At 66.5% G+C, this 57,671-nt stretch carries 50 protein-coding genes (2 of these 50 cut by a window edge); 20 read left to right on the top strand and 30 right to left on the bottom strand.

Annotation, left to right across the window (positions count from 1 at the left end; all coding sequences use genetic code 11):
- The 3 genes in view from B9C43_RS01620 to B9C43_RS01610 are tightly spaced (at most 3 nt apart) and all read right to left on the bottom strand, a layout consistent with a single transcriptional unit that may run on beyond the window.
- Positions 1–427: the 5' portion of a fumarylacetoacetate hydrolase family protein gene (locus tag B9C43_RS01620; protein WP_084424272.1), read on the bottom strand. 389 nt of this gene lie to the left of the window's left edge; only the first 427 of its 816 coding nucleotides appear in the window; its start codon is at positions 425–427; its stop codon lies beyond the left edge, outside the window.
- Between the two features lie 3 nt (positions 428–430).
- Positions 431–1,345 (bottom strand): VOC family protein, encoded by a 915-nt coding sequence (locus B9C43_RS01615; protein WP_084424271.1) that lies wholly within the window; start codon positions 1,343–1,345, stop codon positions 431–433.
- Complete coding sequence (locus B9C43_RS01610; RefSeq protein ID WP_235038392.1) at positions 1,342–2,898, bottom strand: FAD-dependent monooxygenase; 1,557 nt, start codon at positions 2,896–2,898, stop codon at positions 1,342–1,344. Before B9C43_RS01610 ends, B9C43_RS01615 begins: the two co-directional genes overlap by 4 nt.
- 125 nt (positions 2,899–3,023) lie before the next feature.
- On the opposite strand from B9C43_RS01610, the gene B9C43_RS01605 reads away from it, so the two are divergent.
- From B9C43_RS01605 to B9C43_RS01575, 6 genes are all read left to right on the top strand, one after another.
- The gene (locus tag B9C43_RS01605; RefSeq protein ID WP_084424270.1) at positions 3,024–4,220 is read left to right on the top strand and encodes an MFS transporter; all 1,197 of its coding nucleotides are present in this window, start codon (positions 3,024–3,026) and stop codon (positions 4,218–4,220) included.
- Positions 4,217–4,903 (top strand): class II aldolase/adducin family protein, encoded by a 687-nt coding sequence (locus B9C43_RS01600; protein WP_084424269.1) that lies wholly within the window; start codon positions 4,217–4,219, stop codon positions 4,901–4,903. Before B9C43_RS01605 ends, B9C43_RS01600 begins: the two co-directional genes overlap by 4 nt.
- 12 nt (positions 4,904–4,915) lie before the next feature.
- On the top strand, positions 4,916–6,376 hold the full coding sequence (locus tag B9C43_RS01595; RefSeq protein ID WP_084424268.1) for an aldehyde dehydrogenase family protein: 1,461 nt from the start codon (positions 4,916–4,918) through the stop codon (positions 6,374–6,376).
- 8 nt (positions 6,377–6,384) lie between these two features.
- Positions 6,385–7,173, top strand: a complete 789-nt coding sequence (locus B9C43_RS01590; RefSeq protein WP_084425522.1) for an IclR family transcriptional regulator — start codon at positions 6,385–6,387, stop codon at positions 7,171–7,173.
- A gap of 426 nt (positions 7,174–7,599) precedes the next feature.
- Complete coding sequence (locus B9C43_RS01580; RefSeq protein ID WP_084424267.1) at positions 7,600–9,861, top strand: LLM class flavin-dependent oxidoreductase; 2,262 nt, start codon at positions 7,600–7,602, stop codon at positions 9,859–9,861.
- A 2-nt stretch (positions 9,862–9,863) separates the two neighbouring features.
- Positions 9,864–10,349 (top strand): MarR family winged helix-turn-helix transcriptional regulator, encoded by a 486-nt coding sequence (locus tag B9C43_RS01575; protein ID WP_084424266.1) that lies wholly within the window; start codon positions 9,864–9,866, stop codon positions 10,347–10,349.
- On the opposite strand, the gene B9C43_RS01570 is transcribed toward B9C43_RS01575, so the two are convergent.
- The 3 genes from B9C43_RS01570 to B9C43_RS01560 are packed head-to-tail and all read right to left on the bottom strand — an operon-like array spanning position 10,346 to position 13,406.
- A complete protein-coding gene (locus tag B9C43_RS01570) occupies positions 10,346–11,329 on the bottom strand; it encodes an asparaginase (RefSeq protein ID WP_084424265.1) in 984 nt (327 codons plus the stop codon). The genes B9C43_RS01575 and B9C43_RS01570 overlap by 4 nt on opposite strands.
- Positions 11,326–12,093 (bottom strand): inositol monophosphatase family protein, encoded by a 768-nt coding sequence (locus tag B9C43_RS01565; RefSeq protein WP_084424264.1) that lies wholly within the window; start codon positions 12,091–12,093, stop codon positions 11,326–11,328. The genes B9C43_RS01570 and B9C43_RS01565 overlap by 4 nt, the downstream gene beginning before the upstream one ends.
- Before the next feature lie 20 nt (positions 12,094–12,113).
- A complete protein-coding gene (locus B9C43_RS01560; RefSeq protein WP_084424263.1) occupies positions 12,114–13,406 on the bottom strand; it encodes a CheR family methyltransferase in 1,293 nt (430 codons plus the stop codon).
- 69 nt (positions 13,407–13,475) lie between these two features.
- Here B9C43_RS01560 and B9C43_RS01555 point away from each other — a divergent pair, with 69 nt between their 5' ends.
- Positions 13,476–13,880: a DUF6210 family protein gene (locus B9C43_RS01555; RefSeq protein ID WP_143446017.1), complete on the top strand. Its 405-nt coding sequence runs from the start codon at positions 13,476–13,478 to the stop codon at positions 13,878–13,880.
- Here the strand turns inward: B9C43_RS01555 and B9C43_RS01550 are convergent.
- Both B9C43_RS01550 and B9C43_RS01545 read right to left on the bottom strand, forming a co-directional pair.
- Positions 13,877–14,371, bottom strand: a complete 495-nt coding sequence (locus B9C43_RS01550) for an NUDIX domain-containing protein (RefSeq protein ID WP_235038390.1) — start codon at positions 14,369–14,371, stop codon at positions 13,877–13,879. The two genes, B9C43_RS01555 and B9C43_RS01550, sit on opposite strands and share 4 nt — an antisense overlap.
- Before the next feature lie 22 nt (positions 14,372–14,393).
- Positions 14,394–15,122, bottom strand: coding sequence for a DedA family protein (locus B9C43_RS01545; protein ID WP_084424262.1), 729 nt, complete (start codon positions 15,120–15,122; stop codon positions 14,394–14,396).
- Positions 15,123–15,803: 681 nt separating this feature from the next.
- Between B9C43_RS01545 and B9C43_RS01535 the strand changes: the two genes are divergently transcribed.
- Together B9C43_RS01535 and B9C43_RS01530 are read left to right on the top strand one after the other, a co-directional pair.
- Entirely contained in the window at positions 15,804–16,652 is an 849-nt protein-coding gene (locus B9C43_RS01535; protein ID WP_327221345.1) for an aminoglycoside phosphotransferase family protein, read from the top strand.
- Between the two features lie 72 nt (positions 16,653–16,724).
- A complete protein-coding gene (locus tag B9C43_RS01530; protein ID WP_084425520.1) occupies positions 16,725–17,567 on the top strand; it encodes an NAD-dependent epimerase/dehydratase family protein in 843 nt (280 codons plus the stop codon).
- A 24-nt stretch (positions 17,568–17,591) separates the two neighbouring features.
- Here the strand turns inward: B9C43_RS01530 and cysC are convergent, their stop codons facing one another.
- The 3 genes from cysC to B9C43_RS01515 all read right to left on the bottom strand — a co-directional run bounded on the left by cysC (position 17,592) and on the right by B9C43_RS01515 (position 22,877).
- The gene (gene cysC, locus B9C43_RS60055; protein WP_084424259.1) at positions 17,592–20,678 is read right to left on the bottom strand and encodes an adenylyl-sulfate kinase; all 3,087 of its coding nucleotides are present in this window, start codon (positions 20,676–20,678) and stop codon (positions 17,592–17,594) included.
- 93 nt (positions 20,679–20,771) lie between these two features.
- Complete coding sequence (locus B9C43_RS01520) at positions 20,772–21,581, bottom strand: MBL fold metallo-hydrolase (protein WP_084424258.1); 810 nt, start codon at positions 21,579–21,581, stop codon at positions 20,772–20,774.
- 39 nt (positions 21,582–21,620) lie between these two features.
- Positions 21,621–22,877 (bottom strand): alpha/beta hydrolase family protein, encoded by a 1,257-nt coding sequence (locus B9C43_RS01515; RefSeq protein ID WP_200825396.1) that lies wholly within the window; start codon positions 22,875–22,877, stop codon positions 21,621–21,623.
- 141 nt (positions 22,878–23,018) lie between these two features.
- Here B9C43_RS01515 and B9C43_RS01510 point away from each other — a divergent pair, with 141 nt between their 5' ends.
- A complete protein-coding gene (locus B9C43_RS01510; RefSeq protein ID WP_407657061.1) occupies positions 23,019–23,861 on the top strand; it encodes an extracellular catalytic domain type 1 short-chain-length polyhydroxyalkanoate depolymerase in 843 nt (280 codons plus the stop codon).
- A gap of 12 nt (positions 23,862–23,873) precedes the next feature.
- Here the strand turns inward: B9C43_RS01510 and B9C43_RS01505 are convergent, their stop codons facing one another.
- Positions 23,874–24,173 (bottom strand): DUF1905 domain-containing protein, encoded by a 300-nt coding sequence (locus tag B9C43_RS01505; RefSeq protein ID WP_033390430.1) that lies wholly within the window; start codon positions 24,171–24,173, stop codon positions 23,874–23,876.
- Between the two features lie 46 nt (positions 24,174–24,219).
- Positions 24,220–25,134 (bottom strand): GlxA family transcriptional regulator, encoded by a 915-nt coding sequence (locus B9C43_RS01500; RefSeq protein WP_200825395.1) that lies wholly within the window; start codon positions 25,132–25,134, stop codon positions 24,220–24,222.
- A gap of 110 nt (positions 25,135–25,244) precedes the next feature.
- Here B9C43_RS01500 and B9C43_RS01495 point away from each other — a divergent pair, with 110 nt between their 5' ends.
- From B9C43_RS01495 to B9C43_RS01475, 5 genes are all read left to right on the top strand, one after another.
- Positions 25,245–25,667, top strand: coding sequence for a Rid family hydrolase (locus B9C43_RS01495; protein ID WP_033390428.1), 423 nt, complete (start codon positions 25,245–25,247; stop codon positions 25,665–25,667).
- A 261-nt stretch (positions 25,668–25,928) separates the two neighbouring features.
- A complete protein-coding gene (locus B9C43_RS01490; RefSeq protein ID WP_200825394.1) occupies positions 25,929–27,104 on the top strand; it encodes a peptidoglycan-binding domain-containing protein in 1,176 nt (391 codons plus the stop codon).
- Positions 27,101–27,769 (top strand): ABC transporter ATP-binding protein, encoded by a 669-nt coding sequence (locus B9C43_RS01485; protein ID WP_084424256.1) that lies wholly within the window; start codon positions 27,101–27,103, stop codon positions 27,767–27,769. The genes B9C43_RS01490 and B9C43_RS01485 overlap by 4 nt, the downstream gene beginning before the upstream one ends.
- Entirely contained in the window at positions 27,766–28,971 is a 1,206-nt protein-coding gene (locus B9C43_RS01480; protein ID WP_084424255.1) for an ABC transporter permease, read from the top strand. The genes B9C43_RS01485 and B9C43_RS01480 overlap by 4 nt, the downstream gene beginning before the upstream one ends.
- Before the next feature lie 34 nt (positions 28,972–29,005).
- Entirely contained in the window at positions 29,006–29,827 is an 822-nt protein-coding gene (locus B9C43_RS01475) for an EamA family transporter (protein ID WP_235038389.1), read from the top strand.
- Here the strand turns inward: B9C43_RS01475 and B9C43_RS01470 are convergent.
- Together B9C43_RS01470 and B9C43_RS01465 are read right to left on the bottom strand one after the other, a co-directional pair.
- Positions 29,824–32,001 (bottom strand): esterase-like activity of phytase family protein, encoded by a 2,178-nt coding sequence (locus tag B9C43_RS01470; RefSeq protein ID WP_200825393.1) that lies wholly within the window; start codon positions 31,999–32,001, stop codon positions 29,824–29,826. The two genes, B9C43_RS01475 and B9C43_RS01470, sit on opposite strands and share 4 nt — an antisense overlap.
- Before the next feature lie 89 nt (positions 32,002–32,090).
- Positions 32,091–32,708 (bottom strand): ester cyclase, encoded by a 618-nt coding sequence (locus B9C43_RS01465; protein ID WP_084424253.1) that lies wholly within the window; start codon positions 32,706–32,708, stop codon positions 32,091–32,093.
- Between the two features lie 93 nt (positions 32,709–32,801).
- Here B9C43_RS01465 and B9C43_RS01460 point away from each other — a divergent pair, with 93 nt between their 5' ends.
- Entirely contained in the window at positions 32,802–33,176 is a 375-nt protein-coding gene (locus tag B9C43_RS01460) for a winged helix-turn-helix transcriptional regulator (RefSeq protein ID WP_033393066.1), read from the top strand.
- On the opposite strand, the gene B9C43_RS01455 is transcribed toward B9C43_RS01460, so the two are convergent.
- From B9C43_RS01455 to B9C43_RS01420, 8 genes are read right to left on the bottom strand one after another with little or no spacing between them, the layout of a single operon-like run.
- Positions 33,149–34,063, bottom strand: coding sequence for a DUF6879 family protein (locus B9C43_RS01455; protein WP_084424252.1), 915 nt, complete (start codon positions 34,061–34,063; stop codon positions 33,149–33,151). The two genes, B9C43_RS01460 and B9C43_RS01455, sit on opposite strands and share 28 nt — an antisense overlap.
- Positions 34,064–34,072: 9 nt before the next feature.
- Entirely contained in the window at positions 34,073–34,552 is a 480-nt protein-coding gene (locus B9C43_RS01450) for a GNAT family N-acetyltransferase (protein WP_051897784.1), read from the bottom strand.
- On the bottom strand, positions 34,552–35,541 hold the full coding sequence (locus B9C43_RS01445) for a DUF6879 family protein (RefSeq protein WP_084424250.1): 990 nt from the start codon (positions 35,539–35,541) through the stop codon (positions 34,552–34,554). The genes B9C43_RS01450 and B9C43_RS01445 overlap by 1 nt, the downstream gene beginning before the upstream one ends.
- The gene (locus tag B9C43_RS01440) at positions 35,528–36,505 is read right to left on the bottom strand and encodes an SCO2521 family protein (RefSeq protein ID WP_235038388.1); all 978 of its coding nucleotides are present in this window, start codon (positions 36,503–36,505) and stop codon (positions 35,528–35,530) included. Before B9C43_RS01440 ends, B9C43_RS01445 begins: the two co-directional genes overlap by 14 nt.
- A gap of 30 nt (positions 36,506–36,535) precedes the next feature.
- Positions 36,536–37,477, bottom strand: coding sequence for an SCO2522 family protein (locus B9C43_RS01435; RefSeq protein ID WP_200825392.1), 942 nt, complete (start codon positions 37,475–37,477; stop codon positions 36,536–36,538).
- Positions 37,474–38,385 carry an SCO2523 family variant P-loop protein gene (locus tag B9C43_RS01430; RefSeq protein WP_084424248.1) on the bottom strand — a complete coding sequence of 304 codons (912 nt, stop codon included), beginning with the start codon at positions 38,383–38,385 and terminating at the stop codon, positions 37,474–37,476. The genes B9C43_RS01435 and B9C43_RS01430 overlap by 4 nt, the downstream gene beginning before the upstream one ends.
- Positions 38,386–38,387: 2 nt before the next feature.
- A complete protein-coding gene (locus tag B9C43_RS01425; protein WP_033393064.1) occupies positions 38,388–40,223 on the bottom strand; it encodes an SCO2524 family protein in 1,836 nt (611 codons plus the stop codon).
- Positions 40,220–41,020: an SCO2525 family SAM-dependent methyltransferase gene (locus tag B9C43_RS01420; protein ID WP_143446009.1), complete on the bottom strand. Its 801-nt coding sequence runs from the start codon at positions 41,018–41,020 to the stop codon at positions 40,220–40,222. Before B9C43_RS01420 ends, B9C43_RS01425 begins: the two co-directional genes overlap by 4 nt.
- A gap of 360 nt (positions 41,021–41,380) precedes the next feature.
- On the opposite strand from B9C43_RS01420, the gene B9C43_RS01415 reads away from it, so the two are divergent.
- A complete protein-coding gene (locus tag B9C43_RS01415) occupies positions 41,381–42,841 on the top strand; it encodes an NAD(P)/FAD-dependent oxidoreductase (RefSeq protein WP_084424246.1) in 1,461 nt (486 codons plus the stop codon).
- Here the strand turns inward: B9C43_RS01415 and B9C43_RS01410 are convergent.
- On the bottom strand, positions 42,802–43,827 hold the full coding sequence (locus B9C43_RS01410) for a hypothetical protein (RefSeq protein ID WP_143446007.1): 1,026 nt from the start codon (positions 43,825–43,827) through the stop codon (positions 42,802–42,804). The genes B9C43_RS01415 and B9C43_RS01410 overlap by 40 nt on opposite strands.
- A gap of 120 nt (positions 43,828–43,947) precedes the next feature.
- On the opposite strand from B9C43_RS01410, the gene B9C43_RS01405 reads away from it, so the two are divergent.
- Entirely contained in the window at positions 43,948–45,231 is a 1,284-nt protein-coding gene (locus B9C43_RS01405; RefSeq protein ID WP_084424245.1) for an aspartate aminotransferase type Ic, read from the top strand.
- On the opposite strand, the gene dnaE is transcribed toward B9C43_RS01405, so the two are convergent.
- Positions 45,202–48,666 carry a DNA polymerase III subunit alpha gene (dnaE, locus tag B9C43_RS01400; protein WP_235038516.1) on the bottom strand — a complete coding sequence of 1,155 codons (3,465 nt, stop codon included), beginning with the start codon at positions 48,664–48,666 and terminating at the stop codon, positions 45,202–45,204. The genes B9C43_RS01405 and dnaE overlap by 30 nt on opposite strands.
- A gap of 133 nt (positions 48,667–48,799) precedes the next feature.
- On the opposite strand from dnaE, the gene B9C43_RS01395 reads away from it, so the two are divergent.
- Entirely contained in the window at positions 48,800–49,756 is a 957-nt protein-coding gene (locus B9C43_RS01395; RefSeq protein WP_084424243.1) for a LysR family transcriptional regulator, read from the top strand.
- Here B9C43_RS01395 and B9C43_RS01390 read toward each other — a convergent pair.
- From B9C43_RS01390 to B9C43_RS01370, 5 genes are all read right to left on the bottom strand, one after another.
- Positions 49,728–50,993, bottom strand: coding sequence for a CAP domain-containing protein (locus B9C43_RS01390; RefSeq protein ID WP_084424242.1), 1,266 nt, complete (start codon positions 50,991–50,993; stop codon positions 49,728–49,730). The two genes, B9C43_RS01395 and B9C43_RS01390, sit on opposite strands and share 29 nt — an antisense overlap.
- Before the next feature lie 15 nt (positions 50,994–51,008).
- A complete protein-coding gene (locus B9C43_RS01385; protein ID WP_084424241.1) occupies positions 51,009–52,565 on the bottom strand; it encodes a PEP-utilizing enzyme in 1,557 nt (518 codons plus the stop codon).
- A 66-nt stretch (positions 52,566–52,631) separates the two neighbouring features.
- Complete coding sequence (locus B9C43_RS01380; RefSeq protein ID WP_084424240.1) at positions 52,632–55,367, bottom strand: ATP-binding protein; 2,736 nt, start codon at positions 55,365–55,367, stop codon at positions 52,632–52,634.
- Positions 55,368–55,383: 16 nt separating this feature from the next.
- Positions 55,384–56,640 (bottom strand): FAD-binding oxidoreductase, encoded by a 1,257-nt coding sequence (locus tag B9C43_RS01375; protein WP_160096240.1) that lies wholly within the window; start codon positions 56,638–56,640, stop codon positions 55,384–55,386.
- Between the two features lie 59 nt (positions 56,641–56,699).
- Positions 56,700–57,287, bottom strand: a complete 588-nt coding sequence (locus B9C43_RS01370; RefSeq protein ID WP_235038387.1) for a CBS domain-containing protein — start codon at positions 57,285–57,287, stop codon at positions 56,700–56,702.
- A 143-nt stretch (positions 57,288–57,430) separates the two neighbouring features.
- On the opposite strand from B9C43_RS01370, the gene B9C43_RS01365 reads away from it, so the two are divergent.
- Positions 57,431–57,671: the 5' end (the start) of a GAF domain-containing sensor histidine kinase gene (locus B9C43_RS01365; RefSeq protein WP_084424238.1), read on the top strand. The gene runs 1,253 nt beyond the window's last position; the window shows 241 of its 1,494 coding nt (coding positions 1–241); the start codon lies at positions 57,431–57,433; the stop codon falls past the right edge of the window.

Raw genomic sequence — 57,671 nt, 5'->3', positions numbered from 1 at the left:
CCGTGTAGCCCAGGACGTGGTCGTATGCCTTCTCCACCGGGATCCGGCGGCCCGCTCGGCCGATCACGACGGTCAGTTCCGCCTCATAGTCCACTTGCGCGGACTCCGGCGGCAGGACGATGTCGTCGTGCGGGCCGATCAGGCTGCCGGCGAACTTCGTGAACATCACCGGGTAGGTCGGCAGTTCACGCCCTGTCTCGCCGACATGCGCGTGGTAGTTCAGCCCGACGCAGATGATCTTGTCCGGGCGAGGGATCACTGGGCGCAGATGGACATCGGACACCGCGACCGCCTGTGCGGAAAGCTCGGTCGCCGCCTGCAAGGCATCCGCGGAACCCAGGGATGCCAAGTCCAACGGGATCAGGGTGTCGCCGTCGACCCGGCCGACTCGGTCGGCGCCTTGGTAGGTGTAGCTGGCGTACGGCACGACTCACTTCCCTTCCGAGGTGTGGCGCCACTTCGCCAGCTGCCCGCCCCATAGGTTCACGCTGTTGGGCACCGGTTCCCACCTGCGCGGCACGTATTCCACCCGGTCGTCGTGAAACTTCTCCATCTCGGCCGAGAGCTCGATGTGGTTGCCCGCCGGGTCGTCGAAGAACACGAACAGGTTGTTGCCGGGCCCATGCCGTCCCGGGCCCCAGACGACGTCCACGCCGATGTCGGTCAGGCGGTCGCACCACGCCTTGAAGTCCTCCCACTCCGCCAGGTCGTAGGAGTAGTGGTCGAGGCCGCGCTGTCCACTTCCGACAACCGCCAAGGTGTGGTGGTCACGGTTGCTGCGCAGCCACGCGAATCCGCCGTCGGCCAGCTGGTCGGAGATGCGGAAACCCACTGTGCCGACGTAGAACTCGGCCATCCGGGCGACGTCCGAGGTGGCCAGTGTCACGTGCTGGTATTTGATCGGCCTGCGTCCGGTGTCCGCGGCGTTCTCACCCTGACGGTAGACCGCACTGTGGAAGTGCACTGTGTTGCCGTCCGGGTCGGTCGTGCTGATTCCGCGGACCTTGCCCAGCGGGTGGTCCACATAAGACTCGTCCAGTTCGGTGCAGGACGACAGCCGGGCCGCGATGGCGTCGAGTCCACCAGCGTCACGCACCTCGAAGGCGATGTGGTCGAGCGCCTTCTCACCGGGGATCAGGTCCACGACGTGATGCCCGGTGCCCCAGCCAAGTCGCGCTCCACCGTCCGGGAGTTCGTCCTGCACAACGAGTCCGAGGACCGTCGCGTAGAACTGAACTGCGGCCGGCACGTCCGGCACGCGGAAACCGATGTGCGACACGGCCGTGTCCCGCAACGCACCGGCTGCTCCCGTCTCGGGGAGGGTCACGCGGACAGGTTTGGTCATGACACTGCCTTTCGGTCCAGGGACCAGGAGAGATCCGAAGCGAGAGCGGGCGGGTCGCCAGGCTCCCAAGCGGCGGCCACGAACCTGTCGGGCCGCAGCAACACGAACTTGCCGCGGTACGGCGCGAACTCGAGGTCCAGACCGCCGTCCACGTCGACGAGCACACGCACATCCCCGACGGGCAACCGATCGTCCACGGGGACGTGGAAAACGCTGGGCGCAACGGGCGAGGTCGCACCGACCGCGCCGAGATAGCAGTCCAAGTCGACCCCGACTCCGATCAGCGCCCACCCGGCGCCAAGGATGTCGTCGAGCATCACGATCCGGCTGGTCGCCGTGTCGAAAACCCTTGGTTGGCCGACTACTTCACCGCCACCACGAGACACCAGACCGGACCGGTAGACCTGGCGCGGCCGGTAGCGCATCTCCTCAAGGAAACTACGTCCATCCTGTGTGGACAGCACACGGTCGATCAACGCGTCCCGCCGCTCGGCGAACCGGGGATTCGTGGTCATCACGACCTCCCCCCACCTGACCGAGAGCCGGACCGTCGCCTCGGCGTGCGGCCTGCGCTCGGCCTCGTAGCTGTCCAAAGCCGACTCGTCGAGCCTGCCCGCGAGCACATCGGCGATCTTCCATGCCAGATTGGCCGCGTCCCGGATACCCGAGTTGAGGCCCTGCCCCGCGAACGGCGGCATCATGTGCGCGGCATCGCCGAGCAGGAACGTCCTGCCGTGCCGCCATTCGTCGGCCACCACGGCGTTGAAGCGATAAGTGACCACGCGCTCGACTTCCGCGGGCTCCAGCGTCCTGAACGGCGCGAGCAAGCTCTTGACCAGTGAGAACGGCGGCCGTACGCCGGCTTCGCCCTCGCCCGGGTGCAGCAGGAACTCGTATCGGCAGCGACCGTCGCGTCCCGGGATGATCACGTGCGGACGGTCCGGGTCGCCGTGGTGCATGCCGTAGCGCTCGTCATGCGGATCGCCGAGCACGTCCGCGACCAGCCACACGTCGGAGTAACTTTCGCCGGTCATGCCGATGCCTTGGTACTCACGGACAGTGGACCGTCCGCCGTCGCATCCGAGCAGGTAGCGCGCACGCACCAGCCCGTCGCGGCACTTCAGCTCGACACCGTCGGCGTCCTGTGTGAACGCGAGCAGCTCGGTGCCCATCATGACCGTCGCGTTGCTGTGCGAACGCAGGTGCGCCATGAGCTCGCGCTCAAGATCGGGCTGCGCGAACGGGTTCTTGAACGGGTGCCCGAGGCGGTACGGCCTAGCCGCGCGGGCCTGGAAAACCGGGCGTCCCGAAGCGTTGTAGTACCGCGTACCGGTGCCCGGAACGATGATGTCCAGCAGCCGTTCCTGCAGACCCGCCGCCTGGTAGATGCGCAGGGCCTCGTCGTCGATGCTGATCGCCTTCGGCTCGTCGCTGGTGGTGGCGTTGCGTTCGAGCACGACCACGTCCAAACCCATCCGAACCAGTAACGCGGCCGCGGTCATCCCCACCGGCCCCGCACCGGCTACCGCGATGTCGAACTGTCGTGTCAGCACGGCCTCCTCCTTCCGGTGTCTCGACGGTAACCCCGGCTAGTCCTGAATACAAGGACTTGTTTTTCGAATTTCAGGACTCTACCGTCAACGGAGGTCAGGGGGACGTCAAGGTCGAGGGAGTCCTGATGTCTAAAACCAGCTCGTGGACCGTGGTCGCCTTGTGCGCGACGGTCGTCGTCGCCGAGGGATACGACTTGATCGTCTACGGCGCGTTGTTGCCCAAATTGCTCGCCGAACCCGGCTGGGGACTGACCACCTCGAGCGCCGGTGAGATCGGCAGCCTCGTCTACCTGGGCATGCTCGTCGGCAGTCTGATCGGCGGCAGGCTCACCGACACCCGCGGCCGCCGCACCGTCGTGCTGGCGTCGACGGTGGTGTTCACGGTGTGGACGTTCGCCTGCGCGCTGGCCCAAGCGCCTTGGCAGCTCGGGCTTTTCCGGCTGCTGGCCGGGCTCGGGATGGGCGCGGTCATCCCGTCGGCGCTGGCACTGGCCAAGGAGTACTCACCCGAAGGCCGCACCCCGCTGACCGTGACGATCCTGATGGCCGGCGTGCCCCTTGGCGGCACCTCGGCGTCCCTGCTGGGGCTGGCCATCCTGCCGACCCACGGCTGGCGTCCGATGTTCCTGATCGGCGGCGCGATCTCGGTCGCGATCCTGATCCTCGGCTGGGCCAAACTGCCTGAGTCGCAGCAGTTCCTCGGCACCGCGGAACGCCCGCGGATCACCGCGCTGTTCTCCCGCGCGTTCCTGGTGACCTCGATCCTGTTCGCCGCCGCGTCCGTGCTGAACCTGTTGACGTGGTACGGAATGAACACCTGGCTGACGACGCTGATGCGGGAGCTTCGTTACCCGTTGAGCTCGGCGCTGCAGTTCTCGATGACACTCAACATCGCGGCCGTCGTCGCGTCGTTCCTGTTCGCCGCCGCCGCTCGCCGATACGGCGCCCGGCCGATGGCTGTGGTGTGCGCCTTGCTCACCTCCGCGGGCATCTTCGGTACGGCCATCGGCACCAGCAGCATGGTGTTGTTGCTGGCGCTGATCGCCTTGATCGGCGCGGGCGCGCACTCCGCGTTGAACCTGGTGATCGCCTCGGTCGCGGATTCCTACCCGGTTCGCTTGCGTGGCACGGCGATCGGCTGGGCCAACGGCATGGGACGATCCGGCGCGGTACTGGCACCGGCACTCGGCGGCTGGGTGCTCTCGGCGGGTCTGGGCCCGCGCGCGGTGTTCTACACGTTCGCCACGACCGCCCTCTGCGCCGCCGTGATCGTGTCCGTGCTGGTGGTCGTCGGAAGAAGGCGTCAGGAGGTCAATGTATGAATGAGCAGGTCGCCGACGTGGTCCGGGCGCATCACGCCCTTGCCGTCGCCGGGCAGGACGACATGGTGTGGGGCCATGTGTCCATTCGCGACCGCGCGGGCCGCGGGATCTGGATGAAGGCCGCGGGCTGGGGCTTCGAGGAGGTCGAGCCGGATCGCGTGCTGCTGGTCTCGTGGGACGGTGAAGTACTTGAGGGGGAAGGAAAGCGGCATATCGAGTACCCGATCCACACGGGTGTCATGGCAGTACGCTCCGATGTGGACTGTGTGATCCACACGCACGCCACGGCCGCGAGCGCGTTCGCATCTCTTGAAGTGCCGATCAGGGCGATCAACCATGACGGCGTTCTGTTCACCGAACCGGACATCCCGCGGTTCACCCGAACCGGAAGTCTCATCCGGACACAAGAACTGGGCGAGTCCCTCGCCGAAACACTCGGCGACGCGCGGGCCTGTCTGATTCCGCAACACGGTCTGGTCGCGGTGGGCACGGATGTCGCACATGCCGTGATGCACGCGGTGTTGCTGGACCGGGCGTGCGGCATCCAGCTGACCGCGATGGCCGCGGGTGGACCGAAGCGGTGGTCGGACCCGGCCGAGGTGGCGTTGAAGACGGCCGAATGCTGGCCACCGAGCCAGATCGAAGCGGGCTGGAACTACTTGGCCCGCAAGACAAGGAGATGAAGGAGATGAACGATGCCTGACGCACTCGCACTCACCGCCGACACGCTCGCGCACGACTGGCGTCTGCTCATCGGTGGCAAGCTCGTCCCGGCGAAGACGACCTACGAGAACCCGTCACCGGTCACCGGCAAGGTGATCGCCCACGTCCCGGACGCGGGCAGCCAAGAGGTCGACGCGGCGGTCACCGCCGCCTCCCAAGGCTTCCCTGCGTGGGCGGCCACGCCCATCGCGGAACGGGCCGCGATCGTGCGCCAGATCGCCGCGCGGGTCAGGGAAAACGCCGCCGAGCTCGCCGCACTGGACACTTTGGACGGTGGTAACATCATCCGGCTGGCGCAGGACGACGTGCACCGCGGCGCGGAAATGCTGGAGTACTTCGCCGACATCGCCCGCGCGCTGACCGGTGACACGGTCCCGGTGACCGCGGATGCGCTGCACTTCACCACCCACCAGCCGATCGGCGTGGTCGCCAGGATCATCCCGTACAACCACCCGATCATGTTCGCGGCGGGCAAGATCGCCGCACCGCTGGTCGCGGGCAACAGCGTGATTCTCAAGGCGCCGCACCAGACCCCGCTGTCGGCCTTGCGACTGGGCGAACTGGTCGCGGACCTGCTGCCGGAGGGCGTGCTGTCGATCCTGACCGGCAGCGGGCCCGCGACCGGCGACGCGATCGTCCGGCACCCTGACGTGCGCCGGATCGCGTTCATCGGCAGCGCACGAACCGGCCTCATCATCCAGCGAGCCGCGGCCGAGACCTCGGTGAAGCACGTGACGCTGGAACTGGGCGGCAAGAACGCGATGGTCGCCTTCCCGGACGCCGACCCAGCGGAGGTCGCACAGTCGGTGGTGCACGGGATGAACTTCTCGTGGTCCGGTCAATCGTGCGGGTCGACCACGCGACTGGTCGTGCACGAGGACATCCGCCCGCAGGTCGTGGCCGAGGTGGCCCGGCTGGCTGGTGGGTTGCGAGTCGGCGACCCGTTCGACCCGGCCACCGACGTCGGCACCCTGGTGTCCCAGGACCAGTTCGACAAGGTCACCGGCTACCTGGAGATCGCCCGCGGCGAGGGCGCTTCCGTCGCGGCGGGTGGCAGCCCGGTTCCAGGCACGGCTCTGGCCGTCGAGCCGACCGTGTTCACGGATGTCACGCCGGACATGCGGATCGCACAGGAGGAGGTCTTCGGGCCCGTGCTGAGCGTGCTGTCGTTCCGCGACGAGGCCGAGGCCGTACGGCTCGCCAACTCCGTGGAATACGGCCTCACTGGGTCGGTCTGGACCAACGACCTGCGCCGCGCGCACCGCGTCGCCAACGCACTGGAAGCGGGCTACGTGTGGATCAACGGTTCGTCGACGCACTACGTCGGCACGCCGTTCGGCGGGGTCAAATCGTCCGGGATCGGCCGGGAGGAATGTCTCGAGGAGCTGCTGAGCTTCACCGAGACGAAGGCCGTGCACATCAGCTACGCATAATGTTGTGCATGGCTGGACGTGATTCATCGGGCTATCGCGAGCGCAACTCGACCGCCGACAAGGCATTGGACATCCTTGCCATGTTCGGCGACGACCTCCCGGTGATCTCGGGCATGGAAGTCGCGAGCAGGCTGGGCGTGGCCAAGTCGACCGCGTACCGCTACCTGCAGAGCCTGGTCGCCAACCACTTCCTTGAGGAAGCGCCGGGCGGTGGGTTCCGGCTCGGCTTGCGGATCCTCGAGCTGGCCAGGCTGGCTCGTCGGTCCTACGGCCTGTCCGAGGTGTCCGCGCCGGTCATGGCCGAGCTCGCGGCGACCGCGCACGAGACGGTGCTGCTGACCCGCCGGGTCGGTGACCTGGTGGTCTGCCTGGATCGCGCCGAGTCCGAGACGCACCGGGTCCGGATCTCGTACGAGCGCGGCAGTACTTTGCCGATCAACGCGGGCGCGTCGGCGTTGGCGCTGCTCGCGTGGACGCCGCCGGAGGAAGCTCGCAAGGTCCTGGAGGCCTCTCCGCTGCAGCGGTTCACCCCGAACACGCTCACCGACGTGGATGAGCTGCTCGCGCGGCTGGCTGAGATCCGTGAGGCTGGGTATTCGGTGACGCGCGCCGAGGTCGATGCGGAGGTTCTCGGTGTGGCAGCACCCATCCGGGACGAAGCCGGGACCGTTGTGGCCGCGGTGAGCGTGGCTGCTGTCGCTTCACGGATTTCCACTGAGGATCAGCCCCGGTTGATCGAGCACGTGTGCAAGGCTGGCGCGGAGATCACCAAGCGGCTGGCACTCACGAGCGGCTGACCTGCTTGGGTTATGCGCTGCTCTTGAAATGCCGCGCACTCGGCACAAGAGCCGCCACGAAGCACACCGCAGCGCAAGCGGCAAGAACCGCAGTGGTACCGAAAGCATCGATCGCTGACGCGATCAACGCGAGGCCGACGGGCGCGAGGCCGTAGGACACAAGAAAGTCCAATGAGGACACGCGGGCCAGCAGACGCGGCTCGACTTCCCGTTGGGTAGCGGTGGACCAGGGGACGTTGAACAAACTCGATGCCCACGCCCTCAACAAACTCCGTGCTGCGCAAGCGTGGCGAAGTGTGATCACGGGATGACCTGGATCTTCCGGTCCGCTGCCCGGTTGGTCCGGGAATGTTCTGCCGGACAACTATGTTGTCGGAGATATCATCTTCTATACAGATGATCTCGCGTCGGACTAGTGGGGTTGGAATGACGGACTACGGTCATGACCTGGTGTTGGGTACGTTCATCACGCCTTCGGTGAGCGATCCGGACGGCGTGGTGGGTCTGGCCGAGTTGACCGAAGCGGCCGGGCTGGACGCGGCGACCTTCCAGGACCACCCGTACAACGTGGGCCTGCTGGACACCTGGACCTTGCTGAGCTGGGTCGCGGCCAGGACCAAGCGGATCCTGGTCTCGGGCAACGTGCTCAACCTGCCGTTGCGGCCACCCGCGGTGCTCGCCCGGGCCGCGGCGAGCCTCGACCTGCTCTCCCACGGGCGCTTTGAGCTGGGCATTGGCGCGGGCGGGTTCGTTGACCCGGTCCACGGTATGGGCGGCGGACGCAAGAGCGCGGGTGAACGCATCGAGGCGTTGTCCGAGGCGATCGACATCTTCCGTGGTGTTTGGGACGCGGAAACGCGGGGTGCGTTCCGCTTCAACGGCGAGCACTACCAGCTCCCCGGGATGAAGCACGGCCCGAAGCCCGCGCACGACATCTCGATCTGGCTGGGCGCGTACAAGCCGAAGATGCTCAAACTGACCGGCAGCAAGGCCGACGGGTGGCTGCCGACCTTGGAGTACCTGCGGGAAGGCGACATCGCCAGTGCCAACGCGATGATCGACGAAGCCGCGGCCGCCGCGGGCCGTGACCCGCGTCAGATCCGTCGGCTGCTCAACATCATGCAGGCGAGTTTCGACGACCACTCGGACACGTTCCTGCGCGGCAGGCCCGAGGACTGGGTCGACGAGCTGCTCCCCTTGGTCATGGAGCACGGGTTCAGCGCGTTCTTCATCGGCGGCGACAACCCCAGGACCATCCAGACCTTCGGCGAGGAGGTCGCGCCCGCGCTGCGTGCGGCCGTTGCCAAGGAACGCGGCACCGAACCCAACGAAACCGGGCCGAACAAGATGGACGCGATCCCGCGGGAGTTACAGGCGAAGTCGGTGCGCCCGGGTGACCCGGCTTACGAACAGGTCCGGCACTCGTACTCGCACAAAGGCTCGCCGGGACTGGTGATCCAGCCAGAGAACGTCGACGACGTCCGCGAGGCCTTGGCATACGCACGCAGGCAGCAAGTCCCCCTTGCTGTTCGCAGCGGCGGCCACGGCCTCAGTGGACGGTCCACGAACGACGGCGGGATCGTGATCGACCTCCGCCGGATGAACAAGGTCGAGGTTCTGGACCGGGCCGCGCGGCGGGTTCGCGTCGAACCCGGCGCCCGGTGGGGAAACGTCGCCCAAGCCCTGGCACCGCACGGGCTGGCCATCAGTTCGGGCGACTACGGCGATGTCGGCGTCGGTGGCCTGGCGACCACGGCTGGACTCGGATATCTCGCGCGCATCTACGGCCTGACGATCGACCACGTCCTCGCGGCCGAGATCGTCCTCGCCGACGGCACGTTCCAGCGCGTCGACCAGCACAACGACCCCGACTTGTTCTGGGCCGTGCGCGGCGCGGGCGGGAACTTCGGCATTGTCACGGCGTTCGAGATCGAGGCCACCGAACTGGCGAATGTGGTGCACGCCGTGCTGGTCGTGGACGCCACCGACACCGCTGATGTGGTGCAGCGGTGGGGAAAGCTCGTGGAGGACGCGCCGCGGGAGGTCACCAGCTTCCTGTCGTTGCTCCCCGCTCGCCGTGGCCAGCCGCCGGTGGCACAGGCCACGCTCATCTACGCGGGCGACGAGGTCGAGGCCGCTCAGCAGGCCTTGAGCCCGTTCCTGACAATGGGTCCGATCCTCGCCGAGGAGGCGCAGGTCGTGCCGTATGCCGCGGTTGTCTACCCGGCGGGTAACGCGCATCGCGGGCAAGGGCTGTCGGACTCGCACAGCGGACTGGTGGACCACATCACGCCGGAGGTCGCGGCCGCCGTCGAGAAGATGATCAAGTCGTCGGACGTGCTGGTCGTCCAGTTCAGGTCGGCTGGTGGCGCGGTCAACGACATGCCTTCGGACGCGACGGCGTACGCCCACCGCACCCAGAACTTCTCCCTGATCGCCGCGACCTCGCCCAGCCGCAAACAGCGGATGGATGAGCTGTGGGCGCAGGTGTATCCGCACCTGGATGGGATGTACCTGAGTTTCGAGACCGACACGAGTCCGGAGCGTTTGCTGGACGCGTTTCCCCATGAGACGTTGTGCCGGTTGCGTGAACTCAAGGCCAAGTACGACCCGGATGGCGTGTTCGACAGGAACTTCGACCTGACAGCGGCCGACGCGTTGTCCTTGTCAGAAAGCCGTAGGGTGTGACCATGGCCCAGCGCGTAGCCAGGAATCTGGGGTGGGCACTCGCCGTGGTGCTGCGCCGATGGCACGACGGCGTCGAGGACGTCCTGAACGACATCCCGCACGGGTCACGCGGTTACCACGTCCTGTCCACTGTGGTACACGAGGACCTGCCGACACAGGCCGCGCTCGCCGCCCACCTGTCCATCGACCGGACCGTGATGACATACCTGATCGACGCGTTGGAGGCGGCCGGGCTTGTCGAACGCAAGCCCGATCCCGCCGACCGCCGGGCCAGGCGGATTGTCGCCACCGACCACGGCCGCAAGGTGCTCGCCGCAGCCGAGCGGCGAGTCGGCGCTGTCGAACAAGCCATGCTCGCCGCGCTTGCCCCGGACGAACAGGCCGTGTTCCAGGAACTGACTCAACGAGCCGCGAGCCGTATCCACTACGAGGATCCGGACGCGGACCCGTGCACCGCCGTGCAGGAAGCGCTCGGCGAACGGCCCTAGACGCCCGCGCGGCGGAACACCTCGCCGATGTTCGCGGTGTCGTGACCGGTGCTGAGCAAGTGGTGCAAGAGGATCCGGGATTTCAGCTGGTCGAGGAAACCCGCCGGGATCAGGCCACGACTGAGCATGTCCGATTCGGAGCCGGGAAAGGCGTACGTCCGCTCCAGAGTCGAGCCCGCACCGGTACGAGAGGCCAGCACGACAGGCATCCGTTCGGCCAGCCCGCCGAGGATGTCGGCTACAGCGGCCGGAACGTGCCCGACGCCGAACGCCGCCACGACCAACCCGTCGACCCGGCCGGCGACCGCTTCGAGGACGGTTCCGTTGTCCCCCAACAGCATCGGGATCACGGCGACTTCGACAGGTTCCCGAGTTCGCACCGGAACCGTGACGCGGGTATTGGGCCGGTTGACGATCCGGGGCGTGCCTTCCACGACATAGCCCAGCGGCCCGCCGTTGGCCGACTGGAACGTGTACCCACTCGTGGTGTGTGTCTTGCGTACCCGCACTGCGGCGTGGATCTCGTCGGCGAACGCCACGACCACGCCGAGTTCACGAGCTGCTTCTGACGCTGCGGTTTGGATCGCGGCCAGCACGTTGGCTGGACCGTCGGCGCCCGCCAGCGTCGGATTACGCATCGCTCCCGTCACCACGACCGGTTCGTTCCGTTCGTGCATGAGATCCAGCAGATACGCGGTCTCCTCGATGGTGTCGGTGCCTTGCGTGATCACGACACCGTCCGCGCCTTCGCTCAGCTGCCGCTCGATGGCTGAGGCGAGGTCATAGATGTCCTCAAAGGACAATGAGGCGCCCGGCACCCGCCGGAAGTCAACCACATCAACGGTGATGCCCGTTTCGGCGAGGCCGGGAACTGCCGCTACGAGTTGCTCCGCGGACAGCGCGGGAACAACACCACCACCCGCGCCGGCGGTCATCGCGATGGTCCCGCCAAGCCCGAACACCACCACTCGACGCGTCATCGCTGAGCGTCCGCCAGTCGCGTCATGATCGCAGTGTAGACGCCGGGTGCCAGTGCGATCGTGAACGCCGAATTCATCGAGTGGTCCGATCCGTCGTGGTCGACGACCACGCCACCCGCCTCACGCACGATCAACGCACCGGCCATGGTGTCCCACGGGTGGTTGGACAGGTTGATCGTGGCGTCCAGCTTGCCGTGCGCGACCCAGGCCATGTCGATCGCGGCAGTGCCGATCATCCGGATACGCTGGGCGTTCGCACCCAGCTCGGCCAGCAACGCGAGCCGGATCCGGTTCTTCTCGGCCGCGCCGCCACCGGTCGCGAAATCCCCGATCGAGATCATCGCGTCGGACAGCTCCTGCACCGACGAGCATTCAATGGGCTCGCCGTTGACATACGCGCCATTGCCGGAGCTCGCTGTGTAACCGATGTCCATAAAGGGCAGATCGATGGCCGCGAGCACGGGCTTGCTGCCGTCGACCAAGGCTAGTGACACCGCGCACAGCGGGATGCCGCGGGCGAAGTTCGCGGTTCCGTCGATCGGGTCGAGTACCCAGTTGAGCTCGGTCGCCCCGGTCTGCCCGTGTTCCTCGCCGAGCAGCCCGATCTCCGGGGTCTGTGCGGCGAGGAAGTCCCGTACGGCCTCCTCGACCGCCAGGTCGACGTCGGTGACCATGTCCCGGTCGCCCTTGGCGGCCACGTGGGCAGGCGTCCGCTCTTGGATGATCCGCCTCGCCAACGACACGGCCTGCGTGGCGATCGGCATGAGCTCAGTGTTCACCTGCGTCAAAGTACAGACGAAGGAGCAAGCGGGGGTGGTGTCACCGGTCGCATGGCGACGTGGCCGACGTGATTGCGCCACGCGTGCCACCCGGATCGGCGCAGGACATCCACGGCCTCGGTGACGAAGCCTTCGTCGTCCAGTTGGGCGGCGAGGATGGAACTGCACCGGGAGCGTTCCTCCGCGGGCATTTCGGGGGGTGCGTGCCCGAGGTAGCCGTCCGCGCCGCGCGGGCACATGTTCAGGTTGGCCAGCAAGGCGTCAAGCCGGCCGTCGAACCGGCGGCGGAACGGCGTGTCTGTCCGAATTGTGCCGACCGCGTGCGCGTTCGCCAGGTTTTCGAAGTTGTCGTCGTGCAACGCGTACCACGGCGCGAGTTCGATCGGCCGGATGTTGTCGATGCTGAAGGCGAACTCCTTGGCCACCAGGTGGCCCTTTTCCTTGCGGTAGACCGTGTAGCGCGAGCTGACCGAGTCGATCCAGTTGCTGCCGCAGACGAACAGCCCGCCCGGCCGCAGCAGTTGCTCGGCCCACGCCAACGCCTTCTCCCGGAACGGGTGGTCGAAGTACATGAACACGTTCATGCACCTGATCACATCGGCCCCACCGTCCACTGTGAACTCGCCGATGCCGCCGCCGCGCAGTTCGAGGTTGCCGGTTTCGTAGTGGCGCATGGGATCGCGGATCAGCCTGCCATCATCGTCGGCGACCTCGTCACCGGACAGTTCCGGCTTGAGCCGCTCGAGGATCTGCTGGAAGCGCCGCTTGGTCGCGGTCTGATCGGGGTCGAAGTTGCCCGCCTGGTAGTAGCGCAGGCGCAGGTCGTCGTCGTAGCAGGCGTACGCGCCTTGCTTGTCGTACACGAGATACCGCCCGAACGACGGATCGACCCCGACAACGCGCCAGTCCTTCAGCCGCTTGGCGGTCTCGATGGTGGTGAACGGCGGGAATCCGCAGCCGATGTCGACGAACACGCCCTGGCCCTCGGGCCGGTGCCACGGGTTTCGAGCCACGTATTCGTCGAGGGCGCGGTGCCTGCCCGCCATCGTGACCGGAGGGACGGTGCCTGACCACGCGCTCGGCACCGTTCTTGGCGCACTGAAACCGATCAGCCACGCGGTGAAGACCGAGACGTCGGTCGGCGCCAGCCTGGCAGCGCGCATCAACCGGAAAGCCCGGTCGGCCAATGCCAGCGCGTCGGGCGACGCATCAGCCAGTTGACGCAATTCGTCGAGTACCCCAGTGGAGAGACGGCCATCGAAGTACACCGTGTTCCACCGGTCCACAATCTGGACCACACACCACATCTACCGCAAACACGACGTACCGCGCCAGGCCTTTGAAGTACGAGCGTTACGCTTATGTCCATGCAGGTGCGCGTCGATTTCAATCCGCATGACGCGGTCCCCGAGGTGCTGTGCCTGATCGTGCCCGCGCCGACGGGTGTGGTGTACGAGAACCGGTGTGGTGGCCGGGCGTGCCTGCAGAACTCACTTGAGGGTTACCTCGTCGTGGTCGGCAGGGCGACGCCCTTCGTCGACTTCTTCGCGAAGTTCGACGGGCGGCCACCGCAGCGGTGGAGCGCGGACGACCTGGACCACCTGCAGCGGCTGATCCGGGAGAAGGTGGTGTACTTCGTCGCCGAGATCGAGTTCGAGTCCCGGGTGCTGCTGAGCCTCGACTTCGACCGTCTCGACGACCTCACCGAGGCGTGGATCCCGGTTCGCGCGGGCGATCAGGCCGCTGTGCTGGTGTTCGCCAACTCTGCCTAGGCGACGCGGTGTCCGTGCTCGCACAACGCGGTCGTGCCCTGGCGCAGGGCTTGCAACGCGGCCTCGACGCGTCTGGCCAGTCTCGGCGCGAGGCGCTTGCGTGCTTCGGCGAGGTCGTAGAAGCCCGCCGAGAGGATCTCGCCGTCGACGAACTCCATGGCGTCCACTTCGGACTGCGTGAGGATGCCGCCGTCGAAGATGAACATCACCGCTTCCGGCCAGGCGTCCTGCGGGAATACGTAGTCGACGACCAGCAGCCTGCCCAGGTCGCGCTTCATGCCGAGTTCCTCGGTCAGCTCGCGGGTCGCCGTCGCCCACGGTGCCTCGTTCTCGTCGACCGAACCGCCCGGGATCTCCCACTCCGGCTTGTAGGAGGGCTCGACCAACAGGACACGGTCCTCGTCGTCGCAAAACAGCACTCCTGAGGCCATTCGCTTGCGGTTCAACCCTGCGACGAACTTCTCCACAGACCACGGCTCGGTTTCTGGCACGACCCGAACCCTAGCCAGGCCCTCATCGGATCGGACGGGTGACTTCGCTGTCACGCTCGACCCGCGGCAGCACCTGCGTGGCGTCCTCGTCGCCGTCACCCCCGCCGCCCTTGCGCTTCTTGCGGATCCGCATGATGACGAACAGCACCACGGCCACGGCGACCGCGCCGATGACGATCTTCTGGAAGACACCCGCGTACTGGTCGACCAGGTGCCAGTTCTCGCCGAGCTGGTAGCCGGCCACGACGAAAATGGTGTTCCACATCAGGCTGCCCGCGGCTGTCAGCACCAGAAATTTGGCGAAGTTCATTTTCTCGACACCGGCAGGCAACGAGATAAAACTTCGAAACAACGGAATCATCCGGCCGAAGAATACGGCTTTTGTGCCGTGTTTTGCGAACCACTTCTCGGTCTTGTCGAAATCACTCACCTTGACCAGCGGGATTTTACCGACAATCGTGCGGGTACGTTCCCGGCCGAGTAACACCCCGGCCAGGTAAACGATGATCGCGCCGACAACGGAGCCCAACGTGGTCCAGAACAGGGCGCCGGCCAGCGTGAACACGCCCTTGCTCGCGGAGAAGCCGGCCAGCGGCAGCACCAATTCACTGGGGATGGGCGGAAAAAGGTTGTCCAGCCCGACCACGAGCGCCGCACCGACACCACCAAGTGTGTCCATCAGCTCGACGGCCCATCCGGCCATACCACCGACTGGTTGCTGCGCGTTCTCGGCTAGCAGGTATGCAGACATCAATGCTCTCTTCCGGGAACCTTCTTACACCCACAAGCTTAGGAATGCGCGGACGCCACCATAAGGAAGTGTGCCTCCCACTTCGCGGCGTTAAACCCCACCACGCGTACTGCGGAAAACCACAATGCGGGCCCGTCGCCGTCGACGTGCCCCACGCAAGATCCCAAGACCAGGATACCGTGATCACGACCGACCCGGTCATACCGGATATTTCGCCCGAACTGCGCAGGTCGGACACGGTGGGCGGCCGTCGGCCCCCCGATCACCAGCGTACCGGCGGTCACCGACAGCCGGACGGCTCGCAAGATCCACTTCGTCGAGTCGTCCACAGTCAAGCGCGCGATCGATGTGCCAGCTGGGCTGGGGCGAGCCCGCCGAGGCTGGGGGTGCCGGTGTTCTCGAACCCGGAGTTCGGGTAGAGGAACAGCCGGCAGGTTCGGTGGCGGCATCGCATTGTCTGTTCGCAACGACACCGGCCCTTGGTTGACAGGTCGTCGGGTTCGTCCGCGGTGGCGATGTCCGGGACGAACCGAGTCTTACTGGGGAGCAAAGTCCCGGTTTTACCGAGGTCACCAGTGATCTGATCCAGTCGCTGCGGGATTTCGACCTCCCTGAAGGCAGTCCACCCCCAGGCAGAAAATCATTCGGTCGACAGAAAACCGGGCGGTAGCGTCGATCGCCGTGATCGTCGACACCTCGCCGGATCTGGTCCGGCGCCTGCTGCACGCGCAGTTCCCCGGTTGGGCCGATCGGTCTATCACGCCGGTGAAGTCCTTTGGCACCGTCAATGACCTTTACCGGCTCGGCTCCGACATGGTGGTACGGCTGCCCAGACGGGCGGACGCAGCCGGGGATGTCCAGCGTGAGCTGGAATGGTTGCCGCGGCTGACTCCGTTGCCCACGGCGATTCCCGTTCCGGTGTGCCAAGGCGAGCCGGGTGAGGGATATCCGTGGAACTGGTCGGTGTTGCGCTGGCTGGACGGGGAAAACCCGGTTGTCGGGGACTTTCCCTTGGTGGCCAGGGACCTGGCTGAGTTCGTGGTCGCGTTGCAGCGAATCGATCCCGCGTCCGGCCCGGCGTCGGACCGCGGCGGGCCGCTGGTGGACCGCGATCGCGAGACCCGCGAGGCGATAGACCAGGCGCGGGACATGATCGACGCCGAGGCGGCCACGGCGGCGTGGGAGGCGGCTCTGCAGGCACCGCAATGGTCCGCGCCGCCCGTATGGACGCATGCTGACCTCGGCCCGGGCAACATCCTGGTCGCGGACAACCGGTTGCGCGCCGTGATCGACTTCGGGGTGCTTGGTGTCGGTGATCCCGCCGTCGACCTCATCCCGGCGTGGAACCTGTTCACCGGCTCGGCGCGGGCGATCTTCCGGTCTACTGTGGACGTCGATGAGGCGACGTGGGAACGGGGTCGCGGCTGGGCATTGTCGATTTCGTTGATCCAGCTACCTTACTATCGGGACACGAACCCGGTGATCACTGCCAACTCGCTGCACGTGATCACCGAGGTACTGCGCAGCTGAGGCCGGGTGGCTCTCGAAATCGAGTCCCAACTGGACCACGCCGCGCCGCGGGCCGGCCTTAACGTGGGACGCATGCGTATTTTCCTGGCCGGTGCCGCTGGCGTGATCGGACGGCGAGCGACCAAGTTGCTGATCGCTCATGGACATCAGGTGATCGGATTGGCCAGACGGCCGTCCCCGTTGCTCGAGGAGCTCGGCGCGCAGGTCACCGTCGGGGATGTCTACGATCGCGCCGCACTGGCCGGGGCGGTCCGGGCGGCCAGGCCGGATGTCGTCATGCATCAGCTGACCGACCTGCGCGACGGTGATCGCGCGGCGAACGCGCGGATCCGCGAGCAAGGCACCATCAACCTCGTGGAAGCCGCGCTCGACGCGGGCGTGCAGCGCATCATCGCCCAGAGCATCTGCTGGGTCTACGAACCAGGGATCACGCCCGCGTCCGAGGACATCCAGCTCGACTTGGAATCCTCCGGCGCCCGTCTCGACACAGTGAGCGCGGTGGCCACGCTCGAAGCAAACGTGCAGGAAGCTGCCGAGTGGGTCATATTGCGCTACGGCATGTTGTATGGGCCTGACACCTGGTACACAGTTGACGGTCTGATGGCGCAACTAGCGCACCGTGGCGAACTTCCAGCAACGGCGGACGTGACTAGCTTCCTGCACATCGACGACGCGGCCACTGCGGCCGTAGCGTCGCTGGATTGGCCGACGGGAACCGTGAACATCTGCGACGACGAGCCTGCCTCCGGTTACGACTGGACACCTGCGTTCTGCAAGGCTGTCGGCGCCCCGAAACCGTCCATATCGGACACGCCACGGACGCCTTGGGCTCGGGGCGCCGACAACCACTACGCACGTGAGGAACTGGGCTGGACGCCCCAATGGCCTTCGTGGCGTACCGGCTTCGCCACCTGATCAACCAAGCCCCTCCGGCGGTTACTACACGCCCATGGCCCGCAGCTGGGTCAGGATCGCCTCGGCGGCCTGCGCGGCCGTCTGCACGGTCGTGTCGATACGGATCTCTGGCCGCTGCGGTGGTTCGTACGGCGAGTCGACACCGGTGAAGTCCTTCAGCTCGCCCTTGCGTGCTTTGCGGTAGAGGCCCTTGGGGTCGCGTGCCTCCGCGACGGCCAAAGGCGTGTCGACGAAGACTTCGCAGAACTCGCCCTCGGCGACAAGGCCACGCGCCAGCTCTCGTTCGGCCGAGAACGGCGAGATGAACGACACCAGCACAATCAGGCCGGCGTCAGCCATCAGCGCGGCGACTTCCGCGACACGGCGGACGTTCTCCTGCCGGTCGGAATCACCGAAGCCCAGGTCCCGGCTCAGGCCATGCCGGACGTTGTCACCGTCGAGCAGGTAGGTGTGTTTCCCTTCGGCGTTCAGCCGTTTTTCCAAGATGTCGGCGATGGTGGACTTGCCCGCACCGGACAGACCGGTGAACCAGACGACCATCGGGCGATGTCCCTTGATCTCGCCACGCGCGGTCTTGCCGACAGTCGTGTGCTGCCAATGGATATCGGTCGACACCGGCGTGCGCAACCCGGCAAGGCGCCCGCGTTCCAGCGGTGATGGCGGCCTGCGGTCCGACCTCGCCGTCAGGACGTCCGCCGCTTCTTCGTTCCGGCCGGCCTCGGCCAACGCGTGCACGAACGTGTCCTCGATGACCTCGCGTTGAGCGGCGCTGCCGCCGAGGCGATACACCAGTGGCCGCACACTGTTCAATTCGGACACAGCGGCATCCCACCTTTCGGCGACGACATGCGCGAGGCCACTGCACAACGGCGCGACGACCTGACGATACACCTCGGAGTCATGCCGGACGGCGAACCTGCGCAAGGCCTCGAGCCGCTCCCCGTCCTTCGCCGCGGCCAACGCGATAGCCGCGTGCATCGCGGCGAAGGATGTCTGCGGCTGGGTGAGCCAGTCCTGCGGCGAGGCATTCAGCACCGCCTCCGCACCGGCCTTGCCGTCCCAGCGCCGGGTCATCTCGCACCGCCACAGCAAGGACGCCGAGTCCACGAGTGCACGCGGCCCGCTCACCGCGGGCGGGGCGAGGTCACGGGCGTAACGTCGTCTGACCGCTTCGTCGTCGCCCAGCATCAGTTCGTGCAAAGCAGCGTGCCAGGTGAAGTGCACCTTGCCGTCGCTGGTGTCGCCCCAGTCACCGATCCAGCCGTTGAGCCACTCGAGCCCGGATTTGTGTTCCCCTGTCTCATAGAACACGTGTGTGCGGGCGTGCACCGCGTGCCCGGACGCGGGTTCGACCGCGAGCGCCCGCGCGGAGAGCGCCTCGGCCTCTGCCCATCGTTCCTGTTCCTGGCGGACGAAGGCGAGTTGGCCCAGATACCACCAGTCGTCGCCGTAATCCCCGGCCAGGCTCTCCACCAGCTCCCACGTTTCGCGGTCACTCGTGATCCCGCCGAACGAGATCGTCGGGACCGCGATGTTCACCGCGAACGCGTCCCGTGGGTATGCCTCGATGTGCCGCAGCAGAGCCCTGCCACCCGCCCTGAGGTCCGCGGCACGGGCCGCGACGGCCGCGATGAAGCTGCGTTCCCGGCTGTCGGCGTTCTTCGCACAGGTCCTGGCTTGCCGCAACCGGTCGCTGACGTCCACCGGGACGTCCCATTCCAGTCCCAGCAGGGCAATCGCCGCGTGTCCGAGTGCGAAGGCCGGATCGACGTCGGTGGCTGCCACGAGGTCGTCGAGCGCCTCGCATTGGCCTCGCAGCACCCGATCGACGCCATCGGTGAAGAGACCGGCGGCTTCTTTGCTTGTGCTGAGGGCCAGCCCGTAGCGGTCACGCGGCTTCGTGGCCGATCTGTCCACAATGGCCTTGGCGATCGCGGTCGCCTGCGCCCGGATCTCCGGGAACGCCGTGGACTCCCACACCATGCCGGTTCGCGCCGCGCCGATTGCCCAGATGCCTCTGGTCACTTTGCCGTCGGTGTTCGTGCGCAGGCCGAGCCCGTGCGGTCCCGGCTTCGCCAGCCCCTGCTGGAACAAGCGCTTGATCAGCGGGTCTCGGCCGAAGTCAAGGCACGGACCGGTGCAGTTGACCACCGAGGCGACCGAGAGCCTTTCTCCACCGGATAACGTGACTTCGTTTCCATTGGCAGCCACGACTTCACCTTTGTGGAGCTTGAGCCGTCCGGCGTCCTTGATGGCTTTCAGGTTGTCGGCCGCTTCCGGCGCCATCCGGTGCCGGTACACGCTCCAGTAACGGGCGTAGTGGCTCAGGAAGCGTTCCTGCTCGGCTTTCGGCAGACGTCCCCAGATTCGCGGCGCCTGCAGCCGCAGGGTGTCCACGGCCTGCCGCCAGCCGCGGCCGCGCGACGCCTGCTGCCAGATCTCGTCGATGTCCTGTCCGTTGATCTGCTCAGTCGAGGGTTTGCCTGCGGAGGTGTGCCGCCGGGGCAGAAGTCCCGTTCTCGAGACGACGTGGATCGTCCGATGTGGCCGGTCGAGTCGGAGCGCGATGTCGACCATGGTCAGCCCGGACCCGACGAGTAGCACGTCGCCGTCCTCGGTAACCTCCGCGCCCCAAGGGTTCTCGATGAAACCAGGCAGTCCCACCGGTGCCCAGTCGCAGTTCGGTGCCGGGAGCCCGATGGCCAGCACGGCCGCCTTGGCGTCGAGCACTTCCCCGGTCGCCAGTTCGACCGTAACTCCGTTTGTTTTCCGCGTGATCCCGGTGACTCGATCTCTCACATGGGTGATGTCCGCGGCCACCGCGTTGAGATACTGCCCGAAATGGCGGCGCGGTAAGAAATCACCGGAGCCGACCGGGCGCCCCAGTTCCTTGGTGGCCCAGCGAACGAAATGCTCCGGGTCGTCCGGATGAGCACTGAGCTTCCCAGCCGCGGTGTTGAGCAGGTGACGGGAATCGGTCGTGCTGTACGCCACCCCGTGCCCAGGCTTCTCGGCTGGGTCGACCATGACGACTTCGAGGTCCTGTTCACGGAGTCTGACCGCCGCGAGCACACCGGCCGCACCCGCCCCGACAACAACGACAGTATCCATGGTCGCCCCCCAGCTCTCATGTCACAACGTGCCGATCAAGCAGAGCACACCGACGACGAGGTGTAAAGGCCAGCAGAACGCCGTCGAACACACCTAGCCGAGGTGGTCGTTTTCGCCGCTCACCCAAGAGATATACCTCTGTGCCGAGCGTTTAACCGCGGCCTTGGCGTTCTCTACGCGTTGCGGCCCGGCCAACCAGTAGAGACGGTCGAAATCGTAGGGCTCCAGCCGGTCGGCGATCCGTTGGACCAGGCCAGCCGAGAGCGGGATCTTGTTGGGGTAACTGCGCATGAACGAGACCCAGCCCGTGGCCGCGGCCGGGACAATGGTGTCGCCCGCGAGCAGCGCGCCTGAATCGATGTGCGCGACGGCCGAGCCCGGGAAGTGGCCGCCCGCGGTGATGAGGGTGATGCCGGGAAGGATCTGCTCGGTGTCGTTCCATTCCCTGATCACGTCGTCCTCGCGCCGCACCCAGTGCCGGTCCGCGGCGTGGACGAGGACCGGCACCTTGCCGAAACGGTGGCTCCACGAGACTTGGGAGCCGAACATGTGCGGGTGGCTGGCGACGATCACCGCGATCCCGCCGAGTTGTTCGATCGTTTCGGCGGTGGCCGGGTCGAGGTGGTTCGGCGGGTCCCAGAGGAGGTTTCCCTGCGGGGTCTGGACCAGGTAGGACCATTGCCCGATGCCGAAGCCGGGATCCCGGTTGAGTTGGTGGATTCCGGGTTCTGGTTCGTGGTGCAGGACGGTGTGCGGCGTGGCGTTCAGGTCTTCCAGCGTCGTCCAGATCTGGCCGTCCTGCGGGACGTACTGCCTTTCGTCAAGGCAGATCTCGCAGGATGCCGGTGGTCGCGGGATGTCGGGATGTTCCACTGCGCACGTTCCACAGATCCAGATGGTCATGCGTGCAGTCTTCACCGTGAAGTTCGCTTGAGGTCAAGCTCAGGCCTTCAGCGAGCAACTGGTGGCGAGGTCGATCCCGGCCGGGCGTGGGAGCGTGGCCGACGGCGGAGGCTGGACTCCTCGAAGCCAGCCTTCCAGTGCCGTGAACGCTGTGGTGAAGCAGGGGGCGATGGGGCGCAACAGGTCTGGGTACGTGTCGTACAGGCCGTCGACGTGGTTGCCGCCCTCGATCCGGTAGTACCGCTGGAGATGTGCGCGTCCCTGCGTGGCGATCATCCTGTGGTACACGTCGGAATCGCGGCTGATCGGCAGCAGGGCATCCAGCGTTCCGTGCAAGGTGAGCAGAGGTTTGCCGATCCGGCCGGTCAGCGAGATCCGGGCGACGGCTCGATGGACTGACTTCGGCCGGGACGCGTAGTCGTAGGTGGCGTCGCTGCCTTCATAACCCGGGTCGAGTTCTGTGCGGTAGATCCGCTGGGTGAGGTCCCAGTAGACCTGTTTGTGGTACGGCCACAGGAATTCCGAGGCCGGGTCGAAGCCTGCCGCCACCATTTCCTCCCGGTCACCGCGGATCGCGGGCGGGAGGAACGTCAGCAGGTTGTCGCCTTCGGGGCGCCAGAGAGTTCCCTCCCAATCGACGCCGCCGTCGTAGAGCCACGGCACGTTCTCCAGTTGCCAGCGGACGAGGTAACCACCATTGGAGATGCCGGCTGCGATGGTCCGCGCCGGAAATCGTCCATAGTGGAGCTTCAGGGTCAGCTTCGCGGCCAGGGTCAGCTGGGTGACGCGGGTGTTCCACTCGGCCAGGGCATCGCCGGGGCCGCGGCCGTCGGTGAAGAAGTCCGCTCCGGTGTTTCCCTTGTCTGTCGCGGCGAAGGCGTATCCGGCCGCCAGGACTTGGTCGGCGACGGCCCGGTCGTTCGCGTATTGCCTGCGGACTCCCGGCGAACCGGACACCACCAGTCCTCCGTTCCACCGGCCGGGCAGCCTGAGGACGAACTGGGAGTCGTGGTTCCAGCCGTGTGCCGTGTTCGTCTTGGACGTGTCCGGGAAGTATCCGTCGACCTGGACGCCGGGGACCGCGCCCACCACGGGCAAGCCCACGGATGTCAGCCCGGCCCAGTCGGCTTGGACGGTATGGCCTGTGCGCAACGTTCCGGTTGTGGTCAGATCGTCCAAACAGGACTGCTCCACATGCTCTGCGCCGGGGACGATGACCGGAGCGCAGGTGCTCGCTTGTGCCGCGGCCGGCGTGACGAGGGACATCATCAGGGCGAGGACCAGAGTGAGGCGCATTGCCGGACCGTAGGTCACCGGCGCTCGCGGCGGTATCTGTTGGGGCCACACAAACTCCCGGCTGATTGTGGTGCCCGGCACCGTGGGAACATCCCGCCGGGCGGCCTACCTTCGAGTGACGACGGTCACAAGGAGGTGGTCGTGAAGATTTTCCTCACCGTGCTGCTGGCCCTGACATTCCTGGCAGCACCAGCCAATGCCGCGACGCTCAGGCCAGTCACCGGATTCGGCAGCAACCCTGGCGCGCTGCAAATGTACGAATACGTTCCCGATGGGCTTCCGGCCGGACGGCCGGTCGTCGTCGCACTCCACGGGTGTGCCCAGGACGCGACCTACGGGCAGAACGCGGGCTGGACCGGTCTTGCCGACTCCCTGCGGTTCACTCTCGTTGTGCCGCAACAAGTCACCGCCAACAACCTCAACAAGTGCTTCAACTGGTTCCAGGCCAACGACATCAGCCGTGGTTCCGGCGAGGCCGAATCGATCGCCCAGATGGCGCGTCGCGCTCTCGCCGACACCAATGGGGACGCGCGTCGTGTGTACGTCACGGGGCTGTCCGCCGGTGGTGCGATGACGTCCGTGATGCTCGCGACCTACCCGGATCTGTTCGCGGGTGGTGGCGTTGTCGCCGGCATTCCGTTTGGGTGTGCCACTGCCATGTTCGAGGCGTTCACCTGCATGAACCCCGGCAAGAACCTGACTGCGCAGCAGTGGGGTGACAAGGTGCGGGCGGCGAGCTCGTTCACGGCCGTACGGCCTGGTGTCAGCATCTGGCACGGCACCGCCGACTACACCGTGGCCGTCATGAACCAGCGTGAGAGCGCTGAGCAGTGGACGAACGTGGGCGCACCAGTGCAGACCCGGACTATCCAAGGGATGGGCCACGGACAGCCGGTCGCTCCAGGTTGTGGGCGCGCGGGGCCGTACATGCTGGACGTCGGTGTGTGCGCGGCCGCCGAGCTCGCCAAGTTCTGGGGCCTCTAGCCGGTCGCCGGTCTAGAAATCGACGAGCTCGACGGTCACGGTGGCGACGTCACCGACGTCGAGCTCTTCGGCTTTGCGCACGGCGCGCTTCACGGGCAGCACGAACACCCCGTCCTTGCTGGGAAAGATCGAGGTCGCCCACGAGGTGCCGCCGACCGTGACCCGTACCCTGACCGAACCGAACCCCCGTCTTGGACCGGCCGAGAGCTCCTTGATGTCCTCGGAGACGTCCTCGGGCAGACTCACGAACGTCCAGCTGTCGGTTCGCCGCGCGTCCCACTCCCACACCTCGGCGTCGAACGTGATGACCATGTCGCGAGCATGGCACAGTGCTCTGACAATTCTGGGGTCCGACAATCTAGCGCCGGTGCAGACGCCGGTATTCGCTCGGCGCGAGGCCCGTCTCCCGGCGGAACAGCACACGGAAGTTCGCTCCCGTCCCCATCCCGGACTGGTCGGCGATCCGGTCGACCGGCCAGTCCGAGGTCTCCAGCAACCGCCGCGCCAGCAGCACCCGCTGCAGGGTGAGCCAGCGCATCGGCGGCATCCCGGTCTCCTCACGGAACCTGCGGATGAACGTCCGGCGGGCCATCGCACTGCGCCGCGCCAATTCGTCGACGGTGATCGGCAAGCTCAGGTTTTCCATTGCCCAGTAGCGGGTCTCGGCCAGATCGGATCCCGGTGGGGTCAACGTGTCGACGTACTGGGGTTGCGGGCCCGGCCGGGCTGGTGCGGCCACGAACCTCCTGCCCGCGGCCAGTTCCGCGTCGGCACCGAAGTCCGAGCGGATCAGGTGCAGGCACAAGTCGATTCCCGCTCCCGCACCCGCGGACGTGAGCAGATTTCCGTCCTCCACAAAGAGAACGTTCTCGACCACCTTGGTCGACGGGTACAACTCCTGCAGCTGCGCGGTGTACTGCCAGTGTGCCGTCACCTGGCGTCCGGCGGTGATCCCGCTGGCCGCCAACGCGAACGTGCCGGTACAGATCCCAACCATGGTCGCGCCCCGATCGAACCCTCGAGCGATGGCGTCGAGGTACGCGTCCGGCGGCGGGACGTGTGGGTCGTCGAAGCCGGGGAGCACCACGATGTCGGCCTCGTCGACCGCGGTGACGTCGTGCGACGGGACGATCCGCACACCACCGGACGCAGCCGCCTCGCCGCACACAAGCAACCGGTATCCGGGCTGGTCACCCAGGATGTTGGCGGCGATGCTGTAGTCCAGGGCGATCACTCCCGGCATCGCCACGATCGCGATCGTCCGAGCCGTCATGCGGCCATAGTGGCACGATCCTTGCGCAGAACGGCATCGTCGCCGCTGTTCGAGCCGTCACAGCCCGCATAACGTCGTGACTCAACGCAACTGCCATCGAGGAGAGAGTCATGGCGAAGACCGAGAGTTTCGGGTTGCCGTGGGAAGAGGCCTACGGCTACGTGCAGGCGATCCAGCACGGCGACACCATCTACGTGTCCGGGCAGGTCGCCAACGACGGCCCGGAACTGATCGCGAAGGCACCGGTCGACGAGCACGGCAAGATCACAGACTTCGGCAACATGGCCGATCAGATGCGCCAGACCTACGTCAACGCCGCGAAGATCCTCGAGCGGTTCGGCGCGACGCTGGCCAACGTCGTCGAGGAAGTCGTGTACGTACTGGACGTGCCCACCGCGATGCAGGTCGCCGGGCCGGTCCGCAAAGAGGCGTACGGCCGGGAGGATCCGCAGGTCGCGAGCACGATCCTGGGCGTGACCGGGCTGGCGTTCCCCGAGCAGCTCGTCGAGATCAAGATGATCGCGCGACTCTAGAGCGTGAAGCGGATCCCGGCCAGCAGATCGTGAACCGGGTGGCGTCGTGGGCCTGGCCACCGGTCAACAGGACGACCGACAACGACGGGCCATACCCGGCACAGATCAGGTGGATCTTGGTGGTCGGCCCGCCGCGGGACCGGCCGATGGCATGATCATCCGGTTCGGTCTGCCCATCGCAGGCCGCCTTCGCTCCCCGTGCGCGGCCGAGCGGCACGATGGCACCGGCCGAGTGTTGGTGGACACGCACGAGCCTTGAACATGCCCGGTCCGTTCGCGGCGAACCCCAAGCGGGTCGTCCTGCTGATCGCGGCGGTCGCTGTGGTGACGGGCGCGGGCGGCTGGCTGGTCGGCACCCGCGTCCAATCCCCTGCCGACGCGGCCGCGTCGCACCAACCACCCCCGGCGTCGCTGGTGACCGTGCCGGTCGAGCGGCGTACGTTGAAAAGTACCGTGGTGGCGCAGGGAACCGTGGCCTACGGGACGCCGACCCCGTTGCAGCTCACCGGAACTGTCGGCGGTGTCGAGGGAACCCAGCTGATCACCAAGGCACCCGTCGCAGGCTCCACGATCAAACAGGGCGACGTCGCCTTGGAGGTCAGCGGCCGTCCGGTGTTCGTGCTGACGGGTGTCGTGCCGATGTACCGCAAGCTGGGCCTTGAAGCCAAGGGCGATGACGTCAAACAGCTACAGAAAGCGTTGCGTGGCTTGGGTTACAGCTCGCCGACGTCCGGAACTTTCGACGCGGCGACGGCGGCGGCGGTGAAACGCTTGTACACCAAGGCGGGTTACGACGTGCAACTGGAAGGCGACGACCCGGCGAAGGTGGTGGTGCCGTCCGGCGAGATCTTGTTCCTGCCCAAGCTCCCGCTGCGGATCGACACTGTGACCGCGTTGGCCGGAGCAGCCGCGACTGGGCAGATCGGTATGGTCACCGACTCGACGGTTGTCGTTCGGGCAACGTTGCCCACGGCCGACGCGCAATTGCTCCACGCGGGACTTCCCGCCGTGCTGCAATTGCCGAACGGCACGCAGACCCCGGGCAAGCTCGACGCCTTGGGTAAAGAAGCCGCGGTCCAGGCTCAACAGGCACCTTCGCCGAGCGGGTCCGCGAAGCCCGACTCCCCGGACGACAGCGGGCCCGCGGCGACCCCGTTGCGCTTCACGGCAACCGATCCGCAAGCGTTGGCGGCGTTCTCCGACCAGGCCGTGAAGGTCACGGTCGAGGTCGGGACGACTGGCGGTGACGTCCTCACGGTGCCGGTTTCAGCCGTGGTCACCAACGCGGACGGCCGTGCCCGCGTACGCGTGGAGCAGCCCGGCGGGACGCGGGACGTCTTCGTCAAGCTGGGCTTGACCGCGATGGGCGCGGTGCATGTGACACCCGAGGGTGGCGAGCTCAACGCGGGCGACCGGGTCGTGGTGGGGACTTCATGACCGTTCCGGTGATCGAACTGGACGGTGTCGAGCGGACCTTCCCGGCCGATCCCCCGGTCCGCGCGTTGCGGGACGTCCGCCTTCGAGTCGAGAAAGGCGAATACCTGTCCATCGTCGGGCCGTCCGGTTCCGGTAAGTCCACTTTGCTCACCACGCTCGGCTTGCTCGACCGGCCCGACACGGGTTCGTACCGGCTGGACGGGATCGAGACCACGGCGTTGGACGAAGGCCGCAGGGCGAAGCTGCGCGGCAGCCGGATCGGCTTCGTGTTCCAGGCCTTCCACTTGCTGCCGCACCGCAGCGTGGTGGACAACGTCGGGCTTGCAGAGCTCTACCAGAAGGCCGACCGGCGTGGCCGGACTGACCGTGCGGAGGCCGCGTTGGCACGGGTCGGTCTGTCGCATCGGACCAAGTTCCGGCCTGACCGGCTTTCCGGTGGTGAACGCCAGCGTGTCGCGATCGCGCGGGCGCTGCTCGGCGGGCCGTCCCTGCTGCTGTGCGACGAGCCGACCGGCAACCTCGACAACGTGAACACCTTAGCGGTCCTTGATTTGTTCGACGAACTGCGCTCTCAGGGTGTCACGCTCGTGGTGATCACGCACGACAACGATGTGAGCAAAAGAGCCGACCGCCGCGTCCGCATCGACGATGGCGTACTGACGTGAAGGCCCGTGACCTCGCAACGGAAGCACTCGCCGGAGTCACGGCCCGGCCGTTGCGATCGGCGTTGACTGTCCTCGGAACAGTTCTCGGCATCACCACACTGGTGATCACACTCGGTATCGCGGCGACCGCCGGGAACCAGATCGCCGGGCGGTTCGACGAGGTCACCGCGACCGAAGTGACCGTAGCCGTACCGTCCACAATAGACAAAATGGCTCCGCCGCACGTCGAGTGGACCGCACTGCCACAGTTGACGCGGCTCAATGGGGTCCGTGCCGCGACCGCGATCGCCAGGCCGAGCTCCGCGGCGAATTCCCGCGTGCGGGCCAACGATTTGCGTGACCCCACCACGGTGACTGACCGGACGTTGCCCGCTGTGGCCACCACGTCCGACCATCTCGAAACCCTCGACGCCCGTGTTTCGGCAGGGCGTTTCTTCGACGAAGGCCACATCCTGCGGCACGACCGGGTCGCGATCCTCGGTTCGGCGGCGGCACAACTGGTCGGGATCAACCGGGTCGACGACTCCCCCGCGGTGTTCGTCAACGACCAGGCGTTCACCGTGATCGGGATCCTCGGCACGATCGGCCGGGAAAGCGAGCAGGGCATGGCCTCCGCGGTGATCCTGCCGTACACCACGGCGAACGACCGGCTGAACACCGGCCCGCCGACCGAGGTGCTGATCCGCACTGAACTCGGCGCGGCCCAGCGCATCGCCCGGCAGGCACCACTCGCGTTGAGCCCCAACGACTACGCACAACTGCGGGTCCTGGCTCCGCCGGATCCGGCGACGCTGCGGGGCACCGTGCAGAGCGATGTCAACGCCCTGTTCCTGGTCCTCGGTCTGGTCTCACTCGTCGTCGGCGCGATCGGGATCGCGAACGTCACGCTGGTCACGGTGATGGAACGGACCGGCGAGATCGGCCTGCGCAGGGCGTTGGGCGCCGCGCGCAGGCACATCGCCGCCCAGTTCCTGGTGGAATCCAGCGCGATCGGGCTGCTCGGCGGCATCATCGGCGCCAGCGCGGGAACCATCACGGTTGTCGTCGTCTCACTGAGCCGTGACTGGACGCCCGTACTGGATCTCAGCCTTGCCGCAGGTGCACCGCTCGTCGGTGCGCTGGTCGGGTTGCTCGCCGGTGTGTATCCGGCGTTGCGTGCGGCGCGGATGGAACCGGTCGAAGCTCTGCGTTCCGGCACATAGAGCCGATCATCTGCGGCAGGATGGTGCGGTGCTGATGATCCTGTTGTCAGTCGCGGGGGCTTGCGCTTACGGTGTCGCGGATTTTCTCGGAGGTCTGGCCAGCCGGAAGGCGCATGTGCTGCGCGTGGTCGTGATCAGCGCGCCGGCCAGTCTGGCGATCGAACTGGTGCTGTGGCCGGTGCTCGGGGCGGCGTGGAACGCCGGGTCGCTCGGGTGGGGTGCGCTGTCCGGTGTCGCGTCGGCGTTCGCGTTCTCGTTGCTGTATCTGGCGTTGTCCATCGGGCCGATGAGCATCATGGCGCCGATCACCGCGATCGTCTCGGCCTTGCTGCCTGCGGTGGTCGGGCTCGTCGGCGGCGAACGGCTGTCGGTCGCCGGGTTGATCGGTATCCCGGTTGCCGTAGGCGCCATCGTGTTGGTGACGGTCAGCCGGACGTCGGCTGCGGTGTCGTTGAAGGCCATCATCGTCGCGGTCCTGGCCGGTGCGGCGATCGCGGTTCAGCTCATCACGCTGGACGCCGCCCCGCACGACAGCGGCGTCGCACCGCTGATCGTCGGCCGGACCGTGAGCAGCCTGCTGGTGTTTTCGGTCGTCTTGTTCGTTCGTACCAGTGACAAGGGCAAGGTTCCGGTCGTCGTGGCCGCTGCCGCCGGGTGCCTTGACTCGTTGGCGAACCTGTTGTTCCTGCTCGCGGCACGGGAAGGGATGCTCAGTATCAGTGCGGTGATCGTCGCGCTCTACCCGGCCGCCACCGTGGTCCTCGCCGCCGTGGTGCTCAAGGAGCGGATCAGGAGGAGCCAATGGCTGGGCCTCGCGGCCGCCGCCACTGGCGTCATCCTGCTTGCGTCGTCCTAGATCCAGCCAAGGCGCAGGAACACCGACTCGCCCGGTGCTTCGTCGACGCCGTCGTTGTCGACCACGCCGACCAGCCGCTTGAACGGGCCGAAGCCGACCACGGCCAGTCCTTCGGGCTTGTCGTGTGTCGCGGCGCCGTCGGCCGTGAGCGCGGGCATCAGGTCCCTGGCCATGGTCTTGGTCACCACCGGTTTCGCGCCGCCTGCCGGCACAGGTGTGACACCGCTGATGTCAACGCTGTAGACCTTCTTCACCTTGGCCGCGTCGCCGCGCTGGTTGTCGCGTTCCAGGATCAGCAACGTGTGGTTGTTCAGCGCTGTCACCTCGGACAGCCCGATCCACGCACCGGCAGCAGCGTCGAGCGGGTACGCGGCAAACGCCCACTCCCCTGTTGCCGGGGTGAACCGGGCCAGCGTGGCCTGACCGGGTTTGTCGGCCTTCCACTCCCGTTGCACGGCAAGCCAAACCTGTTCCTGTGCACCGCTGCCGATCACGGTCACGCCTTCGAACCCGTTGCTGGTCGCGGTTTGCGCGACGGCGTCGGGCAGCGGGATCTCCCGCACGACAGCACCCGTCGCGGCCACCTCCACCAGCAGGTTCGGCGACTGCTTGCCATCGCCTTCCACCGCGATCCAGTAACCGCCGCCGCGACGGGCGGCAATGCCTTCGCCGTCGTAGCCGATGGGCTTGCCGTCCTTGGTCAGCGTCAGCTCTTTGCGGACGCGCGCGGGCGCCGCCACCGCGTCGATGGTCAGCACACGTGTCGGGCTGTATGCCGCGTCAGTCACGGAAACCACGTCACGGAAGTTGCCGGGGATACCGGAAAGCCCGGACAGCGCACCGAATCCGATCCCGTCGGACACGATCGACGGCGTGCCCTGGTTGTGCGCCAACGACAACGCCAGCGGCGTGCGAGTCAGCCGATACGCGCTGAGCGAAGATCGGATGTTGTCCGCCGCGGAGTCCTCTTCCGCCGAGACCACGAGCGCGCCGGTTGCCGGGATCGGCAGCAGTCCTTCTGGCCCAACGCCAGTCGGCAGCGCCTGCACGAACTTGGGCTTACGCGCATTGCTGACGTCATAGACCGCGACGAGGTTCGCGCGTTCCATACCGACGAAAACGTATCGCTCACGGCCGAACGTGGCGACGGCCAAGCCTTCCGGCTCGACGCCCTTGTTGTCTGACCGGCCATCCGGGTACTGGCCCTGGCGGATGGCGATCTGGTCGAGTTCGTTGCCTGAGGAATACAAGACTTTGCCGGAGTCGGCGTCGAAGACCGTCCACGTACGCGAGCCGCCGAGATAGTCGCCCTCGTCCGCAGTACCGAGCGCGCGATCGTCCAACCACGCAACGGCATCCGGCTCGCGAGCGGCGGTGACGGTCTCGGTCGGTGAGATCTTGCCGTCGTCCTCGGTGTCGACGCCCTTGACCGTGGCCGCGCCTGCCGAGAAGTGCCTGACGAGGTTGCCGGAGCGCAGGTCCACGATCGCGATGTGGTTGTTCTCCTGCAGCGTCACGGCCACCTGGTTACGGCCGTTGATGCTGACGTACTCCGGTTCGGGGTCGGTCGGCGCGACCTGCGCGATCCCGGTCAGCTCCACCTTGCGCAGCTGCCACGCCGCCGGTGCGCCGACAAGGTCGACGATGGTCAGAAAACCGGCCGGGAGCTGCGGGATCTCCCCATCGTTGACGTCCTCGTCGCGCTCGTTCTCCACCGCGATCGCCGCGTACCGGCCGTCGGCGGAGATGTCGATCGAGTCCGGCTGGCCACCCAGCTCGTGCGTGGCCACGACCGAACGCTTGCTCAAGTCGACGATCACGAGCACACCGGAAGGGCCGGTGTGCGACTTCGAGGTGTTGACGGCGACCAGGGCAAGCCCGCCGACGATGTCGACCGACGTCGGCTCGCCCGGCATGGCCAGCACGCCGTCCGGGGTGAGCTTGGATCCGGCCTTGGCGAACCCGATCCGGCGCGCGGGCGAGTCGGTGTAGACGACCAGCTTGCCGTCCGCCGTGGCGGCGGCGATCTCAGCGGCCGTGTGCTCAGCGGCGGAGCTGTTGCCGAACACCGGCATCGTGTCGGATCGCTGGAACCGCTCGGGCATGGTCGCCGCCGCGGGCGATGCCGACATGATCAACCCACAGGCGATCAGACCTGCGCATAACCGGACCACTGGCCCTCCTTTTGAGCTGGGAGGCGCATTGTGGCCGAAGCAGGCGTCCCCCGGATGAACACGCGCTGATCATCCGGGGGCGTGCCGGGTCAGCCGAGTCCGATTTGCTGGAAGAAGGTCTGGTTGTCCCAGAACAGGAACTCCTCGTCCATCGTGCCGCGCTTGTTCCACAGGCCGATGGTGGCCATGTTGATCGCGTACTTCTTGCCGGTCGGCTGGATGAAACCGCCCTTGCCGTCGGGCATCGGCTGGGTGAAGGTGCCCTGCATGACGCCGGCGACAGCGGTCAGCCCGCCCTGGGCGACACGCAGGTAGTGCGAGTGGATCCGGGTGTCCGGCGCCCAGACGAACAGCGCTTTCAGGTCCTGGATGTGCCGGTCGATGCCGTCGGTGTAGTGGCCGTCTGGCCAGTGCACGCGGATGTGGCGCGCGTGGCTCTCGCCGAGCCGTGCCCACTTCTCGTGGGTGAAGACGTCGAAGTCGAGCTCGTCGAACGTCTCGAGGTTGCGGCGCTCCTCGCGGGTGAGGTCCTTCGCGAACGGCGGGTTGGGCACGGGCGTGGTGGCCGGGTCAGGCATCGGGACCCACGGGTTGTATCCGGCTGGCGCGGCCTCGGCAGCGTGTGCGCCGCCGGTGACGGCGGCTAATGCGAGCGCGCCGAACGCGGCGGCGCCCCCGTTGGTGATGAGTGAACGACGGTCGAGCATCGGTGGTCCTCTCTCTCGGTATCCAAAGGATTGCAGTAACTATTAGAAACCGCAATGCCTCAGATACCGATGTGAGTTAGGTACCATTGAGGCATGTCCGGGGAAGAAACCATCGAGTACGACGTGTTCGGGCGCGCGTGCCCGTCCCGGCCGACGCTGGACCACATCACCAACCGATGGGGCCTGCTGGCGCTCGGCGCGCTGGCCGACGGCCCGATGCGCTTCAACGCACTGGCCAGGCGGGTCGAGGGCGTCAGCCAGAAGATGCTGGCCCAGGCGTTGCAGGCGCTGGAGCGCGACGGGTTCGTCCGCCGCGACGTGCAGACCACCAACCGCCTGCATGTCGAGTACAGCCTCACTGACCTCGGCCGCGAGATGGCCGACAAGGTGCTTGAGCTGATCGGCCTGCTGCAGGACCGCATGCCCCAGGTGCTGGCAGCTCAGGAGTCGTTCAATGCCCGGGACTGACCGTACGGTCGCGCGCGCTGCCAGAAGTCCCGGAACCGCTCCATCTGCCTGCTGACGTCGTCTGGCCGGAACACCAGCCGGGTACACAAGATCACCGGATCGGCGCCCGCGAACCGAGGGCCGGAGACGACCTCGTAGCTCACCACGTCGTCGAACACGGCGAAGTCGGCCAGCGGCATGTCGGTCGCGTTCAGCACACGGACCTCGATACCCACCGAGGCCTGCGACTCGTACACCATCCGCAAGCTCCGGTCGTCAACGTGTTCGGGGCCATGGACCACGAACAGCCGCCGGATTCGCACGCCTCGCTGGATCGCCACCTGCTGGGCCGCCAGGTAGTCCAGACCGAGGGGCTGCGCCCAGAAACCGGGCTTGTCGGCGTCCACTGTGCACAGACTGATCGCGTTGATCGAACTGGTCGCGTTACATGTCAGCCCGAGCAGCCACTCCCGGTCCTCGCCGTCGTAGGTGAGTTCCTGGTGCTCGACCGAGTGCAGGAACTCCGTCATCCGGTTCATCTCGGTCTCGACGAACTTCACCAGCAGCGGGGACGCACCGGGCTCGATCGCCGCCGCTTGCCCGACCAAGCGCCCGATGGCGTTGTTCTTCGACTCGGCCGCTTCAAGCCGCGCCAGCAACTGGGTCGCCGCGCTGACCTTGGCGAACCCCTGACGGACCGCGCGCTGCAGGGTGGCCGTCTGGCCGTGCTGGCCGTCCTCGACCGCGGCCAGCCGTCGCTCGAAGCCGATCAGGAACTGGACCATCAGGCTGACCGCACCGACACCAGCCGCCACGATGAGCTGGGCGGCAAGTGAATCGAGGACCAGCGTGGCCAGCAAGTAGGCGCATCCGCCGACGACCGACGTGATGATGACCTTGCGCAGCACGGAAACCCGTTACCCGGAACGCAGGGCCGCGATCATCAGCAGCCGGTCGTGGCCGGGGCCGAGGTAGTCCTTGACCAAGCGATCCACCGCGAAGCCGAGGTCCTGGTACAACGCGATCGCCGGGCGGTTGCCGGGCTCGACGGTCAGATGCACCTCCCGCACCCCGACTCCTTCGAGCAACCGCATCGAGTTGACGGTCAGCGAACGCCCGTAACCACGTCCCCAGAACTCCTGCCTGACGCCCAATCCGAGCAACCAACCGCGACTGCGGTCGAAGACAGGCACGCCCAAGGAATAGCCGCGCAGGCCATCCGGGTGCTCGGCCACCAGCCACCACCCCCGGTAGAGGTCAAACCACTGGCGCAGCACGAAAGGCGGATACGCGAGCTCGCCGAATATCTCCGTGTCCAACTCGCCGAGGTCGGCCAGATCGGCCTCGCCCGCGGCCCGGATCATCACGTCCTGGTCGACGATCTTGGCGACGGGCATCATCCCTGCCTCCGCAACACCCGGCCAGCCAGCCGATCGTCCACAATAGACAATGGAGTGGCCCAGTCCCAGAAGTGCCGGAAGCGGTCCCGGCGTTTCTTGATCTCCTCCTCCCGCAGAACCAGCCGGGTGCACAGGATCGACGGAGCCGAGCCCTCCGCGGTGACGACGTCGTAGCTCAGCTCGTCGTCGAACAGGATGAAGTCGTGCAGTATCGAATTGCTCGTCGGCGTGCTCGGCACGTTCGTGATGTCCAGCACCCGCACTTCGATCCCCAGTGACGCCTGGGTGCGGCACACCGAAAGCAGTCCGTGGTCGTCGATGCTCTCCGCACTGTGCACGACGAAGATCCGGCGGACCCGGATCCCCTTGCAGACCGCGTCCTGTTGCGCGGCAAGGTAATACCGGCCGAGGTTCGATCCCCAGAAGCCGTTCTCGAACTCCGTGCGGCCCGCGTCCGCGGTGGACGTGCTGATCGCGTCGATCGACTTGGTGACGTTGCGGGTCAGCCCGAGCAGCCACTCCCGGTCCTCACCGTTGTACGTGGCCTCTTTCTCGCCGAAGGCGTGCAGGACGTACGTCACCCGGTCCATCTCGGTGTCGATGAACCCCCGCTGCAGGTTCGACGAGACGTGCTCCATCTCCGCGGCCTGCGCGACCAGCCGCCCCAAGGCCTCGGTGCGCATCCCGGCCGCTTCCAGCTGGGCGCACAGCTGTGTCGCCGCACTGACTTTGGCGAAGCCCTCGTCGAGTGCCCTGCGGATGTCCTCGGTCTGCTCGCTCTGACTGTCCTCCACCGAGCCGAGCCGCCGTTCGAAGTCCATCAGGAATTGCACGACGAGGGTGACCGCGCCGACGCTGACCGCGCCGATCAGCTGCGCGGTCAGCGAGTCGAACAGGAAGTTGGTCAGCGGGAAGGTGATGCCACCGATCACCGATGTGACCGTGATCTTGCGGAGTACCGAGGTGCGGACGTCATTTTTTCCCACCAACGCCTCCCGACTGTTGGGGTTCGCCTCGGCGAACCGGGTCCGCGTCGTGCATGGCGAGCACTGAGCGCATAGTGAGCAGGTCGCGGATCCGGCTGACCGTGGCGTCACGCTGCAGGCTGAACCCGGTCCGCCGGTCCAGCGCCTGCCACAACGGCCGCATCGAGTCCGGTACGTGGAAGGCAGGCATCCACACGTGCATCACGTGGTCGACCGCTGGACGCAGGCGTTTTATCACCTCGCCATCGCCGCCGGAGCCAAGACCACTCCGTTCCACGATCCGCAGCAACGTGGTGAGCACCCAATCGTGCAATGCGACATCTTCACAAAAACGAACGGCCGATGGCAGATCTTTTTCCGAAAGTGACACGAAAATCGACCTGAGCGTGTCACTTTCCACCGTGAACGTGACATGCCCATCGGCCGCGTCGTCAACCGCGAGCGCAGCCCAGCGCATAACCGTGCGCGCGGAATGGAAGGGAAAAGCATGATCCATGCCCGGATGCACCTGCACCCGGCTGATGATCGAATCACCGACCGCGCCGAGATCAAGTGTCTGCGCACTGGGCGACTTCGTCAGAAATCCCTCGGCGACATCCGCGGCACTTGCTCGTCCGATCATTTCAACAACACCGGGTTTGCTCAGATAGTGCGCCCAGGCGAGCCGGTGGCCGAACTTCGCGCGCTGAATTCTGGCCGTGACCGAACCCTGCAGCACGCGGCCCGCGCTGATCAGCGCACGCCCGCTGACTGTGCCGATACCTCGCGCCCTGGTGCCGGATTCGGTTGGCAACGAACAATCGACACCCCTGATCACATCGGAGGAAACGGCGTGCGCGATGGGCCGCTCGGCCAACCGCACCGGTTCCCCCGGTATCAGCCGCAGCAGCTCACCGACGACATTCTTGCGCACACTCGAAGAGCTACGCAGCAGGCACGTGCGTATTTCCCCCAATATGAGCATCTGCACCCTCCAAACGGTCCAGGGGTTGCATCACTCGTTGAAGAAGACATAACCCGCTCTGTCGATCAATTCCCTCGGAATACGCATCCCCTCGGCTTCGGCCCGGCCGAATATATGATCGAGCAGCCGCGGATTGATCGACACTTGGGAGAGAATGATCCGCACCGCGTTCTCCACCTGGAGGAACCGGGAAGGCAGCACCGAGAATGTCCGGTATGCGGCGAATGGCTTGGCATCCGGATTCAGCTGGGTGACCGCGGGCAATTCATCCCATGTCGCCGGGAAGTCGGCGAGCCAGAGCGCGGGCCGCACGACGCTGCGGCCGTGGTCGCGAATCAGACCGAGCCGCAGCAACTGCCAGACGGCCGCGAGGAACGCACAGGACCACTTGCGTTCGCCGTCCTTGCGCTCGCCCCACAGCTCGACGTCGACGAACACCGAATGGTTGCGGGCGCCGATCTCCACCGGCGGCTCCCACGCCGAGCGACGCATCGCCTCGCTGTCGGCCGGTGAGCGCTGGCCATTGCTCAGCCAGCCCACTTCGGTGACTGGCGGCCGGGAACCGTTGGTGCCCACGGGAGGGACCGGAGTCAGCCGTGCTTCGACAAGTTCGGCCAACGGCACGCCGTCGGACACCGCGCACGCCGATTCCCTTGCCAGATAGTCGATGCGCAGCCCGCACTCAGACGCGACACCAAGCAACATCGGCACGACTTCCGCGGGCGTCGAGTACCGCCTGAAGTAGTCGTCGATCAGGAAACACGTACTGACCCGTGGCTTCGCGGCGTCGGTACGGCTGGCCACGTCCACCCACGGCACCACACGGCTCAGCAACGAGTGCAAGCGGTCTTCGCCTGCCGCGAAGTCCTCCATGTAGAGGTGGCCGAGTTCGACAGACATGTGCGACAACGGTTCCGATTCCAACCGCGACTCGGCCGCCGTCTCCCGGAACGTCGCGTCGATCTGGCTCACAGACCCTCCCACGCGCGGTCCTCGGTCAGCTTGCGCGCGAGGTCCTCGAACGCGGCAAGGGTCTCCTCGTTGGCGATCTTCTTGAACACGTCGTCCTTGGAGATCAGCTGTTCCCGCCACTGCAGCACCGGATCGAGCGGGGTGTGGCCGAGCAGTGTGCTGCTGCCGAGGGACTTGCGCGCGGCCTCGGCCCGCAGTCCCTGGTCGCAGGTCTCCAGCCAGGCGATCTGGGGATCACGCAGGTTCAGGTTCGGCGAGTCCAGATCCAGTGTCGCGGTGCGGACGAACCTGACGGCATCCCGCAGATCGTCTTCCTTGTGCCCGTAGGCAACGCCGGTCCGCAGAATGCCGTGATCGCCGAACACCAAGCCGTGCGCGGCGATGATGTGCTGACGGGTCCAGCGGTGGAAGACCATCCACCGGGCTGTCGTCTTGCGCAGCCCGGCCTGTGCCGTGGCCTCCAGCGCCATGTCGATCGCGTGCGACCGGCCCGCGCTCAGGTCGATCAGGCTGATCTCGAACTCTTCCTCCAGCCGGACGAACAGTTCGGTGCAGCGCCGCACGGCTTCCGGCGACGCCGCGAACTCCCCGCCGCTCTTGTCGCCCGGGTACAACACGAACTTGCCGGGCGACGCGAAGTCGTCGACGAGGTTCTGCCTGTCCGTTGTGGACCAGATGTCCACCCGGTCCGGCTCGGTGATCCGGCCCTGCAGATAGGAATGCAGGCCACCGTCCGAAGTGCCCCGTTCGACGTCGGTCACCTGGAAGACCGCGCCAGCGGTCGGGCTGCCGAAGTCGAAGTCCACATAGCACACATCGCTGCCCTGCAGAGCGCGCTGGTACGCCATGTTGCAGCTGGTCACCGAACGACCGGTGCCGCCCTTGTCGGACGTGGCGAACACGAGCATCGTCACACGCTCCTGATCGCGTCCTGGCGGGCCACAGCCCGCTGGTCGAGGTCTCCCAACGCTTCGTAGATCAACGCGGCCGCCGTGCCAGGACGTTCCTGCAGCAGCTGGCGGGCACGGGCGAGCTTGCCCTGGATGCGTTGCATCGCCGCCTGCATCGCGGAGTTCTCGTGCTGGGACGCGGCGAGCTGTTCCTGGCTGAACAACTGGTCGGCCTCGCCGAGCAGGTCCGTCGCGATCTCCACCAGTCTCGGGCTGCGGATCGGCGATTCACTGACCGTACTCGCCGCCAGCACGAGGCATTCGATCACGCGCTCGGTGAGGTACCAGGAAGGCAGTTGCTTGTCGACGACCACACCGGGGAACACCTGACCGGGGTCGTCCCACAGGCCCTGCGCCGGCCCGTCGGTCAACCGCCGCTTCCACACGTGTCCAAGCGCTTCCTCGGCCACGTCCAGCAGCCTGTCCCGCGCGCCGCGGTTACGCGACAGCCCCGCGGCACGCACAGCGCGTTTCAACAGCAGCACGGCGAAGTCCGACACCACCCATTTCGCCTCGGGCCCGAACTTCTCCGCACCGGACAGCTTCAACGAGACGCCTGGGGCGTGCAGGCCGATGGCCGCGTCGCCTTTGATCACCCGGCGGTTGACCCGGCCGCGGATGGCGAGTTCCTCGAGCACCTTGACCGTTCTGGTCAGGTCGTCGTCGGTGGCCCTGCGCCGCAGCAGGTCCAGCAGTACCACGGCGGTGACCAGAAGACTGAAGTAGTCGGACTCCTCCTCGTCGGTGGTACGCCAGGGAATGTCCTCCAACGGCCACTTCCCCCCGCCGAACCGCGCGACCGCCGACCAGTACTCGAGCGTGAGGTCCCACCGCAGCTGTAGCGCCTGCGCGAGCCGTTGCTGCTCTTCGTTCAGCAGACCGAGAACACGTGTCCGGTCGGAGAACAGGTCGCTGATGCCGTCGAGCGCGACCACCGTGAAGTACAGGTAGGGCGCGCCCAGTGCCACGCCGTCGGGCTGGTCGCCGACCGGTTCAGTGGTGTCGATGACCGGCGCGTCCCGCACGATGCCCCACGAGAACCCGCATTCGAAGAGCATGTTCGGGTTGTCGAGCGCGTCGTCCTGGCTCAGGCCGAGTTTGGCCTCACGGAAGCTGGCCCGGACACCTTCGAGTCGCTCCTGGATCCGTTCCAGCACCAGCCGGGCCGGTTCGCCCTGCTGGTTGAGCGTGCCGCACAACGCCCGTCCCGGGCTTGAGTCCGGCTCGAAGACGTAGACGCTGAAACACCGCAGCAGGCCGACCATGGCCGCGGACAGCCGCTTGCTGGTCGCGGCCTCAAGGGTCTCGATCTTGTCCTTCATCGCCTGCCGGCGGACCGACCGGCTGAACACCTTGAGGAAACCGAGCGTGGCCAGCGAAAGGGTGATCGCCGTGGCGAACGAGTCGACCACGCCGAGCGACAGCTGCTTGTCGGTCAGCTCACCCTCGGGGTCAGCACTCAGGAAGTAGCGGCCACCGCCGAAGGTGGGCGTGCCGTCCTCGGCCGTGTAGGTGGTCATGTACTCGCTGATCACGTCGATCAGCAGCTTGGGGACCTCCACCCCGTCGCCGAGTTTGCGCAACGACTCCAGCACGTCGGTGGCGGTCGAGTCGGGCTCGTCCAGCCGCAGGTTGCTGACCACCGCCGCCGGATACATCAAACACAACAGTTGTTCCGCGTCCGAGATGGAATTGCGCTGCTGGCGCCCACCCCAGTTCCATGTGCCGCCCCTGCGCGAATACTGCGCTACGGATCTCCATACGTCCAAGATCTGTTGACGGGGCTGCAGTCTCATGCCGGTGTCCTAGTCCCCTCGTCCAAACCGCCGTTCACCCTGCCCAGCGCGATCAGCATGCCGGAGTAGCCGTTGCGAACCGGATTGGTCCCCCGGCCGATGTGTTTGATCCGCACATCGCGCACCCGATCGCGAAGGCAGTCGCTCACCTTCGCCCTGTCGACATCGGTGGCCGGAAATTGGTGATCACCGACTTCATAACCGGACGAGTGTTCCATGAACGCGATCGCGAACGGCGCACCCGGCGCGAGCGCGTCCAGGAAATGATCCATTCCTGACCGAAACTCCGCTTGCTCGGCGGTGATCGATTCGGCCACAAAGAACATTGTGCCTACATCATATGGAGTATCCGGGGCCAGCTCGTATACGCTGCCCGGTACCGGATCCATCAGTTTGGCCAATTGGATGGCCGGATTGGCGACCTGCCAATAGGCGGGCCGCTCGACCAGCACGTCCCAGAACTTGTGCCACGAGTCGGCCCACGACGGACAGTCGTTGCTCTTCTGCTTCTCCAGCCACCTGATGTTGTTCATCGAGCGCTCGTACAAGGTCAGCTCCGCGCAAAACGGGAGCATTGTCAGCGCTGGGTAGAGATTGGAGCCCGTTCCGACGTCGATTCCCCGCAACCCGTGGTCAGGCACGCCGTTACCGAAGACCGCCGAGAAATGATCTCGTACCTGCTCGATGATGTACCGATCATCTTCTCTCAGGTCACGGTAGTTATGGTTGTAATAAGCTTCGGGATCGAAGTCGTCCCACTCGCAGTCGGCATTACGCTTGACGCCCGTCGGGCCCATTCCGAACATGCTACCCTACCCGCCACACTGAGGGATGATCGATTTATCGGTAAGATGACACCTGTCATATACAGAATGCATGGGACACCCGATCGGGAAACCCCTAGTTCACTCGTACGTGGTGGGCTAAACCCAACCGCCAGTCCAGTAATTCACCGGCGGGCGAATCACACAGACACCGTGCGCGGTCCATGACATTGGCATCCAGCTGAACTCGGGATACGTGCGAGGGCGATCACAGTACCGCCTAAAGGATCAGCGCGCGCAGCGGCCCGGGCAAGTCAGGATCCGCCCCGCTCAACGCCTGCTCGCGGCGCCGCACAGTAGGATCTTCTCCTGAGTGCGAGCGAGGGCGGAACGGTGCCTGAAGGTGACGTGGATGCGGCTTTGGCCGCGGCCGAGCGGGAGTTAGCTGACGGCGTTGAGGTCCCGGTGGGGACGAACGGCACCAACGTCGCACTGGTCGGCGCGGGCATCGTGAACCTGATGACGGCACTGACACTGGTTCGCGCCGGATACCGCGTCGAAGTGTTCGAGCGGGCGCCGGATCCCCGCGGCGATGCCGATTGGACGGCCTACGGATGCACCAGGGGTGGCGGCGACGGCCGCATGTTCACCCTCACCGAGGCTGACAGCTACAACAGCCGGTCGTGGCCCACCAACGACCTGCTCACCCGGTCGGTCACCGACCACGGCTGGCTGGTGGCCAAGCCGGGTGGTCTGTCCACACAGGAATTGGCATGGGCCGCCGACTTCCACCGGATGCCCGGCTGGCTCGCGGCGAGCTACACGCAGGACATCTTCGACGCCAACCGGGCCGCCGGGGTGGGCTGGGACCGGCTGATGGCCTCGGATCCCGGTTTGTTCGACGGATATCGCGACGGCATTCTGCGGCTCTACACCGATGACGACTACTACCGCTGGCACGTCGACCGCAACGAACGAATCGGCGCGACTCGGCGAGTCCTGACTCCTGACCAAGTGCGGGCCGGCTATCCGTCGCTGGCGGACGCCCCGGTGGCAGGGGGTATCGAGGTCGTCGGGTTCACCGTGAACATCCACCAGTTCCTGGCCCGCTTGGTCGACCTGCTGGCCGCGCAAGGCGTCACGTTCCACTGGGACACCACGATCACCGGCATCAACTGGGCCCAACCCGGTGTCCCTGACGGTGTTTTGCGCGACGGCGAAGTGCTCAGGGCCGACCACTACGTGCTCTCCCCCGGTGCGTACGGCGAAGAGTTGTTGCGTGGCACGGCTTCGCACGGCCAGATCATGGGCATGCTCGGCGTCTGGCTGACCGTGCCCAACGTCGAGCCGCGGCTGGACCACTCGGTGAAGATCGCCCGCAAGGGCCACCGGGCCGAGGAGACCAACGTGACGCTCGGGACCGGCCCTGACGGCGAGCCGATCCTGATCTGCGGCGCGGGATACGGCTGGACCGGGACGGATCCGGCCAACATCGACTCGACCGAGCTGGAGATGCTGTTCGAGGCGTTGGCCGACACCATCCGCCGGTTCTTCCCGAAGGCCTACGCCGCGGCGCTCGAGACGGGCATGCTCGCGGCCAGCCGCCGGATCTGTGTCCGGCCGTGGACCGCGTCCTGCCTCGGTGTTTTCGAGACGATGGTGACCGCGGGCGGCGGCACGCTGGTGGTCACCGGCGGGCACAACACCGGCGGGTTCACCCAATCGCCTGACGTCGCGGACGCGGTGCTCGCCGCGTTCACCGGCCGGCGGCACCCGATGCACACGCGTTTCCACCCGCGACGCCTCGCGCGTGCTTACTCCGGTGACGGTGTCAGCTTGAGGATCACGTCCTGATGCGTGTGGCCGTACTTGCGGTTGAAGTGGTCCAGCGCCATCGCCAGGTCGGCTGAGCTCTGGTCGAGCGGGGTCAGCAGGAACGACTTGGAGCGGTGCACCTCGCCTTTGGCGTTGTCGTTGACGATCCGCACCGGCAAGCCGTCGATCCCGTTGCGCAGGTTGTGCTCGACGATGGCACGGCCACTGACGTAGAACTGGTCGTCGATTTCCACGAACCGCGCTTCGTACCGCTCGTTCTTGTCGTCAAGGGTGAGCGTCCAGAACTGGTCAAGCCACCGGGTGCTGCGGGCCTCCCACAGCTCGTCGAACTTCGTCCCGACGAACTGGCCGAGCTGCGCCTGCGGGCTGGTCTGGTACTGCGCGGCGTTCCACGAGGTCATGTTCACCGGGTAGAACGAGACGATCACGTGATCGTCCACCCGGTACATCTGCACCGGCGGCAGCGCCGAATAGATCCGCACGTCGAGATAGCGGCGCATCCGTTCGGGCAGGTCGCGTTTGAACTCGTTGAGCACGCGCAGGTTGTCCAGGATGTTGTCGACGACGTCGGTCTGCTGCAACAGATCGTCCGCCCGCTGCTCGGCCGCCCGCGCGTCCGGGTCGAGCAACAGGATCCGCACTTCCACCTTGCGGTCAAGCACTTCCCTGACGGCGCTGAGGAATTCCTCCTGGTAGCCGCCCTGCAGCAGGTCCGTCCACAGTTCCATGATCATGATCCGGTGCCGGGCGCCCGCGGCCTGCCGGATGAAGGCACGGTGGTTGAAGCGATCCAGTACGGCCTCGTTGAGCCGGTCGGCCTTGGTCATGAACGGGGCGATCAGGAACAGCACCACGATGGTGCCGATCAGGTCGGCGCCGAGGTTGAGGCTGAGGTTCTCGCCGTACTTGTCCAGCCCCAGAGCGATCAGCAGCAGCACGATCGTCGCCACGACCAGGACGGCCGCGACGAAGGCGTAATACCGCCTGCGATGAACCCATCTCACGAAAAAGTTGGCGGTCTTCGCCCGTAGCCGACCCTCGCCCACAAGGCCTCCCCTTCTTGTTCGGCCAGGTGCTCCGCTGGCCGATTCTACGGAACCGGCGCAGCTTGATAGCGTCCACTCGTGACCGCACCTGTGAACGCCGAGTTGTCCGCCAGTCTGCAAGCCGCACGGCAGGACTACGCCGCGCTGCTGGACAAGAAGCTCAAGCTGGATCTGACCCGGGGCAAGCCGTCGGCTCAGCAGGTGCAGCTGGCCAATGCCATGCTGGCGCTGCCTGGCGAGCAGTACAAGGCCGCCGACGGCACCGACACCCGCAACTACGGTGGGCAGCAAGGGTTGCCGGAGCTCAGGGAGATTTTCGGCGAGCTGCTGCAGGTGCCGGCGAGCCAGCTGCTGGCGCAGGGCAACTCCAGCCTCGAGCTGATGCACGACAGCATCGTGTTCGCGCTGATGTACCCGCTGCCCGGCGGGCAGCGCCGCTGGTCGAACGAGGAGCGGATCGCGTTCATCTGCCCGGTGCCCGGCTATGACCGGCACTTCACCATCTGCGAGCGCTACGGCATCGAGATGATCCCGGTGCCGATGACCGCCGACGGCCCGGACATGGCCGAAGTCGAGCGGCTGGTCAGCACCGATCCCGGGATCAAGGGCATCTGGTGCGTACCGAAGTACAGCAACCCGGACGGCACGACCTACAGCGACGAGACCGTGCGCAGGCTCGCCTCGATGAAGACCGCGGCGCCGGACTTCCGGATCTTCTGGGACAACGCGTACGCCGTGCACCACCTGACCGACGAGGAAGTCCAGGTCGCCGACATCCTCACGGCCTGCGCCGATGCCGGGAACCCCGACCGGGCCTTCATCTACGGCTCCACCTCGAAGATCACCTGGGCCGGTGCCGGTGTGGCGTTCTTCGGTTCGTCCGAGGCGAACGTGAAGTGGCTGCTGCACTGCACCGCCGCGCGGACCATCGGCCCGGACAAGACCAACCACCTGCGGCACGCGCTGTTCCTGAAGGACGCCGACGGCGTCCGGGAGCACATGCGCAAGCACCGCGAGCTGATCCAGCCGAAGTTCGACGCCGTGCTGAACATCTTCGACCAGCAACTCAAGGGCCTCGCGACGTGGTCACGGCCCAAGGGCGGGTATTTCATCACGCTCAACGTCCCGGACGGCTGCGCCAAGGAGATCGTCCGCAAGGCAGCTGAGGCCGGTATCGCGTTGACCCCGGCCGGTTCGACGCACCCGTACATGGACGACCCGCAGGACCGGGTCATCCGGATCGCCCCGACATTTCCGTCCCTTGAGGACATCGAGGTGGCCATCGCGGGTGTGGCGACGTGTGTCCGCCTTGTCGGCTACGAGAAGCTGGCATCAGCCCAGGGTCTTGACGCCACGGACTGAGCGGAGCTCAGCCAGCAGCGCCGAGCTGACCGTGACCGGATAGTCGTCGACCGCGAGCATCGTGCGTCGATCCGCGTGGCAGACGACTATCCGCACGGGAGTACTCCCGCGGTGGGCTCGTAAGGTCGATCGCAGCTCGGCCACCATGTCGCTGTGCACGCCGGAGGCGTTCACCTCCAGGGTCAGCGGTGGCTCGTCCGCTGTTGTCACATCCAGTGTCACCAGGTCGGAGCCGAATACGGCCATCTTGTCCTCTCGCCAGTTCACGCGGCCTTTGACCAGGACGACCGAGTCCTCGACCAACTCGGCGGCCAGCACGCCGTAGCTCTTGGGGAAGAACAACACCTCGACCGCGGCGTCCAGGTCCTCCACCACGGCGATCGCCCAGCTCTCGCCCTTCTTGGTGACCCGCCGTTCCAGCGCGGAGATCATCCCGGCGACCGTGACCTCGCCTTCTCGCGGCGGATTGGCCAGCAGAGCCGCGATCGGCTTCGGGGCATGGCGCCGCAGTACGTGATCGGCACCGTCGAGTGGGTGGGCGGAGACGTACAGGCCCAGCATTTCCCGTTCGAGTCCGAGCAAGTGCTTGCGGGGCCACTCGTCAGCGCCGAGCCGCAGATGTGCCAGCGGTGAGGACTCCGGTGTGCCGGGCGAGCCGCCGAACAAGTCGAACTGTCCCATTGCCTGGCGGCGTTTGAGCCCGATGACAGCGTCCACAGCGTCCTCGTGCACGTCCATGAGGGCCTTGCGGCGGTGGCCGAAGGAGTCGAACGCACCCGCCTTGATCAGCGATTCCAGGACACGCTTGTTGCAGCACACCAGCTCGGACTTCTCGACGAAGTCGCTGAAGGACGTGTATTTCCCTTTTCTGGTACGGGTTTGGACGATCGAGTCGACCACGTTCGCGCCGACGTTGCGGACCGCGCCGAGCCCGAACCGGATGTCGTCGCCGACCGCGGCGAACCGCGGCGACGACTCGTTGACGTCCGGCGGCATCACCTTGATCCCCAGCTGACGGCACTCCGACAGGTAGACGGCGGACTTGTCCTTGTTGTCCGACACCGAAGTCAGCAGTGCCGCCATGTACTCGGCCGGATAGTTCGCCTTCAGATACGCGGTCCAGTAGCCGACGAGGGCATATCCGGCCGCGTGCGACTTGTTGAACGCGTAGCCGGCGAACGGCAGGATCGTGTCCCACAAGGCCTGGACGGCCTCGTCGGAGAAACCGTTGACACGCATGCCTTCCCGGAAGCCCTCGAACTCCTTTTCCAGTACTTCTTTCTTCTTCTTGCCCATCGCCCGGCGCAGGACGTCCGCGCGGCCCATCGAGAAACCCGCGACGCGTTGGGCGATCTGCATGATCTGTTCCTGGTAGACGACCAGACCGTGTGTCTCGGCGAGGATGTCACGCAGTGGCTCGGCCAGCTCGCGGTGGATCGGCTCGATCTGCTGGCGGCCGTTCTTGCGGTCCGCGTAGTTGTTGTGCGTGTTCATCGCCATCGGACCCGGGCGGTACAGCGCATTGACCGCGACGATGTCCTCGAATCCGGTCGGCCGCATGCGGCGCAACAGGTCGCGCATGGCGCCGCCGTCGAGCTGGAACACACCCAGGCTGTCGCCTCGTGACAGCAGTTCGTAGGTCTTCGCGTCGTCGGTTTTGAGCGAGTCGAGGTCGATCGTCTCGCCCCTGTTGGCTTCGATGTTGTCGATCGCGTCCCCGATGACCGTGAGGTTCCGCAGGCCGAGGAAGTCCATCTTGAGCAGCCCGATGGCTTCACAGGACGGATAGTCCCAGCCGGTGATCACCGAACCGTCGTCCCTGCGCCACAACGGAATCACGTCGAGCAGCGGCTCCGATGACATGATCACCGCACAGGCGTGCACACCCGCGTTGCGGATCAGCCCTTCCAGTCCGCGCGCGGTCTGGAAGATGGTCGAGACGTCGCCGTCGGTGTCGATCAGCGCACGGACTTCGGCGGCTTCCGGATAGCGTTCGTGCTTCGGGTCGGTGATCCCGGACAGCGGGATGTCCTTGGCCGCGACCGGCGGCGGGAGTGCTTTGGAGATCCGGTCGGCGATGGCGTACCCGGCTTGTCCGAAGTGGACCCGGGCGGCGTCCTTGATCGCGGCCTTGGTCTTGATCTTGCCGAACGTGATCACCTGGGCGATCCGGTCGGCGCCGTACTTCTCCGTCGCGTACCGGACCATTTCGCCACGACGGCGGTCGTCGAAGTCCATGTCGATGTCGGGCATGGACACGCGTTCCGGGTTGAGGAACCGCTCGAACAACAGGCCGTGCTCGATCGGGTCGAGATTGGTGATGCCCATCGCGTACGCCACCAGGGACCCCGCCGCCGATCCACGGCCGGGTCCGACCCGGATGCCCACCTCGCGCGCGTGGTTCATCAGGTCCGCGGTGATCAGGAAGTACGCCGGAAACCCTTTCTGGACAATGACATCGATCTCGTAGTCGGCGCGCTTGACGTACTCGTCCGGCACGCCACCGGGCAACCGCCAGGTCAACCCGCGCATGACCTCGGCGCGGAACCAGGACTGCACGTCATGGCCATCGGGCGGCTCGTAGAGCGGCATCCGGTCGCGATGCTGCCACACCTCGGCGTACGACTCGACCCGTTCGGCGACAAGCAAAGTGTTGTCCGCCGCGCCTGGAACCTCGGCATCCCAGTACGCGCGCATCTCATCGGCGGACTTCAGGTAGTAGCCGTCGCCGTCGAACTTGAACCTGGCCGGGTCGTCGAGTGTCTTGCCTGACTGCACGCACAACAACGCCGAGTGCGCCTCGGCCTGGCCCTTGCTGACGTAGTGCGAGTCGTTGGTGGCAAGGGGTTTCAGGCCGAGCTGGGCGCCGACCTCCAGCAGCCCGTCACGGACCACCTTCTCGATCGCCAAGTCGTGGTCCATCAACTCGAGGAAGAAGTTGCCCGGGCCGAAGATGTCGCGATAGTCGGCGGCCGCTTTCAGTGCTTCTTCGCGCTGTCCCAGCCGCAGCCGGGTCTGCACCTCGCCGGACGGGCACCCGGTTGTCGCGATGATCCCGTCGGCGTGCTCGGCGATCAGGTCCCGGTCCATCCGCGGTTTGCGGTAGTACCCCTCCATGCTCGCCAGGGAGGACAGCTTGAACAGGTTCCGCAGGCCCGTCGCGTTGCGAGCCACCATGGTCATGTGCGTGTACGCGCCTCCGCCGGACACATCACCGTCGCCCTGGCCCCAGAACACGGGTTTCTTGTGGTGCCTGCTGCCAGGAGCGACGTACGCCTCGATGCCGATGATCGGCTTGATGCCGGTCTTGGTGGCGACTTGGTAGAACTCGTCGGCGCCGTACATGTTGCCGTGGTCGGTCATACCCACGGCGGGCATGCCCAGCCGCGCGGCCTCGGCGAAAAGCGGGCCTATCTTCGCCGCGCCGTCGAGCATCGAGTATTCGGTGTGGACATGCAGATGAACAAACGAGGACACGGCGGGTATTCGAGCCGAGAACACCGAGCCGGATCAAACAAACGACACGCTCACCGCCACAACCAACAATTGTCGTCTACCGTGTGCGGGTGTGAGCGACCTTGATCTGGCAGCGATACGCGCCTTCGTCGCCGTCGCGGACTACAAGCACTTCGGCGAGGCCGCCGCCGAACTCGGCATCACCCAGCAGGCCGTGTCACGACGCATCGCCAAGCTCGAAGCGGACTTCGGCACCGTCCTGCTGTCCCGGCTGCGCTCCGGCACAACGCTGTCCAAGGAGGGCGCCGCGTTCCTCCCGCACGCCCGCAACCTGCTGGCCATTGCCGACCAAACGGCAGACATGTTGCGCCGCAAGCGATTGCCGCTGCGAGTAGACGTACTCGACACACGGATCGCCGCCACGGAAGTACTGCGCGGGTTTCACGGCACAACCGATGTGGAGCTGGAGATCGTGACCTCGCGCGGGTTGCGAGTCGCACGGGAGTCCCTGAAGGCGGGCACGATCGACGCGGCGTTCGCCCGCGTACTCGGGTCGTTGGACCAGGACGGGATCACCAGCGTTCCGGCGTGCTTCGACCCCGTCGAGGTCCTCGCGAACGCAGGCCACCCGCTCGCGAAAAGGCGGAGCGTGTCGATGGCCGAATTGTCCGAGTGGACGATCTGGATGCCGGGAAATGTCCCCGGCAGCGAGTGGGCGGATTTCTACGAGCACGTCGCGGCCGAATTCGGATTGCGCATCGACACCCGCGGACCCGATTTCGGCTGGGAGGACTTCGTCCACCGGTTCACCGGGCCGACGGACCTGCTCAGCCTGGTCGGCGAGTCCTGCAGGCTGCCGGAATACCCGGGTGTCGTGCGCATCCCGGTCGACCCGCCGCGGCCGTGCTACCTGTCGTCGCTGCTGTGGCATCGCCGCAAGCCACATTCGGCCCTGCCCAAGCTGATCAGCTATGTCCGGCACACCTATCAGCCGCCGCGACCCGAGGACGTGTGGCTGCCGGCCTGCGACTGGGCACTGATCAGTTCACAGCGGTCAGCGAGAACGTGACCGTGCGCGGTTCGGGCCCGGTGTCCACTGTGGCCGTGACCTGAATGGTGCCGAGGGCATCGGCGACGCCAAGTGCCGAAGCGGTGCCGTCTTGATCCGTCTTGACCTGCACGCTCTGTGCCGGCCTGCCGCCATCCAGCGCGGCGCGGGCACCTGCGCCCGCCGCCGCGAAGGTCACCGTCACACCGGCGACCGGGACAAGGTTTGCCTCGCTGACCCGCACCCGCAGCAGCCGCGGGAACACCACGCCAGAGCCAGGCGGCTTCTTCGCGGTTTGGTTGTCGCCCTCCAGGATGCCAAGGCCCACGGTGGGTTTCGGGAACAAGGCGCTGGCGGGCGCGAGGGCGAACCCGATCTGGCCCAGTACCTTCGAAGCGTTGTTGTTCGCCGGGGTCACCGACCCGAACAGCGCGCGAATACGGTGCCATTCCGGGATTTTCAGGCTGAACGCTGCCGAGGTGTCCGCGTGGTTCCGCGAGCCGAACGGGCCGTAGGTCTTGCCGAGCTTGGTCTTGAAGCTCATCTGCTGGACGTAGTGACCGACGAACCACTTCCCGTGGAATCCGGCGACTTCGACGATCGGGTCGTGCCGGGCGATCGGTACCTCGCTGATCGTGCCCGTCTCCGGCGGGATTCCGCGGCCGCCGTGCTCGCCAAGGGCTTCGTCTCCGTAGACCGCCGTTATGCTGTCGACAACGTCACCCCAGCGCAGAACCAGCTTCGTGAGGCGCTTGCCCTTCTGTTCCAGCGCCTTCGCCTGCTCGGTGTCGTCGAAGGTCGCTGAGGCGACACCGACCGGGCCTACCGTGGCCTGGTTCGAGAATGGCGCTGCCTGGCCACCGTAGTTGCCCGGCGGGTCGTACCGGAAGACGTACAACGTGGTGCCGTCTGTCCTGTTGTAGCCGCCGACACCGATCTTCTTGGTGTCCTTCCACACCATTTGTGTGTAGTGGCCCCACGGTTTGTTGCCGTAGGCCGTCTCGCCGTGGTACAGCTCCCGTTCTTCGTACATGCCTTCGATCGCCCATTGCAGGGTGTCGGCGCGGGAGATGTTCTCGCCGTACGGCGTGTCCGAATGGACCATGTCGCCGTTGGCGATGCGGTCGGCCCAGTCCTGTGCCCCGCTGGCCAACCCGTCGTCCCACACCAGCCCAGGCAGTCCCACCTCACTGCGGTACTGGTTGTGCATGTCGAGAACCAACTGTTTCTCGGCAGCACTCAAGCTGCTCGCTGTCATCACGCACTCCCCTAGTTACTTTGTGGACAGATGGACGGTTCCGCCGGAGCCGTCCACAGTGACGATCTGACCGTCACGTACTTGGCTGGTCGCGTCCCCCGTCGCGACAACAGCAGGGATCCCGAACTCGCGGGCGATGATCGCGGAATGGGAAAGAGGCCCTCCCTGGTCGGTGACAAGCGCGCCCGCGCTGCCGAGCAGCACCGACCAGACCGGCGGCAGGACCGGGCAAACGACGACATCGCCCGCACGCAACTTGTCGAAGTCGTTCCCGTCACGGATCACGCGCACCGGGCCGCCGTACTTTCCTGCCGACGCGGGGACTCCGGTGATCGTGACGCTGCCGGTCACGTGCGTCCGCGTATTCCCGGCGGGCGCGGCGATCTGGTCGAGCGCCCACCAGAAGGCCTCATTCACCTGTCGTGCCGCTTTCGGCAGTGTGTCCATAGGCAGCGGAGGTGCTGGCGCTCCGTAGGTCGCGGGGCCGGGGTTGGCCAGCGCCCACGCTCGCTCACCGCGGCGTCTGCGGGCCTCGGCGCGCTGATCATCGCCGTCGCGGAGCGCAGCGAGGAGCTCGGATACTTCAAGGAAGAACACGTCATCGGTCTCGTCGAGCTGGCCACGTTCCGCAAGCCTGCGCCCGGCGACAAGCGCCGCGATTCGCAGCAAGGCGAGCGGAGTGCTGATGGTCAGGACCTCGTTCTCCTCACGGACCGGATAGGCCGCCAGGGCCCGCGCGTAGTCCTCATCGAAGCGCTGGCTGCGAGGTACCTGGTTGAGCAGTTGCCCGGCTCGCGCACGCGCCTTGGCCGGATCATGGGCGCGTCGGTCGCGCACCAGGTCATGCAGGACTTCAGGCCGTTCGGCCAGTGTCGGATCAGCAAGGTCGTATGTGAGCGCTCGATGGCCGAACCGCTGCACGTACTCGGCGAAATCAGCCTCGGTACGCACCGATTCCAGCGCCAACGCGGGTTCTGTGGAACTGGTGGACGTACCCGCCAGCAACTCGATGCTGCGGCCGACGTCCCAGCCGAGGAGCTCGCGACAGGTGGCGTCGAACATGCCGAGCGCCACCACAACCGCGCCCCACAAGCGGAAGTGGATCTGGCTGCCGTCATCGCTGAGCGCCAGCGCCGACTCGTAGTGCTTGGCGAGCTCATCGTCGGTCAACGCCTCAAGATCCACGTTCTGCAGCGCGGCAATGCGCTGGGACAGCTCAGCACGCCATCGGTCACGCCAGCGACACACGAGTTCGCCCGCGACATCGGTCCGCACCGCGGTGATGCCCGCATGGACCCGTTGCCGCAGCTTGGGAATCGTCGTGTACAGATCGGGTACCAGTGACGCGGGTGGCGGCGTGCCGACCTTGTCGACCAGCGGCACCACCCGCAGGTACAGCCAGCCGCCGATCTCCTGCACGTCGAGTGTGTCGAACAGGAAGCCCATCTCGCCGGCGACCACCCGCAGCCATTTCCGGTGCTGCCAGAACGGCCTGGTCAGCGGGGTCACAGGAAGTGGGGCGTGTCCGGATTCCCTGACCCAGAAGCCCGGCGGCGGCTCGATGCTCGGCATGGACACAGCATGCTGAGCCAACGGGCTCGGGCACCATCGGTCGGCATACGTATCGGCGGTGTGCGATTACGTATTCGACGAGCGGATGTACCGGGCGAGTTCCTGGCGTGACTTCAACCCGAGGCGTCGGTAGATCTTCTCCAGGTGTGTGGTTACAGTACGTGGGCTGAGGAAAAGCTGCTTGGCCACAGCGGCGTTGGACAAACCTTGTGCGACAAGTGATGCGACCTCGGCTTCGCGGGCACTCAACTGCCCCGCCGGCCGGTCCTTCGGCTTGGGCCGTGCCCCGAGACGCCGGAGCAACCGGCGAGCTTGGGCCGATTTCGCCACGGCGTCAAGGTCGTCGAAGACTGCCAGCGCACGGGTCGCCGCCGCGATGGCGGTATCCGGGTCCGTCGCGGCCACCACGTTCGCGCGGTCCAACTGGCACGCGGCCGCGTCGAACGGAAGGCCAAGCGAGTCCAGGGCATCAGCCGCTTGGGTGAAAAGTCCGCGTCGCCAGCCGGCGACTGCGGCGGCGTAGGGAAAACCGAGCTTGTCGAGTTCGTCGAGCACGTCGTCACCCAGGTCGGCGCGCACTTGCAGATGCAGCACGGGCATCGCGTACGGCCCGGTCGTCGGCGCCAACCGGGCGGCAGTTGCCCTGTCGTCCCGAGCGAGCGCTGCCTGAGCTGCGATCACGTCCAACAGCCGTCCCAGCCGCCGGTCGCGATAGTTGGCGGAAGCCTCCGCGAGGCACGATTCGGCCTCGGCCACGTCACCCCGGTGTAGCAACACCATCGCTCGCGCGGCCAAGGCGAGCGAGATCCCGCGTGACACGTTGAACCGGTGCCCCAACGCCAACGCCCGGTCGGCCAACGCGAGCGCACTGTCCCACGCGCCCGCCTGGAACTGAGCGAGCGCACAGAACGCGGTGGGCAGCACTTCGAGCATCGGCAGGTTGGCGGTGCGTGCCCGCTCGATGGCGAGGGCAACCCGGCGTACGACCGCCGCGTGCTCGCCACGGCCAAGTGCCGTGCCAATCGAAATGAGGTGCAACGTGACCACGAGCTCGGCATCGGCCAACGCGGTGATCTCCGCGATTGATTCATCCACTTCAGACTCTTCAACCGTGCCGACACCGTACCGGGTCAGTTCGAGCCTGCCGTAGCGGGCGAGAGCCAATGCCTTGGGGTGTCCCGAACACGCGCCGATCCGTTCCAGTTCCGCGACTTCGGCGAGGACCGCGGGCAGCTCGTCCCGGCGAGTGTGCAGGACCAGTGCGATCTGGGCGATCTCGATCCGCAGTTCGGTCGCGTCCAGATCACCGAGTACGTCAGCGGCTTGGATGAGGTGGTCCTGCGCTTCGACCAACTGCCCGGCATCGGTCTCCGCCTGCGCGAGCCGCATCAGGCAACGAGCACGCTCATGCGGATCGGTCGCGTCCACGGCCGCGTCCCACCACGCCGCGACGGCTTCATCGGTCCGCCCGGTGAAGGACGCGGATTCGGCAAGCCACGTCAGCAATTGCGGCACGAGGTCGACGCGGCCGAGACGCTTCGCGAGCTTCAACGCCGCCCGGGCGTGCTGCAGTCCCTCATCTCCGGCGCGACGGGCCACCGCGTGTTCAGCACCTGCCGCGAGAGTCTCCAACGCGCGTGCCGGTTCGATCGCCGTTCCGGCCAGCCCGACGTGATGGGCGAGTCGACTGACGGCCACAGGACTCCGACGGGCGATCGCGTCCGCCGCGGCTGCGTGATACGGCTGGCGGGCTGATGGTGTCAGTCGGGCGTACACGGCCTCCGCGAGCAGCGGGTGGACCGTGCGATAGAGAACTTCGCCGTCGGCCACGTCCTCGATGAGGAATGTTCTGAGCCGCGTAAGGCTTCCGGGGAGGTCAATGGCGGAACAAACTGCGCCCAGGACGTCCGCGGTCGCGGCGTCGGCGCAGACGCTGACTGCCTCGAGCACGGCACGGTCCGTCGCATCCAGACTGTCCACGCGCTCTTCGAACAACTCCACGACACTCGTTGGCACAGCGCCAGCGGCGTCGGGACCGAGCACCCAACGCCCCGCGCTGCGAAACAGTTGCCCGCCTTCCCGCAACGCGAGCGTCAACTCCTTCACGAACAACGCCACGCCACGCGACTTGTCCGTCAGCAACTCCAACACCGGCGTGGGCGGCGAGTCACCGAGCAACTCGGCCACCATCGCAGCCACCCCAACCGGAGACAACGGCAACACAGGCACTTCGACCAACCAGCCACCGCGCCGCAGCGACACGAGCATCGCCCGTACTGCCGCGCTCGCCTCGCTCGGACGGTAGGTGAACACGATCAGGCACTTGGTGTGCGCGGCCGCCCGTCCCAGGTAATGCAATACGTCCAAAGAGCTCGGATCCGCCCAGTGCACGTCATCCACGAGCATCACCACCGGTTGCTGCTCCGCCGCATCTGCGACCAGCGAGGCGATCGCCTCGAACAACCGAGTCCGCTCCAGTCCGGCATCACCGAGTGCGGGTGCCGTGGACATCCCGCCGAACAAACGCCCGAGGTCAGTCGGTTCCGCTGCCGCACGGATCAAGGGCCGCAACGCTTCCACAACCGGCGCGTACGACAAGTCCGATTGGTACGCACACGCCGTGCCGCGAAGGCCCCGGAATCCACGGCGCGCGGCCATGTCCAAAAGAGTCATGGCGAGACGGGACTTGCCGACACCCGCTTCCCCTGCCAGCGCGACCACCCGGCCGACACCGTCGGCTACTTCGTCGAGCACCTCATTGATCGCCGCCATCTCACGTTCACGGCCGATCAGCGCTGCCACTCGAACAGCATGCCATTCACGCCGGTTTGATGTTCATCGTGCGGTGGAAGACGTTGGCCGGGTCGTAGATCGCCTTGATCTCACGCAGCCGCTGGTAGTCGGCAGCCGTGTACGCGGTCTCCACGGCGTGCGGGTCGTGCAGCGACGTCGGGAACGACCCACCTGTCGTGTACGGCCAAAGCCGCTCGGCCGCGCTCTGCGGGCCGTCCACCACGATCGAGAACGGCACGTGGCGGTGCCCTGCCGGGCTGGTGCCCCTGGCGATCGCGCCGCCCCAGTAACGGATCTCGATGCCGTTGGCCTCGCCGGCGATGTCGGCGATCGTGTCGATCAGCTCGTCGGACAGCGAAGTGGACAGGTCGAAGTTGCGTGGCGCGGTGCCGGGCACACTCGCCTGCGGAACGGCCACTTCGGCGAACGTGTCCTGCACCGGCGTGCCTTGCCACAGCGGCCGCAACGCCTTCTGCCCGGCCTCGGCGTCACCGGCATACGTCGCTCGAATGGCGACGTGCTCGCCGACCAGGGCGACCGAGCAGGTCAGCTCCTCCGGCATGGCCGGCACATAGTCCCGATAGCGCGCCAGCAGTTCGGCCGCGCCCGCGATGGGGAACAGCGCCTGGCCCGCGTAGACCTCCTCGACCGGGTGCAGCTGGATCTCCAGTGACGTGGTCACGCCGAAGTTGCCACCACCACCGCGAACCGCCCAGAACAGTTCGGGGTTGCGGTCGGCGGTCGCGGTGACGAGCTCGCCGTCGGCGGTCACCAGCGTCATCCGCAGCAGGTTGTCCGCGCCCAGGCCGTACTTACGAGACAGCGCACCATGTCCGCCGCCCAGCGTGAACCCGGCCACGCCGACGGTGGCCGACGAGCCGGACACCGGTGCCAGCCCGAACGGCGCGGCCGCGGCGAGTACGTCGCCCCACACCGCGCCCGCGCCCACCCGGGCGATCCGCCGGTCCGGGTCGACCAGCACACCGGCCATCCGGGAGGTCTTCAGCAGCAGCCCGCCGTCGGACGGCACGTACGTCCCGTGCCCGGTGGACTGCACCGCGAGGGGAAGGCCTTGATCTCTGGCCCAGGTCACCGCCGCTTGGACATCGGTGGGGCCGGTGACCTCGGCGATCACGACTGGCCGCGCGTCGAAGGCCGGGTCAAGGGAGGCGCGCTGGGTGTCGTAGGCGTCGTCACCCGGCCGGTGGACCTGGCCACGGATGATCCTGCTCAGGTCGGCGTTGATCCGGGGGCGGCGGGCGAGTTGCTGCGGGGTCGTCATGCCCGTTCGTCGAACGGGCCGGGGCCGGATCGACATGGCCGGCGGAAGTTTTCTCCGGCTCAGTTGTCCGGCTCGTCGTTCCAGACGTAGTCGAGGCGATTGCGGACGTCGACCACGCCGGGAATCGTGGTGATCAGCCGGGCCGCGATCGCCACCTCGCTGCGTTTGCCCAGCTGGCCGTTGAGCGTCACGGTGCCGTTGTGCACCGACACCACGACCGCGCTCGGGTTGACCCAGAGGACTCGCTGGAACACCTCCCGTTCGACGTCGTGCCTGATTTCCTCGTCCGAACGCAGGAACACGCGCAACAGGTCCCGGCGGGACACCACGCCGACCAGCCTGCCGTGGTCGATCACGAACAACCGCCGGACACCGCGCCGGTTGAGCTCACGCGCCGCGAAGCTCACCGATTCGTTGGCGTCCACCGCGCGGACCGGCACGGTCATCAAGTGCAGTGCCCGGTCGGTCGTGCCCCCGATCAGGTCCTCGGAGGCCACAACTCCGATCGGCACGCCGTCGCGCCCGACCACCGGCACGGCGCCGATCTGATGCTTGGATATGGTCCGGGCGATCTCCTTGCATGAGGCATCGGGTGTCACGGCGACCGGGTCCTTGGTCATCACCATGGCGACCGTCAGTTCTCGCATGACCACCTCCGCTCTCGCCGCTCACGGTATGCACCTTTTGCCGCGTCAGGTCAGGGCCCAACTGCCCTCCGCTCTTAGGGTCTAAAGACTCTGCTGTGCGCGATCGTTCGGTGGTCTGCAATGGACACCGGCATGATGGGGGCATGGAGCCGGACTTGCCCCGGGGGCGCCGTTTTCTTCAGGCGATGACGGCGATGCGGGCCGGCCGGAACCTGCCGGAAGTGCTGCGGGAGATCGCCAGAGGCGCACTGGATCTGGCCGGTGGCCGGTACGCGGCGCTGGGCCTGCTGGATCGTGAAGGTGAACAGTTCACCACCTTGGTGCACGTCGGCTTGGACGAGCAGACCGCCGCGACCATCAACCCGAAATGGTCGGGCGACGACG

Source organism: Kibdelosporangium aridum (assembly GCF_900176515.1).
GTDB lineage: Bacteria > Actinomycetota > Actinomycetes > Mycobacteriales > Pseudonocardiaceae > Kibdelosporangium > Kibdelosporangium aridum.
Note: the sequence above shows the minus strand (reverse complement) of the source record. Positions and strands in the feature narration are given on the sequence as shown.

Coding starts and splice junctions, on each gene's coding strand:
- B9C43_RS01555 (WP_143446017.1), top strand. CDS start 13,476: ATGCAGGTGCGCGTCGATTTCAATCCGCATGACGCGGTCCCCGAGGTG.
- B9C43_RS01370 (WP_235038387.1), bottom strand. CDS start 57,287: ATGCGAGAACTGACGGTCGCCATGGTGATGACCAAGGACCCGGTCGCC.
- B9C43_RS01580 (WP_084424267.1), top strand. CDS start 7,600: ATGACGGACTACGGTCATGACCTGGTGTTGGGTACGTTCATCACGCCT.
- B9C43_RS01495 (WP_033390428.1), top strand. CDS start 25,245: ATGGCGAAGACCGAGAGTTTCGGGTTGCCGTGGGAAGAGGCCTACGGC.
- B9C43_RS01520 (WP_084424258.1), bottom strand. CDS start 21,581: ATGACCATCTGGATCTGTGGAACGTGCGCAGTGGAACATCCCGACATC.
- B9C43_RS01545 (WP_084424262.1), bottom strand. CDS start 15,122: ATGTCTGCATACCTGCTAGCCGAGAACGCGCAGCAACCAGTCGGTGGT.
- B9C43_RS01490 (WP_200825394.1), top strand. CDS start 25,929: ATGCCCGGTCCGTTCGCGGCGAACCCCAAGCGGGTCGTCCTGCTGATC.
- B9C43_RS01615 (WP_084424271.1), bottom strand. CDS start 1,345: ATGACCAAACCTGTCCGCGTGACCCTCCCCGAGACGGGAGCAGCCGGT.
- B9C43_RS01530 (WP_084425520.1), top strand. CDS start 16,725: ATGCGTATTTTCCTGGCCGGTGCCGCTGGCGTGATCGGACGGCGAGCG.
- B9C43_RS01465 (WP_084424253.1), bottom strand. CDS start 32,708: ATGCTCGACCGTCGTTCACTCATCACCAACGGGGGCGCCGCCGCGTTC.
- B9C43_RS01565 (WP_084424264.1), bottom strand. CDS start 12,093: ATGCCGATCGCCACGCAGGCCGTGTCGTTGGCGAGGCGGATCATCCAA.
- B9C43_RS01590 (WP_084425522.1), top strand. CDS start 6,385: ATGGCTGGACGTGATTCATCGGGCTATCGCGAGCGCAACTCGACCGCC.
- B9C43_RS01440 (WP_235038388.1), bottom strand. CDS start 36,505: ATGCTCATATTGGGGGAAATACGCACGTGCCTGCTGCGTAGCTCTTCG.
- B9C43_RS01450 (WP_051897784.1), bottom strand. CDS start 34,552: ATGCCCGTCGCCAAGATCGTCGACCAGGACGTGATGATCCGGGCCGCG.
- dnaE (WP_235038516.1), bottom strand. CDS start 48,666: ATGCTCGACGGCGCGGCGAAGATAGGCCCGCTTTTCGCCGAGGCCGCG.
- B9C43_RS01515 (WP_200825396.1), bottom strand. CDS start 22,877: ATGCGCCTCACTCTGGTCCTCGCCCTGATGATGTCCCTCGTCACGCCG.
- B9C43_RS01430 (WP_084424248.1), bottom strand. CDS start 38,385: ATGCTCGTGTTCGCCACGTCCGACAAGGGCGGCACCGGTCGTTCGGTG.
- B9C43_RS01425 (WP_033393064.1), bottom strand. CDS start 40,223: ATGAGACTGCAGCCCCGTCAACAGATCTTGGACGTATGGAGATCCGTA.
- B9C43_RS01375 (WP_160096240.1), bottom strand. CDS start 56,640: ATGACGACCCCGCAGCAACTCGCCCGCCGCCCCCGGATCAACGCCGAC.
- B9C43_RS01420 (WP_143446009.1), bottom strand. CDS start 41,020: ATGGGCCCGACGGGCGTCAAGCGTAATGCCGACTGCGAGTGGGACGAC.
- B9C43_RS01460 (WP_033393066.1), top strand. CDS start 32,802: ATGTCCGGGGAAGAAACCATCGAGTACGACGTGTTCGGGCGCGCGTGC.
- cysC (WP_084424259.1), bottom strand. CDS start 20,678: ATGGATACTGTCGTTGTTGTCGGGGCGGGTGCGGCCGGTGTGCTCGCG.
- B9C43_RS01600 (WP_084424269.1), top strand. CDS start 4,217: ATGAATGAGCAGGTCGCCGACGTGGTCCGGGCGCATCACGCCCTTGCC.
- B9C43_RS01385 (WP_084424241.1), bottom strand. CDS start 52,565: ATGCCGAGCATCGAGCCGCCGCCGGGCTTCTGGGTCAGGGAATCCGGA.
- B9C43_RS01475 (WP_235038389.1), top strand. CDS start 29,006: ATGATCCTGTTGTCAGTCGCGGGGGCTTGCGCTTACGGTGTCGCGGAT.
- B9C43_RS01500 (WP_200825395.1), bottom strand. CDS start 25,134: ATGACGGCTCGGACGATCGCGATCGTGGCGATGCCGGGAGTGATCGCC.
- B9C43_RS01485 (WP_084424256.1), top strand. CDS start 27,101: ATGACCGTTCCGGTGATCGAACTGGACGGTGTCGAGCGGACCTTCCCG.
- B9C43_RS01595 (WP_084424268.1), top strand. CDS start 4,916: ATGCCTGACGCACTCGCACTCACCGCCGACACGCTCGCGCACGACTGG.
- B9C43_RS01505 (WP_033390430.1), bottom strand. CDS start 24,173: ATGGTCATCACGTTCGACGCCGAGGTGTGGGAGTGGGACGCGCGGCGA.
- B9C43_RS01570 (WP_084424265.1), bottom strand. CDS start 11,329: ATGACGCGTCGAGTGGTGGTGTTCGGGCTTGGCGGGACCATCGCGATG.
- B9C43_RS01605 (WP_084424270.1), top strand. CDS start 3,024: ATGTCTAAAACCAGCTCGTGGACCGTGGTCGCCTTGTGCGCGACGGTC.
- B9C43_RS01390 (WP_084424242.1), bottom strand. CDS start 50,993: ATGACAGCGAGCAGCTTGAGTGCTGCCGAGAAACAGTTGGTTCTCGAC.
- B9C43_RS01575 (WP_084424266.1), top strand. CDS start 9,864: ATGGCCCAGCGCGTAGCCAGGAATCTGGGGTGGGCACTCGCCGTGGTG.